Source organism: Paractinoplanes atraurantiacus (genome assembly GCF_900215205.1).
Classification (GTDB): Bacteria; Actinomycetota; Actinomycetes; order Mycobacteriales; family Micromonosporaceae; genus Actinoplanes; species Actinoplanes atraurantiacus.
In genome coordinates this window covers 112171-169161 of the sequence record NZ_OBDY01000019.1, presented here as the reverse complement: position 1 = coordinate 169161, position 56991 = coordinate 112171, and the positions used below count along the sequence as shown (strand labels likewise).

Sequence of the window (56991 nt, the reverse complement as noted above, 5' to 3'; positions counted from 1 at the left end):
ACCGGCGTCGTCGTACGTCTCGGGGCCCGCCTGCGCCAGCAGGTCGGCGAACCGCTCCTTGCCGTCGGCAGTGATCTTGTAAACAACGCGGCCCCGTTTGCTGGTCATCGGGGGGATCATCGACGGATCGGATGCCGATTCCGTGATGAAGCCGGCTGTTTTCAGGCGCTTGAGCGTCGGGTAGAGCGTGCCGTAGCTGATCGCGGCGCGGATCGTGCCCAGCTTGGTGGCGAGCTCCTTGCGGAGCTCGTATCCGTGCATCGGGGTCTCCTGGAGGAGGCCGAGAATCGCCAGTTCCAACATCGGCCGCCCCCTCCCTGTGCCTCGATGTATCGGCCCGATACATCGCTACCGTAGATCCGTCGGCAAAACTGTGCAAGCTGTTCACGAGTGAGCCACCGCCACGCCACGCTCCGTGATGGATATCGCCGCTTCCCCTCGGACCGCGTACTCTCTTCGCCATGCGCACGCAGCGGCAGGTGGTGGACTACTCGCTACAGAAGCGGGCAGTGCTGCGTGACGTGCACAACGGCAAGATCGGGACGCTCGAGGTCTGCGATGCCTCGCCGTACCTCAAAAGCGCTGCTCGATTCCATGGCGAGCCGACCGACGACCGCTGCCCGATCTGCCGCCGCGACAACCTGACACTCGTGCACTACATCTATGGCGATGAGCTCAAGCAGTCCGCCGGCCAGGCCCGAAAGCTCGCCGAGCTGCCGGTCCTGGCGATGACGCTGCGTGAGTTCCAGGTCTTCGTCGTAGAGGTGTGCCAGTCCTGCGCGTGGAACCACCTGACCCAGCAGTACCTCCTGGGCCGGGACGCGCTCACCGCCGACGAGCTCGATCAGGTCGAGGCCGTGGCCGCCTCGGCCGCCGCGGGCCGCCACCGTGATTCAGTGCCGTCGTTCCCCCGCTGGGACGGCCGATGATGATGTGGCTCGATCCGGCTACCGTGAGCACGACCCCGACCGAACCGCGCATCCAGCGCCATGTTCGGTCATTCACGACATCCGACAGGGCGGCTGCCGGTACGCAGCCCATATCGTCCGCTCGTGGCACAGACACAGGGGGCCCCTCCAGGGCTCCTTTTGTCTGCGCCTCCGCGACCGAGGTGTGACCGAATGAACTCGTACGGCGACCCGCAGTCTTCGCGTGCCCGGGCCCGAGTGCCCGGGTCCGCGAGCTCCACGCCTGACGACGACCAGTCCTCTTCGTACTCCGCCTCGGCCCGGCCGCCGGACGCCTACCGTCGCGGCGCCGGTGGGCGCGCCTCGGTCGGCGGCAGCGCCTCCGTGCCCGGCAGCGCCTCCGTCGGCTCGGCCTCCCCCGGCCGCGCCTCGGTGGCCGGCAGCGCCTCGGTCGGCTCGGCTTCGGCCGGCCGCGCGTCGGTCGGCAGCGCCTCTGTGGGCAGCGCCACTCCCGGCCGTGCTTCGGTCGGCAGCGCTTCCGTGGGCAGTGCTTCCGTGGGCAGCGCGTCGGTCGGCTCGGCTCGCGTCGGCGCGGCCGGCGCCTCGGCCCGTGCCGCGGTGCGCCCGGTCACCACCCCGCCCGGCGACGAGGGCGCCATCGGCGGTGGACGGTCCGGTCGCGGCAAGGACAAGTCGAAGGCGGCCAAGCGCCGCCGCCGCACCAACATCCTCACCGCCGCGGCCGCCGTCATGGTCATCCTGCTCGGCGCCGGCGTCGTGGGCGGCACGTACTTCTTCGACGACGTCGACCTGCCGCCGCCGGTGACCGAGGACCAGTCGAACGTCATCAAGTACTCGACCGGCCAGACGATCGCCAAGCTCGGCGAGCAGAACCGCACCGTCGTGCCCGAGGCGAAAATCAACAAGGTCGTCGAGCACGCGGTCGCCGCCGCCGAGGACAAGAACTTCTACAGCCACCACGGCATCGACATGAAGGGCATCGTCCGCGCCGCGTGGAACAACTTCACCGGCGGCGCGACGCAGGGCGCCTCGACGATCACCCAGCAGTATGCGAGGCATGCCGCCGACCTCAAGGCGATCAGCATCAACCGCAAGCTGCGCGAGGCCGTGATCGCCCGCAAGCTGGAGAGCCAGTACAACAAAGACCAGATCATGGGCATGTACCTGAACTACATCTACATGGGTGAGGGCAGGTACGGCATCGAGGCCGCCGCGGTGGGCTACTTCGGCAAGTCGGTGCAGACGCCGGCCGGCCAGAAGAACGCCATCACGGCGTCCGAGGCCGCAGTGCTCGCCTCGATCATCAAGCAGCCGGAGCCCGAGCCCGGCAACGGGCACAAGGGCTACGACCCGAACTACAACCTCGCCGCCGCCAAGGACCGGTGGGAGTACACGATGAAGAACATGCTTGAGATGAAATGGATCACTCAAGCGGAGTACGACGCCCGGAAGTACCCCAAGGTCAAGCCGATCGCCAAGACCAGCGGCAAGAACGCCACCAGTGGCCCGGTCGGTGTGGTCATGCGCCACGTCCGGGCCGAGCTGGCCGAGATGGGCATCAGCCAGCAGGAGTTCGACAAGGGCGGCCTGAGCGTCACCACGACGATCAACCCCGCGGTGCAGAAGGCGGCCGAGGAGGCCGGCTCGCGCAAGAGCGAGTCGTCGCCGATGAACGCGAAGCCCGCCACCTACCAGGCGTCGGTGATCGGCATCGACCCGAAGACGGGCGCCGTGCTCGGCTACTACGCCGGCGATGATCCCAACGGCCTCGACTACGGCGGCTACATGGACGGGCAGACCCTCAAGATCACGGGTGGCCAGTCGCCGGGCTCGACGTTCAAGCTCTACACCCTGGCCGCCGGCCTGAAGGAGGACATCTCCTTCAAGACGACGTGGGACGGCACGAAGCTGCGGCCGAACGGCAAGGAGATCAACAACGCCGGCGCCGACCCGGGCAAGGTCTGTGGCGGCAAGATCAAGTACTGCGATCTCGAGACCTCGACGATCAAGTCGTACAACTTCCCGTTCTACTGGATCGCCGAGGGCATCGGCCGCGAGAAGGTCATCCAGGCCGCCGTCGACGCCGGCGTGCAGCACATGTTCCCGGACAAGGGCGACGCCGTCGACCTCACCAAGACCAACGCGGCCACCTGGAAGAAGAACTTCGACAACGAGGTCGCCTTCGGCCAGTACCGTGTTCCGCCGCTCGAGCACGCCGAGGGTGTCGCCACGATCGTCAACGGCGGCGTCCGCAACGACACGCACTTCATCAAGGAAGTTCGGAAAGTCGACGCCGACACCGGCAAGGTGACGATCATCAAGGGCCAGAAGACCGCCGGCAAGCGGGTCTTCGACGAGGCGCAGATGTCGAACCTGCAGGCCGTGATGGCGAAGATCGTGGACGTCGACGAGCGCGACCTCAAGGGTGGCCGCGAGTCGATCGCCAAGAGTGGTACCTGGGAGTTCAACGGCGGCAGCGGTGACACCTGGTTCGTCGGTGGCATCCCGCAGTTGGCGGCGACCGTCTGGGTCGGCGGCAAGAACAACAAGGTCGAGCTCAAAGACGGCAAGAAAGACATGTTCGGCGCGGGCACGCCGTCGAAGATCTGGAAGAAGTTCCTCGACGCCTCGGCCGAGGCGATGAAATGGGAGAACGAGGACTTCCCGAAGAGGGTCGAGACCGGTAACCCGGACAGCCCGTTCGCCAACGGCCAGGAGCCCCCGCCGCCCCCGCCGGTCCAGCAGACCGACCCCAACCAGGGCTGCCCGCTCGGTGCCATCTTCGGCTGTGACAACAACCAGCAGCAGAACGGCGGCAACAACAACGGCGGCAACAACGGTGGAAACAACAACGGAGGCAACAACAACGGCGGTAACACCGGCCAGAACGGCGGTAATACGAACTTACCGACGACTCAGGGCCAGGATTAGCGTCCCAGTCCCGTAAAGCGCCCCAGCCGGCGCGTACCCGTCCAGGGTGCGCGCCGGCTTCGCGTTTCCCGGTTTCGGGCGATATTGCCAGTAGGTCGTGACCAAACCGCGCATCCGAGTACGGCATGATGCCATGACATGAGCACGCAACCGTCCGAAGACGTCGATCGCACCGACCAGCCGAGCGCGCAGGCGACATCGGACGGCTTCGTGCGCGGCCTCTCCCAGGCGATCGGTGGACCGCTCGGCTCGCACGCGGTGCGGCCCGGCAACCGGCCCGGGCGGTTCTGGACGGCGACCCGCATCATCCTCGCTCTGACCTGCCTGACCCTCGCCTTCTCCTGGGTGCAGAAATCGCCGTGCCAGAGCGGCGACTGGCAGCAGAACGTGCAGTACACGAGGTTCTGCTACACCGACGTGCTCGCCCTCTACTACGCCGAGGGCCTCAACGAGGGCAAGGTGCCGTACGTCGACCATCCGGTCGAATACCCGGTCGTCACCGGCTACTTCATGGGTGCGCTCGGGTTGCCCGTCCACGCGTTTGGCGAATCGCATCCCGAGATCAACCAGGGCACGTGGTTCTACAACGTGAACGCGTTCGTGCTCTCCGCCCTGGCCGTGGTGACCGCGGCGGTGATCCTCGCCCTGCGGCGCCGCCGGCCCTGGGACGCGGCGATCTTCGCGGTCTCGCCGATCATCTTCTTCACCGCGACGGTCAACTGGGACTTCCTCGCGATCGGCCTGGCCGCGGTCGGCCTCTACCTCTGGGCGAAGAAGCACCCGGCCTGGGCCGGTGTCTTCCTCGGCCTCGGTGCGGCGGCGAAATTGTGGCCGCTGTTCATCATCGGGCCGCTGTTCCTGCTGGCGTTGCGCTCCAAATCGCTGCGACCGTGGTTCTGGGCGGCGGCGACCACGGCGATCACCTGGGCCGCGGTGAACTTCCCGGTCTTCTGGTGGTACCACGAAAGCTGGCTGCGGTTCTTCCGGCTTAACGAGGAACGCCCGATCGACTGGGGCACCCTCTGGTACGTGGGCCGCTATCTGGACGGCAAGTGGTTCGCCGGCACCCCGGGCGATCAGGGCCCCTTCCAGTGGCTGAGCAACCACGTTCCGACCCTCAATTACTTGTCGTACGCGTTGTTCGCGCTCTGCTGCGCGGGCATCGCCGTCCTGGCGTGGCTCGCGCCGCGCCGCCCCCGGCTCGCCCAGCTGTCCTTCCTGGTCGTCGCCGCGTTCCTGCTCACCAGCAAGGTCTGGTCCCAGCAGTACGTTCTCTGGCTGCTCCCGCTGATCGTGCTGGCCCGGCCGAAATGGGGCGCGATCATCGCGTGGACGGTGGCCGAGTTCGCGTACTTCACCGCCTTCTACGCCGAGCTGCTCGGCGCCGGCAGCAAGCCGGTGATTCCCGAGGGCACGTTCGTCCTGGCCTCCAGCCTGCGGCTGATCACCGTGGCCGTCCTGTGTGGCCTGGTGGTGCGCGAGATCTGGAAGCCCGAGCTGGACGCGGTGCGCCTGAACTACTCCGACGACCCCGACGGCGGCCCGCTCAACGGCCCGGACGCGCCGTGGATCGCCACCCTGCGGCGAACCTTCCGGCTCGACCGCTCCCCCGCGCCCGCCGACCCGCCGCCCCTGGAACCGGCGAAGGTCTGACGACGCTCAGCTCTGCTGGTAGACGGCGGCCGAGAGGCCGCAGACCGGATCGTGGAAGAGGTAGAAGCAGCCCTCGCCGTAATCCGCCCAGAGGTCGCCGCCGTTGACCATGCCGACATAGGGCATCGTCCGCGCGCACCGGGGGCACGACGGAAACTCCGCGTCCTGAATCCAGTCGGGAGAGCCGCCGAGCGTGGACCCGCCGTCATGCCAGGCGTTGCCCGCCCACGGCGTCGGCCGGCTCTCCCCGACGGTCAGCGGCGCCCCGTCGGGCAGGTCCCAGCCGTCGGCGTCCCGCCCGAGAAACTCGGGCCGCTCGTTCTCGGAGGCGAACTCCCCCGCCTCGGTGAAGTAGGTCGTATAGGACCCACACCGAATGCAGGTGGCGACGAGGGGCCCAGCTCCGTCGAGCAGCCGCCAGAGCGCCATCCCGCACCACCCGCAGGCTCCCGCAAGCGCCCCACCGGAAACGGCGGGTTTGTGCCCATCGGGGACGAGAGCATTGGTGATTTCGCTGGTCAGGAGGCGGAGGTCGCCGGTCGCGGTGAGTTCCCAACCGCCCACGTGGCCGAGGTGTTCGAGCGGGCGGCCCAGGCCGGCGGTCCAGGCGGGCGGATCGGCGAACCAGCGGCGCACGGCTGACACGGCCGTCTCGGTGCGGCCGGCGGCGAGCACATGAGCCAGGGCGACGGCGTGCTCGTCGTCGCCGCCGTCGATGCGGCGGACCAGTTCGGCGGCGGTCTGCTCGGTCATGGCGCGGTAAAGGTCGGCGGCCCACCACACCTCGCCGTCGACGAGCTCCAGGTGGAACGGCGCGATCAGGTCGGGGCGAACCTTGGCCACCTCGGCCAGGCCGGTCGGATCGTCCTCAATGGCCTCATCGACCAGCGCCCGCAACTCATCCCCAGCGATCTCCACGGCCGGGACCCTATCGGCACCCTCCGACAGTCCGCTCCGACGAGCCCGCGATGCGCTCCCTCCGGGGGTCTTGGTTGGTCAGCCGGTCAGGGGTGTTGGGGAGGTCGCGGTGAGCGGGGTGGGTGGCTGCGACGGAAGGCCCGCGGGGGCGGACTGCTGCAGCGAGGGGGTGAGCGGGAACGAAGGCTGCAATGACGGGTTGGGCGGGGTGGTGGGCTGCTGTGCCGGGTTGGCGGGAGCTGCCGGGTCGGTCAAGTAGAAGATGACGGCGTCGTCGAGGTCTTCGCGGCGGATGCCCAGGGCGTCGACCGGGATGTCGCCGGCGCGTTCCCACGGGGTGCCGGCGGCCTGGGAGCGGAGCAGGAGGACCTTGTCGATGTTCAGGGACCGCAGGTATTGGATGGTCTCGGAGTCGGGGAAGGCTTCGACGTTGCGGCGCAGCACGGCCTGGCGGCCCGCGGCGAAGCCGCCGGCACCGTTGGCGATCGGCTGGAAGCGGCTCGTGGACCACAGCATGACCGTCTGGTCGGTGAGGGCGCTGGTGGGCAGGACCAGCATCGGGCCGGTGACCGTGCGCATCGCCAAGGGCTGAGTGGGCGCCACGGGGTGGGCGGTGGCGTTCCAGCCCTCGAGCAGCACCAGCGCCAACGGCAGCAGCGTGGCCAGGCGGAGCCACGGGCCGGGCCATGGCGGAATGCGCTGCTCGGCCACCTGCTCGGCGCGGCGGACGAACTCGGCCACAGCACCGGCGGCCAGGATCGCCAGCAACAGGGTCGCCCACAGCATGAGGCGGCCGGGAATGCGCAGGCCCAGCGAGGCCGGCAGATGGCCGAAGAGCGGAAGGTACGTCCAGCGGCCGTCGAAGAAGTTGGTGCCCAGGGTCAGGATGATCGTGACGACCAGGCCGGCCAGCAGGAGCAGGCGCTGGCGCAGCGTCCAGATGGAGAAGGCCAGGCCGGCCAGGGCCAGCGCGTACAGCACGAAGCCGGGCAGCAGGCCCATCTCGGCCGGCCAGCTCAGCGACGACCGGGGCACCTCGTGGGGCGCGCCCCAGATCCGGGACTCGGCCGGGCCGATCAGCAGGCTGCGCAGCGGCGGCGAGTAGAAGGCGATCTCGGTGCCGGCGGGGCCGCCGGCGGGCGCTTTGAAGTACGGGATGGCGATCAGCGCCGAGACGCCGACCAGGATGAGCGAGCCGAGCGTGTCGGTGAGCAGGAGACGCCAGCCGAGGACCGGCCGGTCGACCGGGCGGCGGAACCAGCGCAGCGGCACGGCGACGAGCAGTACGAGAAGGATCAGGCCGAGAACGTAGAGGAACGGCACACCGAGCGAGAAGCCGAGGCTGACCTGCCAGATCGCGACGAGCCAGCCGGCCGCGGCCCACCCGGCATGACGGCGGTGCGGGCGGAAACCCCGCCGCAGCGACCAGCCGTGGCCCCGGGCCAGCATGGCCAGGGCGAGCGGGATGGCGCCGGCCGAGACGATGTCGAGGTGGCCCTCCTGGGCGAGGCGCCAGGGCGCGTACGCGAAGGCGACCGCGGCGACGGCCGCGCCCGTGCGGCCCGCGCCGAGCTGACGGACCAGGGCGTAGCCGCCGATCGCCAGCAGAGCGTGGGCCAGGACGAAGAGGACGTTGTAGCGCAGGACGGCGGCGACGGGCCCTTCGCCGATCATGCCGAACGGCGCGTAGCCGAGCAGGCTGTCGCCGTAGGCGAAGCTGTTCGGCTCGGGATAGAAGGCATTGGCCTGCCAGAGGCGGGCCGGGTCGGTCAGCAGGATGTGGCCGCCCCAGGCGATCTGCCAGGCCTGCCGCGAGGGATCCCAGATGTCCTGCGGCAGGGTGTGCAGCGGATAGCGCAGCGTCGGCCAGGTCAGGGCCACGGCCAGGAGCAGGCCGCCGTAGATGACCAAGGCGTATTCGTGGATCAGCGAGCGCAGACCGGCCCGTGTGGTGCGCCGGAACCAGCCGGGCGGCCGCTCGGTCGCGGTGGCGAAGGCCGTCCACGGGTCGGGCGGAACGCCGGGCGGACGCTCGGTGGGAAGAGGTTCGCCCGGTTTGACGGTCTTCTGTGGATCTTTGACCGTGTCGGCAACCGAATCGTTAGCCGGCTTCCGATCCTTCTCGGACTCGGCCGTCTTCGTCGCCGCCGCGACAGAGCCCGCGGCCTTGCCCGCCCCCGACGCGGCCTCTGCTTTACCCGGGTCAGATGCGGCCTTTGCCGTCTTGGTCCCAGCCGATGTCGCCGCCGCCGGCGTGATCAAAGCAGACTCGCTGGAGGCCGGCTTGTGAGGCGCGGCCGCTTTATCGGACGTTGCGTCATCGGACATTGCCTTGTCCGCCGAGCCCTTGTCAGCTGCAGTCGTGCCCGCCGCAGTCGTGCCCGCCGCAACCTTGCCCGCCGCAGCCGTGCCCGCCGCAACCTTGCCCGCCGCAGTCGTGCCAGGCGCGGGCTTGTCGGTCGCAGTGTTGCCGGTCGCTGCCGTGTTGGGCGCGGGCTTGTCGGTCGCGAGATCGTCGACGGCAGCCTTGGCGGAGGCCGGTGTTTCAGTGGCGGGCTTACTGTGCCCTGGTCTGTCGGTCGCGGCCTTGTCGGTGGCGGACCCGCTGACCGCAGCCCCGCCCGGCGCGGAGTCGTCAGCAGCCGGTTTGTCGGGTCCCGCCTTGGAGGGCTCGGCCTTGGAGGGCTCGGCCTTGGAGGGCTCGGCCTTGTGGGACTCGGGCTCGGGAGGCTCGGCCTTGTGGGGCTCGGCCTTTCCGGGCGCCGACGAGGGTGCCGGCTGGGGCGGGGTGGGTGTGGCGGAGTCGGCGGGGCCGGGCTGTCTCGGGATGGCGGGCGTCGGCACCGCGGGCCGCAACGTCTCGGCCGGCGGTGAAGCGGACTGCCTCGGCTGCTCGCTGGTCATGACCCTCCCCGTGCTGCCGGCGCGTCAGCGACCCGTCCGCTCCCGCAGGAGAGCGATGTCGGCGGTCTGGCCCTCGGAGCCGCCCGGCGTCTCGACGACGGCGGGTGCCCCGGCGGCCCGGATCGCGGCCACGATGAGCTCGGGGTCGATCTTGCCATTGCCGAGGTTGTCGTGGCGGTCCTGGCCGGAGTCGAATCCGCCCTTGGAGTCGTTGGCGTGGATCAGGTCGATACGCCCCGTGATCGATTTGACCCGGTCGACGATGCCGACCAGATCTTCGCCGCCGGCGAATGCGTGGCACGTGTCCAGGCAGAACCCGGCGCCGAAGGAGCCGACCGCGTCCCACAGGCGGGCCAGGTCGTCGAAGCGGCGGGCGCACGCGTTGTCACCGCCGGCCGTGTTTTCGATCAGGATCGGCAGCGGCAGGCCACCGTCGGACTCCGCATATTCGAAAGCTTTGCGCCAATTGTCGAAACCCGCGGCCAGATCGGCGTCCTTGCCGACGTGACCGCCGTGCACGATCAAGCCCTTGGCGCCGAGCTCGGCCGCCGCCTTGGCGTGCGCCATCAGCAGCTTGCGGCTGGGGATGCGGATCCGGTTGTTCGGCGAGGCGACATTGACGATGTACGGCGCGTGGATGTAGATGTCCACCTCGGACTCCCGCAGCACCGCCGCGTCCTCCCGCGGTTTGGGCGTTTTGTAGCCCTGCGGGTCGGTGAGGAAGAACTGCACCGCCTCGGCGCCGCGTTCGCGTGCCGCCTCGAGGGGGTCGGTCGGATCGACGTGGGCTCCGATGCGCATGGAACGAGACTACGACGAGGGTCCGACACTCACGCCCCCTGGCGTCACCGGGCTCCCGCGGGGCTCGTTACCTCCATTGATCACGTTCACGGACCGGCACGGGCCGGTGACGAAACTGGGAGATGGTGCATGTCGCGGCAGTTCCGACAGCGGGTGACGGCGATCGCGCTGGGCGGCCTGATCTTCGGCGCTCCGATGCTGGTCAACGGCACCGCGAGCGCTGACCGGATCCCTGAGGGGGCCCGGCAGGTGACCTTCGCCGGTGGCAGCATGCTCGGCATCTCCTGCCAGTCGAAGCCCGACGTCGAGTCGATGACGGTTCCGGCCCAGAGCACGATCCGGGTGGTCAACCGCACCGGGTACGCGGCGAAGCTGCTGCTCGGCGGCGACACCAAGGGCACGCTTCCGGATGACTCGGCAACCGACGTGATCTTCCGGCGGGGCACCACGGCGGTGACCCTCAAGCCCAACTGCCCGCTCGGTGACGAGGCCGAGCCGATGATGGTGACGGCACAGCCCTCGGCGTCCGCGGCGCTGCCGGACCCGCAGCCGGCGCCGTCGACGGCCGACCCGGAGCCGGTCTCGCTGTCTCCGGCCGGCTCGGATGAGCCGTCCGCCTCGACGTTGTCCGGTTCCGCCACGCCCGGCGAGCGCCCCTCGCGGGTGAATTCCGCTGCTTCCGGTCCGGCCACGCGCCGTCCGGCGACGATGCGGAGCTCGGCAGTGGCTCAGGCCGCGACCGCTGCCGTTCAGGCGATGCCGCACGGCGGGGCTCCTACTAAAACGAAAATCAAAGGCAGGACCCCATTGAGTACGGCGGGGAGCGTCACGCCGGCATTCGCGGGCATGCCGCCTGGGGACGAAAGGGCTGTGCTCCCCGGCGTACCCCAAATCGCTCTTGATCCGATCGATGCCGCACCGGCGGCACCCGGAGTGACCCCGGCCGAGGCCGCCGCCGCGGAACCCGTGGCGGCGATGCGGCCGATGAGCGACGGGGGACCGATCGGCCTGCTCGCGCTCATCGCCGCGGTATGCGTGATGGGCGTCGGCGCCGCGACTATTCGGGCAATCGTGTCGCAACGTGCAAATCGGGCAATAACGGCGTAAGCTTTGGCCATAAGCTCCGCGGGGCGGCCGTGTCCAACCTCATCGGTGTGGTCGTTCCTCCCCAGGTCCCACCCAGCGAATGCGGATCGGGCGCCCCGCGGCTCCACCAGGAAGGACCCCGTCCACCGACGGGGTCCTTCTTTTTGGTAGAGCGCGCGAGGTAGGTATGCTTGCTCGGTTCGCAGGCGGCCGTGGGTCCACTCCCACGGCTTTACTGTGATCGACACAAGACCTCCTGCCACGGAGAGACCGTGGCCGCCAAGCCCACAGGAGGTGAGAACGTCTTGCGTCATTACGAACTCATGGTGATCCTCGACCCTTCGCTCGAGGAGCGCACCGTCGCACCGTCGCTCGATCAGTACCTGAACGTCATCAGGACCGCGGGTGGCTCGGTGGAGAAGCTCGACGTCTGGGGCCGTCGCCGGCTCTCGTTCGAGATCAACAAGAAGGCCGAGGGCATCTACGCCGTCGTCGACCTTCAGGCGACCCCTGAGGCCGTCGCCGAGCTGGACCGTCAGCTCCGGCTCAACGAGAACATCCTCCGTACCAAGGTCATCCGGCCCGAGACCCGCTGACTCGTTTTTGTCAGGGGGTTCTGAGAGCCTCCTACGAACGAGAACTGCGGCGAGGAGAAGATCATGGCAGGAGAAACCACCATCACGGTCGTCGGCAACCTGACCGACGACCCCGAGCTGCGCTTCACCCCGTCGGGTGCGGCGGTCGCCAAGTTCCGCATCGCGTCCACGCCGCGGACCTTGGACCGGCAGTCGGGCGAGTGGAAAGACGGCGAGCCACTGTTCCTCGCGTGCAACATCTGGCGTGACGCCGCCGAGCACGTCGCCGAGTCGCTGCAGCGTGGCGCTCGGGTGATCGTGCAGGGCCGGCTGCGCCAGCGGTCGTACGAGACCCGCGAGGGAGAGAAGCGCACCGTCTACGAGCTCGAGGTCGACGAGATCGGCCCGTCGCTGCGGTACGCCACGGCGAAGGTGCAGCGCATGAACCGCTCCGGCGGTGGCGGAGGCGGCGGGTTCGGCGCTTCCGGTGGTGGCGGCGGCGCTGGCGGTGGAAACCGTCAGCAGCAGTCCAGCGGTGGCGGCGGAGGCAACAACTTCGACGACCCGTGGGCGACAGCTGCTCCGGCCTCCGGCAACCGCTCCAGTGGGGGCGGCGGCGGCAACTCCTCGTTCGACGACGAGCCTCCCTTCTAGCCCTTCGTAGGGCTTACCGAGTTCAGGAGTAAGAGCAATGGCTAAGGCTGCGGCGCTTCGCAAGCCGAAGAAGAAGGTGAACCCGCTCGACAAGGACGGGATCACCTACATCGACTACAAGGACACCGCGCTTCTGCGCAAGTTCATCTCCGACCGGGGCAAGATCCGTGCCCGCCGGGTCACCGGGGTGACCTCGCAGCAGCAGCGGCAGATCGCCCGCGCGGTCAAGAACGCCCGTGAGATGGCGCTTCTGCCGTACACGGCGACGGCGCGCTGAGGAGGATCACCGATATGAAGATCATCCTCACCCAGGAAGTTTCGGGTCTCGGCACCCCCGGCGACATCGTCGAGGTCAAGAACGGCTACGGCCGTAACTACCTCCTGCCGCAGGGCTTCGCGATCCAGTGGACCAAGGGCGCCGAGAAGCAGGTCGTGGTCATCAAGCGGGCCCGCGAGGCCCGCGAGATCCGTGACCTCGGCCAGGCCAACGAGGTCAAGGCCCAGCTGGCCGGCCTCAAGGTCTCGCTGACCGCGCGCTCCGGCAACGGTGGCCGCCTGTTCGGCTCGATCACCCCGGCCGAGATCGTCGAGGCCGTCAAGGCCGCCGGCGGTCCGTCGCTCGACCGCCGTCGTCTCGAGCTCCCGAGTCACATCAAGACCACGGGCTCGTACAACGTGCAGGTCAAGCTTCACCCCGAGGTGACCGCGACGTTCCCGGTGAACGTGGTGGCCGCCAAGTAAGGCAGCTTTTCCGAACGGCGCGCTGGGATTCGTCCCGGCGCGCCGTTCTGTTCTCTCAACTCAGGCTGTTGCCGGTGATGGCTGAGGTCAGCACGGTGGCGAGGCCGCCGCCGACGACCGCGGCGGCGAGGCCCACGCTGATCGCCTTCCAGGAGTGGCTGATGAAGCGCAGGCCGACCGCCACGAGGACGCTCAGGACCAGCGAGATGCCGAACTGCGGCGCCGCCTTGGAGAGCGTGTCCAGCGCGTGGGTCTGCGAGCCGGCGCCGAAGACGACCATGTAGACGACGAAGAGCACGACGGGCACGCCGTACCAGACGAGGGTGTAGCCGACGGCGGCGAGCGGGCCGCCCGACTCCTCGGACTCCTCCTCGTCGTCCGGGTCGAGCAGGTCGTTCTTGCGGATCGTCGGATAGCCGCCGGTGACCGGGCGCCGCTCGTACGAGCCGCTGAGACCCTGGAATCCGCCGGCCTCGCGCTGCTCCCGCGGCACAGGCGAGATCAGCGACGTGGACGTCATGGATAAGTTCGATGTTCCCTCGACGGCGGCTGAGCCGCTCGACCGAAAGGGCACGTAATCCGAGGTGCCGTACCGCCGGGACTCCCCCTCGGCGAGATCACTCTGTTCGGCGAGGTCTCGCCGCCAGTCGTTACCGCCGCCCTCGCGGTAGGACGCGCTGCCCTTTGCCCGCTCCTCGCGCTCGGCGATGTGCCAAGCGCCGGGCTCGGGGCGCTGCCTGATTTCGGTGGTGCCGCCGGGAGACCAGGGCGCGTCCGGTGAGGAGTCGCGGCGCCAGGCCTCGGGAGTCAGCGGTTCCTGGGCGTACGCCGTGGGGTCGAGCAAGCCACGGCGCGTAGGTGGTTCCTGGTCGTCGGCGCGGCGCCGGCCGGCGCCGTACTGCGGGGCTCCAGCGCCGTACTGCGGAGATCCGGCGTCGGCGGGGAGGCCGCTGGCCGGGGCGGCGCTGGAGTAGCGCGGGGCGATGGCCGGGAGGCCGCTGGACGGGGCCGAGGCGGAGTAACGCGGAGGGTCGGCCGGGTAGCGAACGGTCTGGCCGCCGAGGTCGTCGACGCGCGAGGTGTCCGCGGGGAGACCGCTGGCCGGGGCCGACGGGGAGTAACGGGGCCGATCCCCGGAGAGGCCGGCGCCGGAAGCGGGGGTGGAGTAGCGCGGTGTGCCGCCGTCCGGGTACCGAGGCGAATCGGCGGTCAGGCCGCCGTCCGGGTAGCGCGGTGAATCGGTGCCGAGGCCGCTGTCGGGGTAGCGCGGCGAATCGGTGCCGAGGCCGCTGTCGTAGCGCGGTGGGGCCGGCGGGAGGCTGCGCTGCGAACTCGCGGGGAGGCCGCTGGCGGGGGCTGACGCGGAGTAGCGCGGGGTGCCGCTGGCCGGGTTGGCGCTCGAGTAACGCTCGGGGTAGCCGCCTGCGGGGGCCGCGCCGTAGCTGGGAGCGCTGCGTGGTGCGCTGCTGGGCGGGGCGCTGCGGGAGGCCGCGCTGCCGCTTCCGTATTGGCCGCCGCCGTAGGGGGTGGCGCTACGTGGCGCGGAAGCCGGACCGTCGGGGTAGCCGCCGCGGTCGGAGGTGCCGCTGCGTGGCGCGGAGGCAGGGCCGTCGGGGTAGCCGCCGCGGTCGAAGGGACCGCCGTAGGGCGTGCTGCTGCGTGGCGCGGAGGCGGGACCGTCGGGGTAGCCGCCGCGGTCGGAGGGACCGCCGTAGGGGGTGCTGCTGCGTGGCGCGGAGGAAGGGTCGCCGTAGGGGCGACGGCCGTTGGGCGCGGGGTCTTCCGGGTACGCGGCGCGGCCGTCGGGTGTGGGTTCCTCCGGGTAGCTGCTGCGGCCGCCGAGGGCGGGTTGGCCCTGGTAGCCGGCACGGCCGTTGCGGGCAGGCTCATCGAGGTAGGCCGGGCGGCCGGTAGCCGCCGGATCGTCGTAGCCGGCGCGGCCTCTTGGTGTGGGCTCGTCCGGGTAGGCGGCGCGACCGGTGGGTGCGGGACCGTCCGGGTAGCCGGTGGAGGGCGCGCTGCCGTAGGGCATGGCGCTGCGGGGTGCGGGAGGCGGGTCGTCGTAGGGGCGACGGGGCTCCTCCGGGTAGCCGCCGCGGCCGGGAACGGCGCTGGTGGGGGATGCCGCGCCGTAGCCGTACGGCGTGCCGCTTCGGGGGGCCGGTGCGGGCGGAAGGGCCGGGGGCGTACGCCGGGAGCGCGGCTCCGGGGCCGGGGGTTGCTCGGAAACGTCCTCGGCGGGGCCGGCGGTGATCGCGCGCGGGCCCTCGCCCATGGCCTCGCGGCGGGCGGCCTCGCGGCGCCACGCCAGGATGCGGGGGTCGTCCTCGGAGCGGCTCCACTGGCCCGTGTCGGGGTCGCGGGTCCAGCTGCTGGTGTCGGGCTCGGCCTCCCACGAGGCGGTCTGCTCACGCCAGTCGGCGGAGCCCGGGTTGTAGCGGGCCCTGGCCTTGGAGGAGGGCGGCCTCGGCTCGCCCCGGCGCGGGTCGTCCTGAGGAGGCAGGCCGGGTGTCGGCATGCCGCCCTGGGGTGCTGCGCCGGCCGCCTGGTCCGGGTACGCCATGGGGGCCGCGCCGAACGTGGACGTCTCGTCGCGATCGCGGTCGATCGGCTGGGCGGCTCGGGCGCGACGGGCGGCCCGGGTCTCCTGCGGCGGCCAGGGATCCTGCGGGGCCCGGGTCTCCTGGGGATAGCTCGTGGCCCCGCCGACCAGGCCCGAGGTGGGCGCGGCGCCGAGGCCGGGCGTGTCCTCGTCGGCGTATCGCGGGCCTCGCTCGCGGCGGCTGCGCGGAGCGGGGGTCTCCTGCGCGTATCCACGAGGCTCGTCGTCGTACCGCGAAGGGCGCGACGACTCGTACGGCGTCGCCGGTGGAATGCGGTATCCGGGCTCACTCCCGGCCGGCTCCTCGGTTCGCCACGATGAGGTCGTGGACGTGCCGGGGTCGCCGTACAGCTGAATGTTGCCGGTGTCGGTGTGCCCGGCCCAATTGTCGGTGTCCCAGGAGTCGCCCTCGGAGCGGCCCGTCGACCAGCCCGAACCGCCGGAAGGCCCCGGCTCGGGCGCGCGACGGCGGCCGACCGGTCCCGGAGTCTGCTGAGCGCCACGCCGCCAGGCCGCCCGATCGTCCTCGCGGACCAGGTGGCGGCCGTCGTCGCCGGAGCGCAGCCAGGTCGCGTCGGTGCTGGTCCCCGTGTCGTTCCACGTGCCCTCGATGGCGTCGCGCTGCCAGGAGGGCCGCGACGGCTGGGCTGGATCGACCAGCTGCTGCCAGGACGAAGAGCTTTCCGCGGGTGTACGGGGTGAGGGCTGCTGCCACGTGCTCGAATCGCGCCAGCTCGGCGGTTCCTGCCGCTCGGGCTCGGTGAACTGCTGCCAGGCGGGCCGGGCGCCGGCGTCCGCGCTCTGGTCGTCGGAGCCGCTCGACCAGGCCGTGCTGGAGATGGCCGGCTGGGAGGTCGGAGTCTCGGCGGCGGCCGGGTAGTCGCTGCGGCCGCCGGTCTGCCAGGCCTCGGTCGTGGACCGCCAGCCGTGCGAGCCGGTGGTGGACCGCCACTCGGTGGTCTGCTTCCAGCGGGCGCCGGTCGCGCGCCACTCGGCGGTCTCGGTGCGCCAGCCCACGCCGTCGGCCGGGAACGTGGTGCGGCCGGTGGAGGCGACATCGGACCAGCGGTTGGCCGGCTCGACGGACTGGCTGTCGTCGGACTCGGCCTGCTGCGCCCACGCGTCGGCACGGCGCTGCCAGTCGAGGGCCTCGGCGCTGGGCTGCATGCTGCCGGTGTCGGTGAGCGACGACCATTTCGCCTCAGGCTCGGCGAAATCCGGAGAATCCGGACTACGAGTGGCCCACGAGTCCGCACCGCGCCGATCGCGCGACATGCGGGCGCCGTAGTCCCACTCCCGTTGGTCCACCCGAAAAGCGTGCCGTGCCAACGGGCGAACCGCAACGCCTCCGGGCGACGGCTTGCTCACGCGAGGCATCTTTTCGCAGCTGTGCAGGTGTTTTTCTGCTCTCCACAGTTGGGGACGGCGTAATGCCTGCTCGACAAGGCAGGTTCGGCGCGGCGACGGAGAGTTGTCCACAGCTGTCCACAGGGATATCCACAGGCGCAGGCGAGATGTCCACAGGTTGTCCCGAGACTCGTCCACCGATGCAGTTGGGCAGGTGGCGGCCAGGTTCGTACAGTGGTCCAGCCGCTCACGCGGGCTTGATCGAGAAGTTGTTCCTGATCAAGGTGGGGAGTTCAGCCGAAAGTGTCATACCCCGGCGGTTTGATCAGGGTGTGTTCACGAGCGGCCAGCGGAGGAGGTCCGGGTGTCGATCACCGACGACGCGCGACCGGAGGCACGTCCTCCAGGCCCGAAATCCGGATCAGGGCCGTCCGGCCCCGGGGGTCCGCCGAGCAATGGCCCCTCCGGCGGGCTCGACAAGGCGCCACCGCAGGACGTGGCCGCAGAGCAGGGCGTCCTGGGCGGCATGCTGCTGTCCAAGGACGCGATCGCCGACGTGGTCGAGATCCTCAAGACCGGCGACTTCTACCGCCCGGTGCACAGCACGATCTTCGACGTCATTCTCGATCTGTACGGTCGTGGCGAGCCGGCCGACGCGCTGACCGTGGCCGCCGCGCTCGCCGACTCGGGTGACCTGCAGCGGATCGGTGGCGTGCCCTATCTCCACACCCTGATCGAGAGCGTGCCCACCGCGGCCAACGCTTCGTACTACGCCCGCATCGTCGGCGAGCGCGCGATCCTGCGCCGCCTGGTGAACGCCGGCACCAAGATCGTCCAGCTCGGCTACGGCGCGAACGGCAACGGCGGCCGCGACGTCGACGACATCGTCGACCTCGCGCAGCAGGCGATCTACGACGTCACCGAGAAACGCGTCAGCGAGGACTTCGCGTCCATCGGCGACATGCTGCAGCCCACGGTCGACGAGATCGAGGCGATCGGCGCGGCCGGCGGCGGCATGGCCGGCATCCCGACCGGCTTCTCCGATCTCGACCGGCTGCTCAACGGTCTGCACCCGGGCCAGCTGATCATCGTGGCCGGGCGACCCGGTCTCGGTAAGTCGACGGCCAGCATGGACTTCGCCCGTAATGCCGCTATTCGCAGCAACTGCGCAAGCGCGATCTTCTCCCTCGAAATGAGCAAGATCGAGATGGTGATGCGGCTCTTGTCGGCCGAGGCGCGGGTGCCGCTCCACGTGTTGCGCTCCGGCCAGCTCACCGACGACGACTGGGCCAAGCTCGCCCGGCGCATGGGCGAGATCAGCGAGGCGCCCATCTTCGTCGACGACACCCCCAACATGAACCTCATGGAGATCCGGGCCAAGGCGCGCCGCCTCAAACAGCGCCACGACCTCAAGCTCCTGGTGATCGACTACCTCCAGCTGATGAGCTCGCCGAAAAAGACCGAGAGCCGTCAGCAGGAGGTCTCCGAGCTGTCCCGTGGCCTCAAGCTCCTGGCCAAGGAGATCGAGTGCCCGGTGATCGGCGTGTCCCAGCTGAACCGTGGCCCCGAGCAGCGCACCGACAAGCGCCCCCAGCTGTCCGACCTGCGCGAGTCCGGCTCCATCGAGCAGGACGCTGACGTCGTGATCCTGCTCCACCGCGACGACTACTACGACAAGGAGTCCCCCCGAGCAGGCGAGGCCGACTTCATCGTCGCCAAACACCGAAACGGCCCCACCGACACGATCACAGTGGCCGCCCAGCTCCACTTGTCCCGCTTCGTCGACATGGCAATCGTCTAGCCCTTCATGATCGAGGGGGGCCGTATCGCCAGCCCATACGTTCCCCCTCGTCCGCCAAGGCATTGAGGTCGGCCTCAGACGGCAACTCCACATGCAGAGAGTCGCGGGCGAGTCGTTCCGCAACGGATCGATCTACGTCGCGGAGCCGATCGAAGTTTTGATCGTCGTACAACAGGCTGGCAGCTATCGCAGGAGCCGACACCCATCCTCCGTGCCGCACACTCCACAAGACGGCTCGAAGCGGTTCCCCAGGCGTCAGTTGGTAGGCGACGATGCTGGTCGTCCTTCCTGACATATCCGACTTGAGAACTTCCGTGTAATGAAACGGGAGGTCCGTCATGAGTAACCCGTCCCTGCCTCATCAGGTGACATCATCACGTCGCTGTACTGAAGATTGTGTCGGGCCAGTACTTGACCAAACGACTCGCCACTGGACTCCAGGCTCCTTAGGTAGGCGAGCCATGTTCTCCGGTTCGACCGTATCCAACTGGCCAGGCCGGTGTCCTTGTTGACTACGGGCGATAACGCGTTGAGCGTGTCAAGGTCAGACGGCTGGTTCTCTACCAAGCCGCGTTGGTGATTGACGGAGAAGATCTCCAGCAGTGCTTCGACACGTTCCTCGGCACTGAATCGATCATTGCGTACCCGGCTGTAGAGCGCGTGCGTGTCCTTTCCGACTGCCCGTGACAGAGCCGTAGGGAACTGGACCTCGAGCAGGTGGCCGTTCGGGTCGGTCAGCGAGACGTTGAGGCCGTTGTGTCGTCCCAAGCGATCTGCCCAGAAACTCAGGATCTTGGTCACCGTGTAACCAGCCGATCTCATACCTTCCAGGATTTGCGCGACGGATTGGCCATAGCCGGCAAGCGGAATCTCGACGGAGAACCGCACCAAGTCTTTCTGCGCGGCGACGAACCTATCCAACGTGGTCCCGTCGAAGGTGTCGAGCTGAAGAAAAGCCCTGGCCAGAGAGGTTGCCGTCTTGGCGCGATGTTGCGTATCGACCACTCGAGGCTTTGCGGCCTCACCAGATGGTGGTATCGCCTCAACGATGCTCTGAATGTCCTGCAGCGCCCGGTCCGCGATCTCGAGGGATCGCGCGCGAGTTTCGTTCAGCAAATTCTGTTCGGCCGAGGACAGTGATTGGAACGCCAAAGTTTCCGCCGTCGCCTCCGGCGACATATCAGGCAGCGTGTTATCGGTGCCGGTCGGAGTGGTGGACCACTGGCCGGGGCCGTGGTGTGGGAGGGGGGATGGGGTGCCTGTGGCGGTTACCACCAAGGCGTCCATTGAGGTGATGTTGGTGGGGGCGGGGGTACCGCTGTGGTGGTAGAAGGGACGGGTTTCGGAGAGCTTTCCTATCTGGGGGTCCAGGAACAGGACCGTGCCGTTGTGGTTTACGGCTGACCACGAGTGGCAGCCTCCTGCTTCCAGGTCGGTGATGATGAAGGCGAAACTGCCGTGCCCCGTGTTGAGAAGGTGGTTGCTCAAGTTGGTGAAGGCCAGGTTCATGGCCTTCTGGGCCTCCAGGGCCGGAACTCCGCCCAGGTGGGGGCACAAAGACTGGAAGTCGCCGCCGGTCGCCTGGCGGATGCGGTCCACGCCGGCCAGTTCGCCGCCCAAGGGGCGAGTCGGGTCGCCGTGGGCGTACGTGTCGAAGGTTCTCGGGGCGGCTACCCGAGGGCGGCCGTGGATGTAGGTGTCGAACAGGGAAAGGACGCCGTCTACGCAGTTGAGGCCTCGAGTGGGGTCGGCCGTGGGTCCGCCGTCGTTGGCCAGGCGGAACCAGGTGCCTTCGCGGGGGTCGGGTAGGCGGGTGGGGCGGCCGGTGAGGTCGCGGGGGACGGCATTCTCGAGGTCCACCTGGTGGATGGCCAGCGGTGGGCGGAGGCCGCCCACCGAGTTGTAGTGGCGGGTGGCGTCGATGGGGGACGGGCCGGCGGTGCCGGTCAAGGCGGAGCGGTCGTCGGTGCTGACGCCGCCGGGGGCCAGGTCGCCGACGTCGCGGTTGATGCGGGACCAGGCCGGAGGGTCCACCTCCACGGTGTCGGGGGCCACGGTGCCGGTGCGGATCTGTTCGACCTGGGTCTCGATCTCGGTGACCACCTCGCTCAGCTCGGAAGCCTGGTGGCGGTAGTCGCGGGCCCGAAGGGTGTAGCCGACGCGGTCGGCCTCGCCGGCCAGGCGGCCCAAGTCGAGGATCTTGGCGCGGTTGTCGTCGGCGATCTGGGTCAGGTAGCTGGCGTACTCCTCGCGCCGATTCAGCTCGTGGGTGCGGCGGGCATGATCGGCGTACCCGAAGTAGGCAGCCTCGGCGCGGGCCAGGTCCGGCGGTGGAAGCGGCTTGCGCGGGGCGTTGGTCAAATTCTTCGGCAGCGGTGCGGCGATGACGGGGGCCGGGCGGCGGGGCGAGGGGATTCGATTGATGTACGGGCGCGCGTCCACCGGCGCGTTGGCGTGCGGACGGCTACGGGGGCGATCGGACAACGGCGACGGCGGGGCCAGCGCCTGGTCGAGGAGAGAAGCCTCTGAGCTGCTCAGATGCTTGTGGGTGGTCGGTGTCCGGTCCAGGGGCAGGGGTGGGCGCCGGCGCGACGACGCGGTGCGGGGCCCCAAGGCGTCGGCGATCCGGTCCAGATCGGACATCGGCGCTCGCCTGGTCGTGCCGGGAGGCAGCCGGTTGGGCACGTCGGCGGTGCCGGTGGCGGAGGGGCCGAAGCGGCGGGGCACGCTCGGAATCCACGGCGTCATGCCCGCGGTGGCGGCAGGGGTGGAAGAGCTTGTCGAGAGGACGGCCGCCTCGGCAGTGGAAGCAGCGACGGCATTAAAACCGGATTGCGTCTGTACGGCGGGTGCCGGCTGCGCTGCGAGATCGGCGGTCGAGGACAGAGCGGGCGTGGAGGAAGCAGGCGCGGCCGTCGAGGGGGAACCCGGATCGGCCGAGGAGCCGAAGCCCGAGGCCGAGAAGTCGAAGCCCGCGGCCGAGGAGGTCGAAGGGCCGGCGGTGGACGATCCAAGATCAGGCGTCGACGTAGGCGTGAGATCGGCAGCCGTCGAAGAGGAGGTGAGTGCCTGACCATCGGCCGGGTTCGGAGTGGACGCCGGGACCGGATCGGAGGGAGCCGCGGGCGCCGCGACGGAATCCGTGAGGCTCGGGGACGTCGAGACCGAATCGGCGGGATTCGCGAATGGCGAAACCAACTCGGCCGGCGAGGGCGAAGCTGGCAAGGGAGAAGCCAGCGTGGGAGAAGCCGGCGAGGGAGAAGCCAGCGTGGGAGAAGCCGTCGAGGGAGAAGCCAGCGTGGGAGAAGCCGGCGAGGGAGAAGCCGGTATGGCTGATTCCGGCGTGGAAGAAGGCAGCAAAGCAGCAGGCGGCGGGGAAGAGGCCAGCGACACGGAAGCCGGCGAGGAAAAAGAGAACGCCGCGTCAACCGGGCCCGCGAGGTGGGGTGAGATGCCGGTTGCGGGGGCGCTCAAGGGCGTACCCCCAAATAGAGACGGCAGTGAGTGGACCGCAGAGCCCGCTCCGCCCGAAGTCGCTGATTTTGCGAGATCGCCCGCATCGGGCAGATCGCCGAAGGCCGCCGCGGCGCCGAACTCGGCCAGGACCTCGCCGCCGGCGCCTCGAGCCACGCCGCCGTGACCGTGTGAGCCGACGCCGGCGCCGCTCGACGCCGCCCCGCCCGCGAAACCGGCCACGGCCGAGGTGCGCAGGTCGTTCAGGTCGAAGCCGTCGGACCGGCCCGTCGACTGCTGATAGGCCTGGATGCCGCCGTTGGTCGCCAGCTCCTCGCGCGCCTCGTCGAAACCCTCGTCGAGCGCCTCATGACCGAGTTTTCGCAGGCCTTCCTTCGTGCCCAGCTGCTTGATCGCGTGGGTCGCCGTGCGCTTCAGCGCCTTCGCGCCGAGCTGTTCGACGAGCTTGCGGAAGATCTGCTGGATCGCCAGGCGGGTCGCCATGATCAGGCCGCCGGCGGCCGGCGACGCCGCGCCCAGCGTGAGGATCACCGTGATGCCCATGCCGATGAGCTCGGTCAGGAAGATGCCGATCTCGATCCAGGCCTCGAGCTTCGCCCCCTCGATGTCCCGGCCGGCGCCCTCGACCAGGCCGCCGAGCTGATCCGACGCCTGGAGCAGCGCGTTCAGCGGCGCGCTCTCGTCGCCCGCCAACCGCCGCCAGGCCTCTTCGAAGCCGTCGGCGGCGGAGCCCTCGTAGCCGGACAGGATCCGCGAGACCGCGCCGAACGCGGCGTCGTTCGGCTCGACCAGCGCCGTGGCCAGGGCATACCAGCGGTCGGCGACGTCCCACGTGGCGACCTCGTTGCCGTCCGGCCAGTCGAAGCCGACCACCCACTCCAGCGCCGTGTAGGCCCAGCCGGGCACGTCGAACGGGCTGAACTCCAGCGGGTGCGGCACAGGGCTGGGAAGCACGCTCATGATCGGCTCCGGTGGAGGCGGAGTCGCCCAGCGTTGTCGGCGTCGGTGGCGAGGTTGTCGTGGACGGACTGGGCGACCGCCTCGCCGAGATCGGTCACATGGGCCGCGATCAGCCGCCAGGCGTCGAGGACCTGCTGCTCGACGGGGTGGTACTGGCGCTCGAAGGATCGCCCGTACTCGTCGCGGCCCCACGGCGAGGCCGCCGTCGCGGCGGCGATCTCGGCGCCGGCGTGGTTGCGGCGGGCGGTGAGATCCTCGCCGGCCGCCGTCAGCGATCGCGAGCCTTCGAGGGTGTCATCGGGGTCGAGTCGAAGTCGCTGGTCATTCATGGCGACCGGCCACGTCCTGGACGATCTCGTCGGAGCGGCCGAGCAGCGAGCCGAGATCGTTGTCGTCCAGATATCGCAGTGATCCCGAATCGGCCGGCAGGTAGTCGGCCATCAGGCTCTTCACCTGGTGCCGGGCCTTCTCGGCCGCACTGTGGACGGTTGCCACGATCGTCCGGGACACGTATTCGTTGTCCATGTTCCGGGTGGCCCGCCGGGTCAGGCGGAGATCGATCAGCTCGCCCCGGGGTCCGACCGTCACGCGGACGAGGCCGTCGGGCGAGGCGGCGGTGACCCGCAGCGATGCGAGCCGATGTTGCAGGGCGTCCAGATCGGAGCGCAGCCGCGCGTACCGTCCATGGATCTCGTCGAGCCGGTTGCGCAGATCCCGGTTCGCGTCGCGGTTCGCGGTCGTCGCCATCGTCGCCACCCTTCGAACACTTTGCGTGGTCGGTTAGCTTCAATCTGCGAACGTCGCCACGAACCAGAGGGTTCAAGAGGGGGCAAAAATGGCGATCACACGAGCCGAAGCGGAAGAGATCGCCGCACGCTGGGCGCGGGGCCAGGACGGCGAGCCGGAGATCGCGGAGTTCGATCTGGGGTACGTGGTCTGGACGCGGCAGCCGTCGACCGTGCTGCCCACGCCGGGCGACGGCTCGCGCACGGTGATCGACCGCGAGACCGGGGTGCTCTCGACCTGGCCGAGCGTGCCGACCGAGGAGATCGCGGCGATCTACCGCGAGCGCCGGCCCCTGCCGCCGGGCACCGTCGACCCCGCCGTCTCGCTGCTGCGCCTGACCCGCCGCTCGCCCGCGCCGACCACGGTGGCGCATCTGACCGCCGGCGATCGGCTCTTCCGCGCGCAGGGCGTCAAGGGCGACCAGGAGATCAACCACCATCCGCTGGTGCGGCGGCGCCTGGACGAGGCCGATCCGGCGGCACTGGTGCGTGGCGCCGAACGGCACGCGGAGCTGGTCGCGCTCTCCGACGCGCTGCACTCCCGCGGTCCGGAGATCACTCTCGACGAGGCTCGGGCCTGGCTGCTTCACTCGCGCTTTCAAGCTTTTCTCGTACGGGACCAGGGCGATCCTCTCGGCGGTGCGGAGTGCCGCCCGTGCGAGACGTGCATCGCGGTACTGGTCGACTTCGCCGTACTGCCCTGGTCGGACCTGGCTTTCACCACCGAGTGGCGGCACGGGTCGGAGCGGGTGCCGGAGCCGGGCCGCTTCCCGCACGACGTGGCGCGGACGCTGGCCGGCGGCGGCTGGGTCGGCCCGGTGGACCAGTCGGCGCTGGTGACGCGGGCCGTGGAGATCAGCGGCGACCGGTTGCGGCCGTTCGAGGCGGCGCAGCGGGCGATAGCGGAGTTCGCCGGCGTGCGATGCGGCCGTCGAGGGCCGGGCACGCGGCGGGCGGTTCGGCTGCTGCGCTTGGATCCGGTGCCGGGCGCGTACGCGGCGGGAGCGCTGGCCGAGCTCGGCGAACTGATCGGCGAGGAACTCTTCCCCATCGGAGTCGAAGGCGACGACGCCGTGGTGGCGATCGACACGCGGGGACGCGTCTTCGTACTCGATCAGGGCGGCGAGTGGATGGTGGGCGCCACTGTGGACGAGGCCCTGGTCAGCCTGCTGACAGGCGACGGCCCCGACCGCCGCGTGCACGACGACGGCAGCTGGTAGACGAAGCTGGGCCGGCGGTCGGCAAGTGCACGTGAACGGCGGCTGCGAAGCGGCGCGGACTGGCAGCCGTTAGGCGGCATGCGAACGGTGGCGGCGAGCGGCGCGGGCCCGGTCGGCAAACGGCATGCGAACGCCGCAGGCAGCGGCTGTCAGGTGGCGTGCTGATGGCGGCGGCGGCGGCGAGCGGCGCGGGCGCGGGCGCGGTCGGCAAGTGGGATGCGAACGGCGGCGAGCGGCGCGGGCGCGGCCGGCAAGTGGGATGCGAACGACGGCGAAGCGGCGCGGACTGGCGGCCGTCAGGTGGCATGCCAACGGCGGCGGCGAACGGCGCGGCGCCAACAAGCAGCATGCGAACGGCGCGGGCAGCGGCTGTCAGGTGGCGTGCTGATGGCGGCGGCGAACCGCGGCCGGCGTGCGAGCGGCACGAGCGGTGGCCGGTGGGTGGCGTGCGAGCGGCACGAGCGGTGGCCGGTGGGTGGCGTGCGAGCGGCTCGTCGATGGGAATTGGCTGGTTGGAGGGCAGCGCGGCTCACCGCTGGGCCGGTGAAGGCCGGCGGTGAGCCGCGGCCGGACGTCAGTCGAACAGGTCGTGCAGGAAGCCCTTGCGCTTGCGGTAGTGGCCGTGGTGGCCGCGCCGGTAATGGCCGTGGTGGCCGTAGGCCGGGGCGGGCGCGTAGCCGGGCACCGGGGCCGGGTAGCCCGGGGTGGGCTGGCCGTAGCCGGGAGGCGGCGGCGGAGGCGCGTAGCCGCCGGGCTGCGGCGCGTGGGGCGCGGGCGGCGGCGGAGCGGCCGCGGGACGGGGGGCCTGGCGAGTGTTGTAGGACGACTCGGCGTCGAAGAGTTTCTCGAGCTCACCGCGGTCGAGGAAGATTCCGCGGCACTCGGTGCACTGGTCGATCGTGACGCCGCTGCGCTCGTACACCCGCATCTCGCCGTGACACTTCGGACAGGTCATCTGCATCTCACAGACGGTACAAGGCTGTGTCATCCGCCGGGGCACTAAAACCTGTGGGATTGCTGTGTGCGGGGCGCAGCGCGAGGCCCCAGACCAGGAACGCCACCGGATACAGAAGGTAACCGAACCGGGTCGTCGGCATCAGTAGGATCGCCGCCAGCAGGCCCCATCCGCAGATCATCGCCGCGGCCGCCGCCGTGCGTGGGGGGCGCAGGAAAATGCGTACGGTAATGGCGATCGCAACCGCGACCAGTAGTCCCAGCGCGACCAGGCGCCCGGCCGGCAGATGTTCCGCGATCAGATAGCCGGGGAACGGCGACTGGGCCGGGCTCTTGACCAGACCGTGCCCGAGCGGGAAGCGGATCACATTTTCCAGGAACGCGTCCCGGTTGACCAGGAACGGCGGGATGAGCACGAGTACCGGCAGGGCGATCGCGCCCGGAGCCAGGCGGCCGGCGCGCTGGGTGACGATGGCCAGCACGATCAGGACGGCCACCACGGGTAGGGCGAAGAGTTTGCACGCGGCGGCGGCGCCGACCGCCAGACCGGCCCATCCATAACGGTCCGTAGCGGCGCAGGCGAGCGCGAGAAGGCAGAGAGCCAGCACCGGGATGTCGTCGCCACCGGTGGCCAGGGTGAGCGCGCAGATCGGCAGAACGGTGACTGCCTGTAGCGCTCGTACGGACCACGGTGACTCGCGCAGCATCCGTACGGCCATGATCAGGGCGGCCGCGGTGACGACCGCGAACCACACGCGCGCGTCGGTCCACCAGAAGTCCCCGAAGATCGCGCGCGGCAGGCCGAAGACCGCCATTCCGGGCTGGTAGGGGCTGTAGCCCATCAACCGCTCGTCAAGCGGCAGGGCGGCGATCGCGTCGCGGCTCAGATAGGGCGTGCCGTCGTGCAGGAGGCGCTCGCCCATCCGCTCGACGACCAGCACCTCCTCCTGCGCGCGATCGACACGCCCGCCGGCCCGCTGCACGGCCTGGACGACGAGCGGCACCACGGCCGCGGCCACCCAGGTGATCCAGGTGAGTGCGATTCTTCCGCTTTTCAAGCGATTTCGGTGGTACGCGATCAGCTGCGCGACGACCGCGAGGGACGCGCCGGCGTACGCCCAGACCGCGATCGCACCCCAGGCGCGATGCGGCAGCAGTGTCGAGGACGTCGCGGTGAACAGCGCGAACCCGGCGGAGAGCGCATACAGCGCGAGATCGACCGCGTACTCCCGGACGCCACGGTCCTCAGCTGCTGTTTCGCCACTCACGCGGGCAAGTGTGGCAGAGAAGATCTCCCGGTTGAGCCGGGCCGCCGCCGCGACATGCGGACCACCGCGCCGCCGTCGTGCAACGAGGCCGCCAGCGCGCCGGTGCGCCCGCCGGTGCCCCGCTGCATGGTCGCGAGCAGGCGGTCGGCCGACATCGAGCGGGCGAACAGGTGACCCTGACCGGCGACGCAGCCCAGCTCCCACAGCGAGAGCCGCTGCGGCTCGCTCTCCACGCCCTCGGCGATCACCGTGAGGTGCAGGCTGCGGGCGAGGTCGACGGTGGAGCGGATGACCGCGACCGCCTCGGACGAGGTCTGCACGGTGCTGACGAACTCCCGGTCGATCTTCAACTGGCTGACGGGGATGTGTGACAGGACCGAGAGCGGCGACACCCCCGTACCGAAATCGTCCAAGGCCAGGCGTACGCCGGCCTCGCTGAGATGGTTGAGCGCCTTGCGCACCACCTCGAGCTGGGTCAGCGTCAGCGTCTCGGCCAGCTCGAAGACCAGCATCTCGGCCGAGACCTTGTGGCGGCCGAGGCGGGACAGCACCATCTCGGGGAAGCTCGGGTCGAGCAGGCTGCGCGGCGACACGTTGACCGCGACCGGCATGTCGAACCCGGCCTCGCGCCACTGGTTGGACGCGTCGAGGGCCTGCTCGAGGACGGCGTCGGCGAAGGCGGGCAGTTGACCGGAGCGTTCCACCGTCTCGAGGAACTGCATCGGCGTCAGGAAGCCGTGCTCGGGGTGCTGCCAGCGGGCCAGGGCCTCGGCCCACAGCACCTCGCCGCTGCCGAGGTCGACGATCGGCTGGAACTCGACCACGAACTCGCGCTCGGCGATGGCCCGCTGGAGCTCGCTGCCGAGCACCAGACGTTCGACGTCGGCGGTGTCGCTCGCGTGCGCGTACGTGGCGGTCTGCTGGCCGGCCTTCTTCGCCTGGTACATGGCGATGTCGGCGCGGCGCATGAGCTCGTTGACGCCGCCGCTGCCGGGGGCGAGCGCGATGCCGGCGGCCGCGGAGACCGAGAGCTGCATGCCCTCGACCTCGATGGCGTCGTCGAGCGAGGCGAGAACGGTCTCGGCCCGGTGACCGGCCATGGCCGGGGTCGGCAGGTTGGTCAGCAGCATCGCGAACTCGTCGCCGCCGAGCCGGGCGACCAGGTCGCCGGGGGCCGCGGCCGTGCTCAGCCGGCGGGCCACCTTGCGCAGCACGGCGTCGCCGGCGGCGTGGCCCAGCGTGTCGTTCACCTCTTTGAAGTGGTTGAGGTCGATGAGCAGCAGGGCGACCACGCCGTCGTCGCTGTCGCCGGAGAAGTGGCGGGCGGCCCGGTCGTAGAGCTGGCGGCGGTTGGCCAGGCCGGTGAGGGCGTCGTGCGCGGCGTCGTGCGCGTTCTGGGCGCTGATCCGGGCGAGTTCGGCGTACGCCGAGGCGTTGCGGATGGCCGTGCAGAGCGCGGAGGCGAAGGTCTTGAGCTTGTACTGCTCGAACTCGGTGAGCTTGACCGCGCCGCCGAAGCGCAGCCGCAGCACGCCGACGCGCAGCGTGCCGTCGTGCGCGATCAGGTCGGTGGTGACCTCGCCGCGATGCTTGTTCTTGGCCGTGCCGGGCGACCCGTCGTGCCGGATGCCGCCGGCCGAGCCGATCACGACCCGGTCGTCGGTGCCGGCCACGGCGAGGTCGATCTCGGCTTCGCTGGCCGAGAAGATGACGGCGGCCCGGGAGACGGCTGAGTGCAGCACCTGGGTGAGGTCGACCGCGTTGAGGGCGTCGGTGGCCTCGGCGAGGCGCTGCCAGGAGTCGCGTTCCTCGCGGGTGCGCACGCGACCGGACTGCCACAGCTGGAGGCACGCGACGATCAGCGGCAGCAGAAGCAGCAGCAGCGGGTCACCGTTGTAGGCGAGGAGCGCCAGCGTCACGAGGGTGGCGACGAGCCGTACGACATAACCGACGATCTTGACGTCAAGATTGCGCGTGGCGACATCGCGCAGCCGAGAATGCGATGAAATCGCCATAATAGGAATGAACGCCACTTGGTCGATCACGGCCATCGCGCACAGCGCCGCCACCACGGCCCCGGCCGCGAACGGCGGATCGCTCGTGCTCGGCATGACGCCGAAGGCGAGCAGGACCCCGGCGGCGGCCGAGGTCGAGAGGCTGTCCTTGGCCACCTGCCACGTAATCTTGAGGGGTGGCCTTCGCCGCGCGACGCGCAGAACGGTGACGGCGCACGCGGTCGACAGGATCACCCACGGCCCCGGAACCAGGACAAGTCCGATAAGGATGGGCACTTCGACCCACGTGGTGACGTCCTGACTGGACTGAACCCGGAACCGCACGCGCAGCCAGCTGGCCAGGATGATCGCGGCGAAGATCAGGCCGACCACGGCGAAGTTGGTCGGCGCGGCCGGCCGAGCCATGGTGAAGGCGACCACCAGGCCGGCCCCGCACAGCGACACAACGACGACGAGACCGACGAACAGCCGGAGCTGTCGATCGGTCGCGTCGTCGTTGGAACTAGTGGGGGGCATCCCGGGTCCTGTCACTGAGCGCATCGAAGCCGTCGCTTCGGGCTCAAGCGTATGCACCCGGCGCCCGTTCGCGCACCTATGGATTAGTCCCATTCCTGGTTGCTGCGCATGGCCCTCTCCCTGCTGATCTCGGCGGCGGAAGTTCATCAGTGCGTCGCGACGACCAGAAACATATTGGGCTTTCAACCAGGTTCATAGTGTTTTGTGTGAGTATGAGCAGAAAGTGATAACAGCTCGTTGGCTCGTTACTCACTGCTTAGGAATGGAAACTCAGAGCGATCTGGAATACCGTTATGGCCGCAGTGTCCAAATCGCACTCTGTGCTTTTGTTCTCACCCTCCGAGTGTCCATTTCCTAAGTGATCCACACCCCGTCTGACCAGCACATAGACGGCCGGCATTTACATTCCGATTTAAATTGTGCAGGGCTCATCACGGCCGTGCGAACTCACGGCCGTATGAACTTTCTATAAGCTCCTGGTATGCCCGACGAATCCCAGCTCACTCACGTCGACGAGGCCGGCGCCGCCCGTATGGTCGACGTCTCCGCCAAGGAGATCAGCGCACGCCGTGCGATTGCCGCCGGTCGTGTCGTGACCACCCCGGAGGTGATCGCCCTGTTGCAGAGCGATGGCCTTCCGAAGGGCGACGCGCTCGCCGTCGCCCGTCTCGCCGGGATCATGGGGGCGAAACGGACACCCGATCTCGTGCCGCTCTGCCACCCCATCGGGCTGCACGGCGTCAAGGTCGACCTGACCCTGACCGACACCTCGATCGAGATCACCGCGACCACCAAGACCGCCGATCGCACCGGGGTCGAGATGGAGGCGCTCACCTCGGTCGCCGTCGCCGGCCTCACCATGATCGACATGATCAAGGCGGTGGATCCGGCGGCGAGCATCGAAGCCGTCCGCGTCCTGCGCAAAGAAGGCGGCAAGACCGGCGATTGGGTACGTCCGGAGGACCGGCCGTGAGCGACATCACCGCCCGCGTGATCGTGGCGAGCAATCGTGCCGCTGCGGGGATCTACGAGGACACCAGTGGGCCGCGGCTCGTCGCGGGTCTGCGCGAGCTCGGCTGCACGGTGACCGGAGACCCGGTGGTCGTTCCGGATGGTGAACCCGTCGCCGAGGCATTGCGCCAGGCGGTTGCCGACGGGATTGACGTCGTGCTGACCAGCGGCGGAACCGGTGTCACCCCGACCGATCGCACCCCCGAGGCGACTCGTGGTGTGCTCGATTTCGAGGTCCCCGGCATCGCCGAGGCCATCCGCGCGCACAGTCGCGACAAGGTGCCGGCCGCGGCTCTTTCCCGCGGTCTGGCCGGTGTCGCCAGCCACACGCTGATCGTCAATCTGCCGGGATCAACCGGCGGGGCGAAGGACGGACTCGCCGTGCTGGGCCCCCTGCTCCGGCACACGGTAGACCAGATCCGTGGCGGCGACCACCCCCAAAGCAGTGGGGCTGGATAGGCTCGACCGGTGAGCGCTGACGACACGACTCCGGTCGACTGGGAGCAGGCCCGGGCCCTGGCCTACGCGGCCGGCCGCTCGGCGGCGGCGGCGGCCGAGCCGGTCTCGCTGCCCGAGGCCGACGGGCGCACGCTCGCCGAGCCGCTGCGGGCCCTGACCGACCTGCCGGCCTTCCCCACCTCGAGCATCGACGGCTGGGCCGTGCGCGGCCCGCAGCCGTGGCGCCCGGTCGGCCGCGTGCTGGCCGGCGGGGTCGCCGACCCGCTGACCGAGGACGGCACGTGCGTCGAGATCGCCACCGGCGCGATGGTGCCGTCCGGTGCCGCGGCCCTGGTGCGGATCGAAGACTCCACACGCGACGGTGCGGGCCGGGTCAGCGGCGAGCCGCGCCGGCACGCGGTGCCCGACTGGCGCATGCCGGGCGAGGAGGCGGCGAAAGGTGAGGTGCTGCTGCCGCCCGGCACGGCCATCGACCCGGCCGTGATCGGTGTGGCCGCCACCTGCGGATACGAGTCGCTCAGCGTCTATCCACGACCCCGCGCCGCCCTGCTGGTCTTCGGCGACGAGTTGCTGACCGCGGGCACGCCGGGCGCCGGCCGGGTGCGTGACTCACTCGGCCCGCAGGTCCCCGGCTGGCTGCGGCGCTACGGGGCGATCATCGACCCGTCCGCGATCGCCGGCCCGGTACAGGACACTTTGGAGGCTCACCTGGCCGCCGTCCGCGGCGCCCTGCGCACGGCCGACCTGGTCTGCACCACCGGCGGCACCATGCACGGCCCGGTCGACCACCTTCATCCGGCGCTGGCCGAGCTGGGCGCCGAATACGTGGTCAACACCGTCGGTGTCCGCCCCGGTTTCCCGATGCTGCTGGCCCGGGTCCCCGGCGAGGACGGTCGCTCCCGCTTCCTGGCCGGCCTGCCCGGCAACCCGCAGTCGGCCGTGATCGCGCTGATCACCCTGGTCGCCCCGTTGCTGGCGGGCTTGCAGGGCCGCCCGGCCCCGGCCCTGCCCACGGTCGAGGCGGCCTCGGTGGTCCGCGGCCGGGGCAACGACACCCACCTCGCCCTGGCCCGCCTCGACCCGTCGGGCCGCGTGGCCACTCCCGTCGGCCACGTCGGCTCGGCCATGCTGCGAGGCCTCTCCAACGCCCACGGCTTCGTCGTGGTTCGCCCGGGCACCGAGGTGGCCGCCGGCGACCTCGTCCCGTTCCTCCCCCTTCCACTGGTCACCGGAGAGCGCCCATGACTGGGATCATCGCCGTCAGCGAGGTGCTGGACGCACCGCTCGATCTGGCCGCGCACGAGAAGGCGGTCACCGACGTGCGCGCCGGCGCCGTGGTGTCGTTCCAGGGCGTGGTCCGCGACCATGACCACGGCCGCGGTGTGACGCTGCTGGAATACGAGGGTCACCCGAGTGCCGCCGCGGTCCTGCGTGAGGTCGCCGAGGAGATCGCCGCCGACCCGGACGTCTACGCGGTCGCCGTGTCGCACCGCGTGGGCACGCTGGCCATCGGCGACGTCGCTCTGGTCGCCTCGGTCAGCACGGCGCACCGGGCCGCCGCGTTCGCGGCCTGCGCCCGGCTGGTCGACGAGGCCAAGGCCCGGCTGCCGATCTGGAAGCGCCAGGTCTTCACCGACGGCTCCGACGAGTGGGTCAACTGCCCGTAAGCCGGCGCCGGCCTCCGGCGACGGCTCGGGAGGCGACGGCCGCTTTGAGCGGTCAACTGGCCCGGGGGCCGGGGATGGCCGGCACGCGCGGTGATAGGGCCGCTGGACGGCGGCGGGCCGGGGCGGCGGGGCGCCAGGGCAGGGCGTTGAGCAGCAGGATCGCCGTGATCGCGGGGATGTTGCCGATGGGCGGCACAGCGAAGACGACGGTTACCGCGGCGGCGGCCGAGAGCGGGCCCAGGCCCGTGAGGCGGCGTACGGCCGGGCGCCTCGGGTTGGTTCGGCGGCGTACTGCCGCGTCGATGAGGATCAGGATGGCCGGCAGGATCCAGAGCAGCTCGTTCGCCGTGCTGACCGGGGCCACCGCCGCACCCGCCAGGCCGACCAGCGTGAACGCCGCTATCTCGTCGCCCTCGGTGTGCGCCGCTCGGGCACGGATCAGGCCGACCGCGAGCAGCAGCACGGCGAACGACAACCAGACCATCACGGGAGTGCTGGCCGAGTCGTAGAGGCGGGCCAGCACGCCGGCCAGTGACTGGTTGGTCGGCGAGTCGAACGGCCCGTCGCGGTCGATGCCGGGCAGCACGGTGCCGAACCAGGCCGCGCTCGCACCGGGCGCGACCACGAACGCCCCGGCGACCAGGGCCGCTGTGGTGCCGAGCGCGGTCAGCGCCGCCCGCCACTGCCGGGTCAGCGCCAGATAGGCGATGAACAGCAGCGTGCCCGGAGCCATGGCCGAGGCGATGCCGATGCCGGCGCCGGCCCACGAGCCGGTCCGCCAGAGGTGACGGAGCCGCCCGTCCCGCGGCGTCGACGGCCACCAGGTGGCGCGGGTGCGGGCCCAGGCCGAGCGGCGCAGAGCCACCAGATCGGCCACCACCAGGCCGAACAGGATCAGATCGAGATGGCCGAGCCCGAGCGTTGCCCGCACCGGCTCCAGCAGCAGGGCGAGGGCCCCGGTGGCGAGCACGACCGGGCGGCGGGCCCGGCCGTAGCGGCGGGCCACCGGGCCGGCCAGGGCGGTCAGGGCCAGGAAGAGCGCGGCCATCCCGGCCAGGGCGAGCATGCCGCCGGCCACCGCGAGTGGCATCGCGGCCGCCGGGAGGAGCAGGATCGCCGCGGCCGGGGGCAGGCTCATCCCGTACGCGTAAAGCTCGTCGCCCGAAAGCCACGCGATGAGTGCCTGGCGATCGGCGGCGAGCGTGCTCACCCCGTACATCTCAAGAATGACCGCCGACATGGCGCGACCCCCGTCGCTCTCGAGTCCAGGCAGGCGGAAGCGCGCCCCTCGTGGGCTTTAACGCAAAGATCGCAAGGAGGTTGTTAGCCGGGCATTTTGCGTGCCGCCGCCGCGCTCATCGCGGCGATCTTGGCTTCGCGCTTGGCCGTACGGACGGCGCGCTTGACCTTGCGCTGCGACCGGTCGACCGCGTGCGAGGTGCGGTAACGCAGACCCGGCTGGCCCTGCGTGTCGGCCGCGGCGAGCAGCAGACCACCGAGCAGGCCCAGGTTTTTGAGGAACTGGGTCTCCTGCTGGGCGCGGTCCGGCCGCGACCGGTCCCAGAACGGATGGCCGGCGACGGTCGTCGGCAGCAGGCCCGCGGCCAGCACCGCCGCCGCCGGGCGGGTGAAGTGGCCGGTGGCCAGGGCCAGACCGGCGACCACGTCGCTCGCCGCCTTCGCCTGCACGAGCGTCCGGGCGTCGGAGGGCAGGCGCGGATCGGTCTTCTCCAGCCACGGACCGACCTTGTCGGTGACCCGCTGGGCGGTCTCGAGCTTGGCATCGGGGTTGAGCAGGACGCGGACGCCGCTGACCACGAAGATCGAGGCCAGCATCGCGCGGGCGACGGTGCGTACAGGCTTCATGAACCTGGTTATACCCGTCCGGCGCGGATCACACCGGCTGCGTGCGCAGGTAGCGGCCGAAATGCGGCACCGTGAAGGCGACCGTGCCGCGCTCGCCGGAGTAGATCAGGCCTTTCTTGATCAAGGCGTCGCGGGCCGGGGAGAGGCTGGCCGGCTTGCGGCCCAGGGCCGTCGCGATCTCCGCGGTGGGCACGGCCGCGTCCATGTCGTTGTCCGGCTCGCCGGAGAGCGCCGCCATGGCCCGCATGTATTCGCGCTCGGCCGGGGTGGCCCGCTCGAACCGCGACCCGAAGAAGCCCACCGCCAGCTCGGCCTCGGCCTCGGGTGCGGCGACCCGCACGTCGGCGTCGGTCACCGGCGACTGCGGCGCGTGGTCCCAGGTCGCCTTGCCGTACGCCTGCACGAAGTAGGGGTAGCCGCCCGACTTCTCGTAGAGCAGGTCGAGAGCCTTGGCCTCGTATTCGACCTCCTCGCGGGCGGCCGGCGCGCAGAGCGCCAGGTCGGCCGCGACCCGGTCGAGCCGGTCGATGCGCTGGTAGCGGAAGAGCCGCTCGGAGTAGGACTTCGCCGCCGACAGCACGGCCGGCAGGTGGGGCAGGCCGGCCCCGACCACGATCAGCGGGGCGCCGAGCTGGGACAACTCGTGGCAGGCGGCGCACAGCGCCGAGACGTCGGCCGGGCCGAGGTCCTGCATCTCGTCGATGAACAGGGCGATGCCGGTGCCGACGTCGGTGGCGAGCGAGGCGGCGTCGGTGAAGAGCTCGACCAGGTCGATCTCGATGTCGCCGGAGTCGGCCCGGCCCCGCGCCGGCGGCACGTCGATGCCGGGCGCCCAGCGGTCGCGCAGTTTGGCGTTGCTGTCGTTGGCCCGCAGCGCGAACGCCTTGAGCACGCCGAGCACCTCGTCGACCCGGTCGGGGTCGCGATGGTGGGGCGCGAGCTCGCGGATCGCCATGTGCAGCGCGGCCGAGACCGGCCGGCGCAGCGACTGGTCGGGGCGCGCTTCGATCTTGCCGGTGCCCCAGAGGCGGCCGATCGCGGCCGAGCGCAGCGTGTTGAGCAGGACGGTCTTGCCGACGCCGCGCAGGCCGGTCAGCACGAGGCTGCGCTCGGGGCGGCCGCGGGCCACCCGCTCGAGCACCACGTCGAAGGCGTCCAGCTCACGGTCGCGCCCGGCCAGCTCGGGTGGGCGCTGGCCGGCGCCGGGGGCGTACGGGTTCCTCACCGGATCCACGGATTGCACAGTATCGGGCCGTCTAGCTTCAACGCTAGAGATGGCTAGTTTTACCTTGTTTCACTCTCGACCCAGGTCTACCCGTATCTAGCGATTTTTCTAGACAGTGCTAGATCGACTTAGGAGTTCTTGTGCTCCTTGAGGCACAGCACGAAGTCGAGGTCGTCGAAGGCGCTGTCGTAGAAGTACCACTTGGTATAGCCGGACACCGAGGAGCACTTCTTCTCGGCGTCCTTCTCCCCCGAGGTCTTGCCCTTGACCTGCTTGAGCACCTCGTACGTGCCCGAGGTGCAGGCCGACGTGCGCATGTCGGGCACCGCGTCGGAGCCCTCGTTGACCACGCAGTCGCCCTCTTTGACGTAGAACCGGGCGTCCTCGCTGCCGCGCGGCGCCGGCCCACCGGGCTGGGTGGCCGAGACCGACGGGTTGGGCGAGGCCTGGTTCTGCTGGTTGTCGTTGCGCTCTTTCAGCAGCCACGCCGTCGCGCCCAGCCCGATGCAGATCAGCACGCCGAGCGTCACGACGAGCGCGATGATCGGGGTGTTGCGTTTCGGTGGCGACGGCGGGGGAGTGCGCATCCAGTCGCCGTCGGGGCTCACCGGCGCGTTCAACGACGCCGAGTTGTAGGCCACCGGCTGCTGCGGGATCGACGGCGGATGGGCGCCCCACGCCGGCTCCTGCACCGGGGCTCCATGGTCACCCCAGGGGTCGGCGGGCTCCGCATACGGCTCGTCGGAGCTCCCGCTCGACCACGGCGGACCGGAGTACGGGCCGTTCTGCGACATCAGGGATCCTCCGAAGGCGGGTTATGCGCTCTCACCGTAGCGTGCGGGCACGACGCAAACCCGCACGGAATCGCCGCCTCTGTCGGCAACACGACGTCCGTGGCGCAATCGATACCGCTACGGTGCACATCCGTGCCGATACTCCTCGTGATCTTGGCCGCGACGTTCGGCGCCGCGACCGCCTTCTTCCTCCCCCGCATCGCCTATCGGCTTGCGGTCCCCGGTGGGTCACCGCTTTCTTTGCGGGGGTACGTCGTCACGACCGCCACAGGCGCCGCGATCGCCGCGACTCTGGCCGTCGCGATAGGAGAGTCGCCCCTGTTGCCGGTGTATCTGCTGGCCGCGGTGCCGGGACTGTTGCTCGCGATGATCGACCTGCGTTGTCTGCGGCTGCCCGACCGGATCGTCGGGCTGCTCGCGCTGGTGGCCGGGGTGCCGCTCGCGGTGATGCTGCCGTCGCGGATCGGGCCGGCGTTGCTGGCCGGGGTGCTCGTGTCCGGGGCCTACCTGCTGGTGCCCGGCTTCGGGCTGGGCGACGTGAAGCTCGCCGGCGTGCTGGCGTTCATCCTCGGCTTCGCCGGATGGCCGGCGGTGGCCGTCGGCGTGATCGTGCCGCACTTGATCGGCGGGCCGATCGCCGTCTTCCTGCTGGTGACCGGCCGAAGCCGGATCTTCCCCTTCGGACCGGCGCTCCTGGCCGGAGCCCTGGCGGCCGTCTCCCTTACAGCAGCCTGAGCTGGCGGTCCTTCGGACGGGACGGGACCGTGTCGCCCAGCCGTTCGAACAGACCGGAATCGATCACGTCGAGGAACGGGCTCGGCGTCTGCTCGCGCTCGCTGCCGTGCCGGAACCGGCGCGCCGCGTGACTGACATAGAGCCGGTCCTGGGCCCGGGTCAGGCCGACGAAGAAGAGCCGGCGCTCCTCGGCGATCTCGTCCTCGCTCGGCGTGCTGCCCGGCCAGCGCAGCGGCAGCAGGCCGTCCTCGCAGCCGACCAGGAAGACCACCGGGAACTCGAGGCCCTTGGCCGCGTGCAGGGTGAGCAGGTTGACCGCCTCGGCCCGCGGATCCAGCGCGTCCACCTCGGCCCCGGTCGCGATCTCCTGGAGGAAGCGCGGCAGGTCGTCGCCGATCCGGTGCGCCAGCGGCAGCAGCAGCTCGGCGGCGGTCCAGATGTCCTCGGGCGCGACCTGCGCGCCGTCCAGCGTGGGCGCGGCAAAGCGCTGCGCCAGCACCTGCGCGGTCAGCTTGACCCGGGCCGCCAGGGAACCGCCCAGGCCGTCCTCGTGCCGCAGCTCGCGGGCGATCTCCTGGACGCCGGCCCGGTCGCGCAGCCGGTTGTGCGAGCGCTTCTGCACCGGGACGCCGGCCCGGGAGAGCGCCTCGACGATCGCGGCCGACTGCGAGTCGGTGCGGTAGAGCACGGCGATGTCCGAGAACGACAGGTTGCCGGCGACGCCGGCCCGCGAGTCGACACGGCCCGAGTCGAGCGAGCGGTGGGACAGTCCGCCGACCAGCTCGTCGATCGTGCGGACCACGAAGTCGGCCTCGTCGGCCACGCTCGCCGCCGGGTAGCGGCCGACCAGCGGCGCCTCCGGGTCGAGCCGGGCCGGGTCGAGCCGACGGCCGTTGACCAGAGTCGACGGCGCGATGGCCTGCACGGCGGCGGCCAGGATCGGCGCCGACGAGCGGTAGTTGCGGGTCAGGCGCACCAGCCGGGCGTCGACGAAGTCCTCGTTGAAGCGCAGGAAGTACTTCACGTCGGCGCCGCGGAACGAGTAGATCGCCTGGTCGGGGTCGCCGATCGCGCACAGGTTGCCGTTCGCGGGGCTGAGCAGGCGCAGCAGCTCGTACTGGGTGTCGTCGACGTCCTGGTACTCGTCCACGAAGATCCACTGCCACTGACGCCGGTATCGCTCCACCAGCGCCGGGTCGTCGCGCAGCAACGCGACCGGCAGGCTGATCAGCTCGTCGAGGTCGACCAGGTCCTGCTGGCGCATCAGCTTCGCGTAGGCCAGGTCGTCGTCGCCGGCCTGCTCGCGGGCCTCGGCCCGCTCACCCTCGTCGGCGATGCGCCAGCTCGCGCCGAGCCCGGCCGCCTTGGCGTTGTCACGCAGGATCGACAGGCCGACCGAGTGGAACGTGCCGACGGTGATGTCCTCACCCATGTCGCCGAGGAGCGCGTCGAGGCGCTCCCGCAGCTCGCCGGCGGCGCGGCGGGTAAAGGTGATGGCCAGGCAACGCTCGGGGAAGACGCCCAGCTCGGCGCAGAGATAGGCGATGCGGTGGGTGAGCGTACGGGTCTTGCCGGTGCCCGGGCCGGCGACGATCAGCAGCGGACCGCCCGGCGCCGACGCGGCCACCCGCTGCATCGCGTCGAGCCGGTCGAGCAGGCCGGTGCCGACCTCCTCCATGCCGGAGAGCATCGGCTCGAACGGCTCGTGCGGGCTCGGCGGCGAGGCCAGCGGCGGCACGACGGCCTTCTTGGGCTCCTTGACCGGCTTGACCGGCTTGGGCTTGGGCGCCGGGGCGCGGCCGATGGCCGGCTCCGGCTTGCGCTGCTGAGGCAGGTCGAACAGCGTCTCCACCTGCGGGGCGCTGGCGCGGTTGCGCAGCTCGCCCTGGTCGAAGAGCGTGATCACGCCGTACTCGCCGTCGTAGCCCGGCACCCGGCGCACGTCACCCGCCCGCAACCGGGTGATCGCCTCGCGCAGGTCGTCGCCGCCGGCCTTGCCGATCTCGTCGAGCGGCACCCTGCGCAGGATGTCGAGCTCGGCCCCGAGCGTGGCCACCAGGTGGTTGAGCTGCGACTCGACGGTCTTCGACTTGGGGCCGACGCCGTTGATCTCGCCGAGGATCTCGTGGATCTGGATGAGGTGCTCGACGTGGGTGTCCTTGTGGAAGCCCAGCGGCCGGTCGGCGAGGTCCTCGACCCGGCTGAGCACGCCGACGGTGAGCGGCTTGCCGCACTCGGGGCAACGGCCGGCGTTCTCCCGGGTGCGCTCGGGCTCCCAGTTCACGCCGCAGGCCCGGTGGCCGTCGGCGTGATACTTGCCCTCCTCGGGGAAGAACTCGAGCGTGCCGGCCAGGCCGGCGCCGGTGCGCACGGCCTCGTAGTTGGGCACGCCGGTGAAGAGGGTCGCCTCACGGGCCAGCGCGGCCGGCGAGTGGGCGTCGGAGTTGGAGACCAGCCGGTAGCGGTCGAGGCTGGAGACGCGCCAGTTCATCTCCGGGTCGGAGGACAGCCCGGTCTCGACGGCGGTGACGTGATCGGCCAGGTCGGCGTAGCAGTCGGCGATCGCGTCGAAGCCCGACTTGGAGCCGAGGGCGGAGAACCACGGCGTCCAGATGTGGGCCGGGATCAGGTAGCCGCCCGCCTCGAGGGTGATCTCGAGCAGGTCGCGTGAGTCGAGGCCGAGGATCGGGCGCCCGTCGGCGGTGAGGTTGCCGATCCGGCCCAGGGCAGTGTTGAACCGGGCGGCCGCCGCCAGATCGGGCATGTAGATCAGGTGGTGCACCTTGCGCGTACGGTCATCACGCTTGTAGATCGTCGAAATCTCGACGCTGAGCATGAACCGTGCGGGGGTGCTCGCCTGCAGCGAACCGGGCAGCCGCTTGGTGACCTCGGCCTCGGCCTCGCCGGCCAGGCGGTAGAGGCCGGCGCCCGACTCGACCAGGCTCTCCTTGAGGTGGTCGAACCAAGCCGGGTGGGTGAAGTCGCCGGTGCCCAGCAGGGCGATGCCTTTGCGCCGAGCCCACCAGGCCAGATTGGGCAGCGTCAGGTCGCGGCTGCAGGCGCGCGAGTAGCGCGAGTGGATGTGGAGATCCGCGACATAGGTGTCCGCGGCGACCGGGGACCCTGCGTTCTCCGAGGGCACGCGCTGCATCCTGTCACGCCCTCCATCGCTCGCACGAATCGCCACGCCTCACAAACTTACGGATCTTGATGCCCCGGCACCGCATCAGGTCGGTCACATCGAGCGCAACTCGATGACGCTGACCTGAGGTGGCGCACCGACCCGCACGGGCGGACCCCAGAAGCCGGCACCGTTGGTCACGTAGACCGGCACCCCGTCCACCCGGCCGAGCCCGGACACGACCGGCTGCTGCAGCCGCACCAGCAGGTTGAAGGGTGCCATCTGGCCGCCGTGCGTGTGCCCGGAAACCTGGAGATCGACCCCGAACGGGGCGGCGTCGTGCACCGCCACCGGCTGGTGGGCCATCAGGACGACCGGTTTCGCGGCGTCACGATCACCCAGCGCGCGGGCGAAATCGGGCGCGTCACCGTGCTCGGCGCCACCGAGATCGTTCACACCGGCCAGGTCGAGCCCGTTGATCTCGACCCGCTCGTTGCGCAGCGGCCGCATGCCGAGCCGTGCCACCTCCTCGACCCACTCCTGATAGCCGGAGTAGTACTCATGATTACCGGTCACGAAGAACGCCCCATGCCGCGACTCGATCTCGGCCAGCGGCGCCGCGAACCGCCCCAGTTCCGCCACGCTGCCGTCCACAAGGTCACCGACGACGCACACGATGTCCGCCTGCACCGAATTGATCTGGTCGACGATCCGCCGCGCATGATTGACGCCGGTCAGCGGCCCGAGATGAATGTCGGACACGACAGCCATCCGGAAGCCGTCCATGGAACGGGGCAGCTTCGCGAGCGGCATCTGAAGGCGGTCGATCCGTGGCCCGCCGAGCGCGGTCTTGACCCCGTACCCGGTCACCGACGCCGCCGTGAGCCCCGCGAAGATCGCCACCCCGCGCGCCAGAAGCAGCCGCCGGTCAATGCCGTCTCCGGACGTTCCGCTCCCGCCGGACTGCCCCTCGGCAGCCCCGGCCTCGTCGGCCCCTTCGTTCCTGGCCGGCGCCTTGGGCCGTTGGTTTCTGGCCGGCGCCCCGGACCCTTCACTTCTGGCCGGCGCCCCGGACCCTTCACTTCTGGCCGGCGCCCCGGACCCTTCACTTCTGGCCGGCGCCTCGGATCCTTCGTTTCTGGCCGGCGCTTCGCGGCTCACGGTGAGCGCGTTCTCTTCGGCGCCGGCGGTCTCCGCGCCGATCTTGATCGGTTCGGCGCGGAACGGGTCGGCGGCGGCCACGGCCGGCGTTCCGGCGCCGGCGGCCGACGTCCCACGCCGGCGGAAGCGCCACACCAGCAGCACCACGAGCCGGGGGATCTCGAGCACGGCCAGCGTCACGAGCAGGTAGAACATCAGCGCGATCCACAGGTAGCCGGGCCAGGCCAGCCACTGCACCGCCCCCGACCGGACCCCGATCAGCGTCGCCGGCACAAGAACCGCCAGCAGAACGGCGATCACCGCACCCACCCGCCGCGCCACGCGCGACCGCAACGGATCTTTGACCAGCCGCTTCCACAAATAGAAGTGGACCAGGCCGATGACCACGAAGATCAGCCCGACGAACGCTGCCAATGTCCCTCCCCAACCGCGCGTGAATCCCAGCAAGTCTCCCGATTGCCGCTGAGAGTCTCCTGCCAGGTGCACACGGGGGCACCGGCGAGCTCGAAGGGCACGCTACAGGGACCCTCCGACACTTTCCCGCTCGTCGCTCACAGCACGTCGCTCACAGCACGTCGCTCACAGCACGTCGCTCACAGCATGGAACCGAATAGCCTCACTCGCTCGACGAAGCCCGGCATGTCGGCTATCTGCTCGGCGGCTCGAGCCTCAACCCCGGCCAGATCGTGCGGCCCGAGCGACTGAAGGCCCAGAGACATGCGGAGCCGCTCGGCCAGACGCCCGAGCCGCAGCCCCACCCGCCGAACCATCACATCGGCTCCAGAGAAAGGCACACCACCGCCGTCGACGTAGGCCCCGATCGTCCGCCGCACCACACCCGGATCCGGCATCCCGTCCCGCGCGGAGAAGCTCAGCGTTGCCTGCGCCGCCTCCAGCCGAGCACTGTCCGGCCCGGCCACATCCCAGTCGATCAGCACCGGCCCGGTGGCCGTCACGAGCACATTCCACGGCTCGACGTCCCGATGCGTCACCACGTAGTCGCCGGCCTCCAGAAAAGCCCGCGACACCCACGCCGCCGCGCCGAGGATGCCGGTCAGCCCCTCCCGAAGGCTCGGCGCCCACGGTTTCCGGAGCCGCTCGCCTTCCTGCAACCACCCGTCCCAGAGCGCCCGGTCATCCAGCCGGTACCACTCCGGCGCCGCTTCCGGGCGCCCGTCCGGCTCGATCCGGTGCAGCCGGGCCAGAGTCGATCCCAGCCACGTGCTCACATCGTCGCTGGCCTCGAGCGGCCGCCCGTCGATCCACTCGTAGACCCGAACCAGCCCGATCCCGTCGACCTCCGCCGCGTACCCCAGCGCCGGCACCTCGGGCGACACCGGCCGGCCCATCGCGATCCCGGCGGCAAGAGCCTTGTCCTCGAACCGCATCGCCCGCGCGAAGTCGTCGCGCCACTCCTCAGCCGCCACATGCTTGACCAGAAAGCGCCCCGCACGCGCCGCCAACGTCCAGGTCGGCGAGCTCCGATAGCTCAGCGCCGCAAGCGGCCCCACGGCCCGCCCCAGCCCGAACGCCGCCGCCACCGCCTCAGCCGCTTCCCGCGCATCAGCTGCTTCCCGCGCATCAGCTGCTTCCCGCGCATCAGCTGCTTCCCGCGCATCAGCTGCTTCCCGCGCATCGGCCGCTTCCCCTGAGTCAGCCGCTTCTCCCGCATCGAGCACGCGAGCAGCGTAGCTATCTCGGCGCCGCGCGCCCGCCCTGTCGAACGGTCCTTCGCCGGCTAAGCGTTCTTGCAATCCGGGCTAAAGCCAGCTCATGACGTGTGCTTCGCCGGCTAAGCATCGCGCCGCCAGCGCCACGGCGTTTTCCACAAGCCGCGCTTTGTCCACAGGGGCCGACACGATCTTGGGCGGTTCCGCGACAATGGCATCGGGCGGCTCCCCCTTGGGAGGGCGGGCTATCGGTGGGTGCCGGTTGGGCAGTTCGAGCGTTGGTTCAGGGCGCGGGACCACCGGATCGGCCGGACCGTCGACGCGGATGCGGGCGCGTGCGGGACTGGGCATTTGCGGGACTGGGCACTTACCGGACTGGGCGCGTGCAAGCCGGGTGCGTCCAGCGCCGGGCCGTGCAGGACAGGGCGCGTGCAGGACAGGGCGCGTGCAGGACAGGGCGCGTGCAGGACAGGGCGCGTGCAGGACAGGGCGCGTGCAGGACAGGGCGCGTGCTGGACGGGCGCCTGCCGGACGAGGGAGTGCAGGCCGCGTTCGTGCGGACGGGCCCGAGTCAGGCGGTCAGCCGCCGGCGAAGGGTGGGAGCACGTCGACGGTGGCGTTTGCCGGGAGTGGGGCCTGAGCGTCGTGGCAGGCCAGGCCGTCGACCAGGAAGCTGGCGGCCTTGAGGACCACGCCGAGGCGCTCGCCGTGGCGGTCGGTCAGGGCCTGCTTGAGGGCTTCCAGAGAGCCCGCCTCGATCGGCTCGGTGGAGAGGCCGGCGGCGGCGCGGGCGCCGGCGAAGTAGCGGACGGTCAGGGTGGTGGCCACTCATCCTCCGATCGCGGACATGGGGCGAGACGGCTGGAGGAAGCTGGGGTCGTCGATGCCGTGGCCGGCCCGCTTGCCGCGCATGGCGACCTGCCAGGCCGCGGCCAACTCGTCGTCGGTGGCGCCGCCGCGCATGAGGTTGCGCAGGTCGCTCTCCTTGGTGGCGAACAGGCAGTCGCGCACCTGGCCGTCGGCGGTCAGCCTCGTACGGTCGCAGTCGCCGCAGAAAGGCCTGGTCACTGACCCGATGACACCGACACGGGCGGGCTCACCGGCGGCGTCGACATGACCGGGGACGAGCCAGGTCTCGGCCGGCGCTGTTCCACGTGAAACCGAATCGGGCCGCAGGCCGAACGGCTCGAGGTCGGCCAGGATCTGGTCGGCCGTGACCATCTTGTGCCGGTCCCACTGATGTTGGGCGTCGAGCGGCATCTGCTCGATGAAGCGCAGCTGGTAGCCGTGATCGAGAGCGAAGCGCAGCAGAGCCGGGGCCTCGTCGTCGTTGATGCCCCGCATGAGTACGGTATTGATCTTTACCGGCGTGAGCCCGGCCGCGGCGGCCGCCTTGAGGCCCCGGAGGACGTCGGCGTGGCGGTCGCGGCGGGTCAGCGCTGTGAAGCGGTCCGGGTCGAGGGTGTCGAGCGAGACGTTCACGCGGTCGAGGCCGGCGTCGCGCAGCGGCTCGGCCAGACGCTCGAGCCCGATGCCGTTCGTGGTCAGCATGAGCCGTGGCCGGGGCGCGAGCCGGGCCGACGCCTCGATGATGCCCACCAGCCCGCGGCGCAGCAGCGGCTCGCCGCCGGTGAACCGCACGTCGAGGATGCCCAGCCGCTCCACGCCGATCCGGATCAGCCGGACGACCTCGTCGTCGGTGAGCTGGTCTTGCTTGGGGAGCCAGGCCAGGCCCTCCTCCGGCATGCAATAGGTGCAGCGGAGGTTGCAGCGGTCGGTGAGCGAGACGCGCAGATCGGTCGCCACCCGCCCGAACCGGTCGGCGAGCACATTCACCAGGACCTCCACCGCTTGCTCACAGAACGAATCTATCCGCTCGCGGGGCCGATCGCCGCTGCTGATTTCGGCCTGTGGACAACCGAGATCGATCACACAGCTCTCAGGGCGGCCTCGGCCGTGATGCGTACGGCGTCTCGATAGGTCCCGCCGAAGGCGGCGGTGTGCACCAGCATCAGGTGCATCTGATGCAGGGGCACACGTGTCCGCCAGCCGTCGGCCAGCGGATATGCCTCTTGATAGGCGGCGATCACGGTCTCCAGGTGGGCGATGCCGCCGAAGAGCGCCAGCTCGGCCAGGTCGGTCTCGCGGTGACCGCCCTGCGCGGCCGGATCGATGAGCCAGGCCTGGCCGTCCGAGTCCCACAGCACATTCCCCGGCCAGAGATCGCCGTGCGTGCGGCTGGGTGCCTCGCTGTCCCCGTACACCTCAAGCCTCTTGAGAATTGTCTCGACCAGAGCGACTTCGGTCGCGGAGAGTGCGCCGCGATCGACCGAGATTTGGAGGTACGGAAGGAGGCGGCGCTCGCCGAACCATGGGCCCCACCCGCCGAGCGAGAGCGTGTTGTCCAGCGGAAGCGGGCCGATGAAACCGGGCCACGCGGCGCCGAAGGCGTCGGCTCCCGAGCGATGCAGCGCGGCGAGATCACGGCCCAGTCGCTCGGCCCCGGACCGGCTCGGCTCACCCGGCTCGATCCACTCCAAAGCGATGATCTCGGGAAGAGCCACGATCGTTTCCGGTACGGGGGCGCCGGCCTCCCGAAGCCAGGCGAGACCGGCCGCCTCGGCGGTGAAAAAACCCTCCGGCGCCGGGCCCGACCGCCACGTCTTGGCGAACACCGAGGTGCCGTCGTCCAAGGTCAGCCGGTTCGCGGCCGACACGCTGCCGCCGCCCACCGGCGTCTCCCGGATGCGCTGGTGGGTGAGAAATGTCGGTAGATGCTCGGGGTGCGCGCGCAAGTACGCCTGGTCCACCGCCTTATCTTCCGCTTCGGCTTACGGCTGCCCGAAATCGGAGTCAAAATGTCGGCATGAGCCCTGTCACAGTGCGTTCGTACCGTCCGAGTGACCACTCCGCGGGCCGTCGCCTGTGGGCCGAGCTGACCAACCAGCACAACCAGATGTACGGCGAGCCCGATCAGGACGGCGGCGAGGGCTTCGAGGAATATCTGACCCGGCTCGACCTGGGCGGGCTGTGGGTCGCCGACCATCCCGACGACGGGGTGATCGGCCTGGTCGGGCTCGTGCTGCGGGGCCGTGCCGGCGAGGTCGAGCCGGTCGTCGTCACCATCTCGCATCGGCACAAGGGCGTGGGCCGCAAGCTGCTGCGCCACGTCGCGAACGAGGCCCGGCGGCGGAACATGACCCAGCTGACCATTTCGCCCGAGTCCCGCAACGTCGACGCGATCCGCAGCCTGCACGCGGCGGGCTACGACGTGGTGTCGTCGATCGAGTTGACCCTGGATCTCGACCGCGCGCCACACGCGCGCCAGGAGGAAGGGCTCGAGCTGCACGACATGCAGTTCCGTTCTTAGTGACAAGGCCGCCTGTGGATAACGGCGGCCGTCCACAGATCGACGATTCGGCACGCCTCGGCCCAGCCGATCGCGGCAAAGTGCCGGCATGACGCCCGAATGCTCGATCACCGTTCGCACCGCCGCCGAGCTGATCACCGCCACGCCGTACCTGATCGGATTCCATCCCACCAACAGCGTCGTCGTCCTCGGCGTGCTCGACGGTGTGGTCGCGTTCGCGGCCCGGCACGACCTGCCGCCGCCGGGTGTGAGCGTCGATTGCGTGTCGCTGGCCGCCTGCGTGGCCGACCAGCGGGTCCGCCTCTTCGCGGTGATCGGGTACGGCTCTGAGGAGCGGGTCACCAGGGCAATTCAGCAGACGAGGGTCGTGCTCGAGCGCGCCGGCGGGTCGGTGTTCGAGGCGCTGAGGGTGACCGAGGGGCGCTGGTGGTCCTATTCCTGTCCCGAGTCATGCGACGGCCAGGTCGACGGCCATCCCTGCCTTCCGCCGCACCATCCGCTCGCCGCCGCCGCCGTCTTCAACGGCATGGTGGCGCTACCCGACCGCAAGGCCCTCGTGGCCTCCGTGGCCCCGGTCGGCGGCGAGGCCCGCGCGGCCATGGTGGTGGCGACCGCGAGGGCACTTGTCCGGGCGGTCGAGCTCAGAGCCGCGGAGCAGCACGACGGGCTTGTCGAGGGGCGTGGTGGGCGTTCGGGGAAGCGGGGCGGGCGTTTGGTGCGGCGGGTGGGGAGGGCGGCGGTCCGCGAGGCCGAGGCCCGGCATCGGTCAGGGGGTGAGCTCACCGACGACGAGGCGGCCTGGCTCGGTGTGGTGCTGATTGATGCGGCGGTGTTGGGCTACGCGCTCGACCGGTTCGGCCCGGAGCCCTGGCGGCTCGAGCTGTGGAACGGCCTGCTGCGGCGGGTGGAGCCGGCGTTCGTGGCGGGCCCGGCGGCGCTGCTGGCCTATGTCGCCTGGCGTGCGGGCAACGGGCCGCTGGCTCGGGTCGCTCTCGACCGTGGCCTGCGCGAGGATCCCGGCCATCGGCTGCTCGGCGTGCTCGACGGTCTCCTGTCGGCGAGCATCGGGCCGCACGCGGTCGAGGATCTGGCGCCGCCCTCCCGTCTGGTCCCACCGGGATTGCTGTTGACGGCCGATCCACGGGCGGCTACCCGGGCCACCAAGCGGCTGAAGACCGGTGGCCGGAGCCGGCAGGGGGCTGCAAGCCGGGACAAGCAGGGGGTTGACGGCTGGAAGAGGCAAGGGCTCGGCGGTCGACAGTGGCAGGGAGCCGCCGGTCCGCGGCGTGGCAATGAGCGGCGCCGGCAATGAGCGGTGCCGTCAATGGGCGGTGCCGGCAATGAGCGGTGAGCGGCGATGAAGGTTGGGGCCTGAGGAGTGATCAGACGGTTACTCGCTGGGGGGACGTGTAGACGTTCATGCTCTGGCCGCGGAGGAAGCCGACGAGGGTCATGCCGGCCTCGTCGGCCAGTTCGGCGGCCAGGGTGCTTGGGGCGGAGACGGCCGCGAGCATCGGCAGGCCGGCCATCCAGGCCTTCTGGGTGAGCTCGAAGCTTGCCCGGCCCGAGACCAGCAAGAGGTGGCCTTTCAGTGGCAGGCGGCCCTCGCGCAGCGCCCAGCCGATCACCTTGTCGACCGCGTTGTGCCGGCCCACGTCCTCGCGGAGCACGACCAGCTCGCCGTCGGCGGTGAACAGGCCGGCCGCGTGCAGGCCGCCGGTGCGGTCGAAGGTGCGCTGGGCGGCGCGCAGCCGGTCGGGCAGGGCGGCGAGGGTGGCGGCGGGGACGGTCAGCGGGTCGGCGGACACATCGAAGGGGGACTTCGTGCGGACGGCGTCGATGCTCGCCTTGCCGCAGACGCCGCACGAGCTGGTGGTGTAGAAGTTCCGGCTCGGGTCGGTGACCGGCGGGGGCACGTCGGCGCCGAGCACGATGTCGACCACGTTGTAGGTGTTCGGGGTGTCGGTGCCGGCACAAAGCTGGGCGGTGACCACATCCGCGGCCGAGCGGATGACGCCCTCGGAGAGGAGGAAGCCCATGGCCAGATCGATGTCCTGACCGGGGGTGCGCATGGTGACAGCCAGCGGTTCCTTGCGGACGCGGATCTCCAGCGGCTCCTCGGCGGCGAGATCGTCCGGGCGGCGGCGCGGTTCCCCGGTCGCGTCCAGGTTGATCTTCACGACCGGCCGCCGGGTCATCGTCCTCGCCATGCGTCGAGCGTAGGCCGGTCCGCGGCCGGCGTCGCGGCCAGCCGAGGGCGGCCGACGAGTGTTCCGCCACAGGGGAGCGGTGGGTGATCTGTGGTTCGTCGGGGGTGAGAGGGCTGCGACCAGGTAGAGGGGAGATCCACTCGACAGGGGAGCGGGAGTGATCCGCCACAGGTAACTGAGCGCGCGGTCACGCTCGACACGCGGTCGGGATACGGTACGTACGTGGGGGGATTTGCTGCGGTGGTGCTGGCCGGTGGTGCGGCGCGGCGGATGGGTGGCGCGGACAAGCCGACCCTGCCCGTGGCCGGTCAATCCATGCTGACCAGAGTGCTGGCCGCTGTGCACGATGCCGACCCCCGCGTCGTCGTCGGGCCGGTGCCGCCCGACCTGCCCGTGCCGGTGCATTCGACACGTGAGGACCCGCCCGGTGGTGGGCCCGTCGCGGCTACGGCGGCGGGGCTCGCGCTGGTGCCCGAGGATGTCACCTTCACCGCGCTGCTCGCGGCCGACCTGCCGTTCCTCACCGGTGAGGCGATCGACGTGCTGCGGCTGACCGCGGAGTCGGCGCCCATGCAGGGTGCGGTCTACCGCGACGCCGAAGGGCGGCGGCAGATGCTCTGCGGAGTGTGGCGTACGGCGCGGCTGCGCGAGGCGATCGACAAGCTGGCCCAGGAGCGCGGCGGACTGGACGGCGCCTCGGTGCGCGAACTCATGGAGCATCTGCGGGTGGCCGAGGTGTCGTGGCGCCGTCCGGGCCCGCCGCCCTGGTTCGACTGCGACACCGACGACGACCTGCGCACCGCCGAGGAGTGGGCTCGATGAGTGATCTCGACGCTTGGATCAAGGTGGTCGGGGCCGAGCTGGGAATCGATCCGGCTGAGGTGCCCACCGGGGCTGTGCTGGGGCTGGCCAAAGATGTGGCCCACAACGTGGTGCGGCCTGGGGCGCCCGTGTCGGCGTACCTCATCGGGCTTGCCGTTGGTCGTGGCGCCGATCCGGCGGAGGCGGTTGAGAAAGTTCGCGCGCTCGCCCTGGGCTGGAGCGGCGAGCAGGTCGAGACGGCTTGAGCGGCGCGGGGCGCGACTACCTGCGCGGGGAGCAGGGCGAGGCGGCCTGAGCGTTCCAACCTCCGATACGGGCGCGTGCGGGCGGACGGCGCTCGATAGGGTGGCGGGAACGGAGGTGACGATCATGACGGCAGAGAGCGCCGAGGGCGCGTCCACCGAGGCTGTTTTCCTGGACGAGCCGACCACGGCCGACCTGCGGGCCAAGGTCGTCGACGCGTGGCGTGAGTTCGGTACGGCGCTGGCCGGCCTCCTTCCCACCCTGCAGGAGGGTGGGCACGTCGATCTGACGCTCGACCCGACCGCCTCGGGCACCGGCATGGCCGTCTACTCGGTCAGCATCCGGGTGCGCGAGGGTGGCGTCGTCGAGGCGCTGGCCACCGGCAACGCGGGGCTGCCCGAGGGCTACCGGATGGACCGCTCGTCGATCGGCGAGCTGGTCGCGCTCGGCTGGTCGCCGCCGGGAGTGCTGCCCGGGTCCGGCGACTCGTTCGGCCTCAGCTCCACCCAGGACAAGTCCGGCTCGTTCGCCACCGTCATCGCGCGCACCCTGCGGGACGTCTACGGGGCGCCGCACCCGGCCTTCCTCGTCTACCTGGTGCACGACGAGAACGACGAGCCGATCGACTCCGCGCCGCTGGGGACCGCCCGGCACGAGCCCAGCATCGACGCCGAGCTGAGCCTCGACGACCTCGACGAGGACGGCACGCTGGCCGCGGCCCTGGCCGACGCCGCCGACGAGGTCGTGCCGCTCGACGAGCGGGTCCGCACGGTCGTGGCCACCATGTCGAAGACCACCGTCGACCAGTTGCAGTTCGACGCCGACGGCGACATCAGCATCCGGGCCGGTTCGGCCATGGTCTTCGTGCGGGTGCGCGACAACCCGCCGCTCGTCGACGTCTTCTCGCCGATCCTCACCGAGGTCGAGCCGACCGAGCTGCTCTACGTGAAGCTCTCCGAGCTGACCAACCGCATGCCGATCGGCCGCCTCTACTGCGCGCAGGACACGGTGTGGGCGTCCATCCCGGTCTTCGGGCGCAACTTCCAGGCCACCCACCTCATGCTGGCCGTGCAGGTCATGACCGGCCTGGCCGACGAGCTGGACGACCGGCTGCACGGCGAGTTCGGCGGCAAGCGCTTCTTCGGCGAGGGCGACAAGCCCGCCGTGCCGCCGAAAGAGCCGGCCACCGACGACCACCGCCCGGGAATGTACCTGTAGCCAGAGGGGTGAGCCGCCCGCCGGCCGACTTCTTGAGCGAGAGGGTGGGTCCCGCCCCGCCGGCCACGCGGGGCTGAAACCGCGACCGGTCGGGGCGGGCCCCGGCTCATGGCCGGGTCACTTCAGGGCGACCCAGGTGATCTTGTCCAAGGTGGACGCGTTCGAGGCGAGTAGGCCGGAGTCGGCCACCGACCAGAGCACGTCGCCGATGACCAGCGACCGGCGCACCGGGCCGTTCATGGTCAGCCGGTCCGCGGGCTTCAGCTGATCGCCGGTGACGTGCAGGGCCAGCGGCCCGTCGGATCGGGCGTCGCTGAGCGGGACGACCAGCAGCGACGTCGCCTCCCACCACAGCACCGCGTGCGGGTCGATCTCGGCCTCCGACATCGAACCGGGAACGACGTGCTGGTCGAGGCGGCGCGGTGCGGCCGGATCGCTCACGTCGAACAGCGAGATCTGGGTGCCGAGCGGCCGGCCCTCGGAGGTCGCCTCCTGGCCGATGCCGATCAGCCTGTTCTCGCCGGCCGGCTGAAGGTGCGCCGAATAGCCGTTGATCTTCAGTTCGCCGGTGAACCGGGGGTGGGCCGGGTCGGCCAGGTCGAGGCTGTAGAGCGGGTCGGTCTGGCGGAACGTGACCACATAGCCGCGAGCGCCGAGGAAGCGTACGGAATAAATCTGTTCGCCCTTGCCCAGACCGTCCACCGAGCCGACCTCGGCGAGTTTTCCGTTGCTCTCCTTCAGCACCCGCACCGCCGAGCTCTCGCTCGCCGGGTTGGTCGTAGCCACCCGCAGATGACCGTCCCATTCGGACATCGAGTACTGGTTGAGCAGCGTGCCGGGCACCTTTCCGGCCGCGACGTAAACGGGCTTGCCGGCCGGCGGCAGGGTGAAGCGGTAGATCTCGGTGTCGCGTTTCGGAACGGCGTCGGGAGCGACGTCGCCCGCGGAGGAGACCCTGCGCCGGAACGCCGGGCTCTCGTTGTTGGCGATGTAGAGGCTGCTCTCGGTGGCGTAAACGGCGTCACCGTCGGCGACGAGCGCAACCGGCGAGCCGTCACTGAGCGCGGTCGCGGCCAGGTCGAAGGTCAGCACCCGCAGCATCGAGGCGCCGGTGAACGTCTCGGGCTTGCTGACCTGCGAGCAGTCGAGCTTCCCGGTGGTGCGGGCCGAACCGGTCGTGATTTCCCAGGCCGGCACCCACGAGTCGATCTGCGGCCGGCTGCTCAGCACGACCCGGGCCACACTGCCGGTCTGCCGGGCGTCGACCAGCGAGCCGTCCCCGCGGTAGCGGCTGAGCAGCCGCGGCGTGCCGGTCAGATCGATCAGCAGCACCTCGGACCGGCCGCCGTCCGGCCTGGAGAAACGGGCCGAGTCCTTGAGGTACGAGGGTCCGCCGTCCGCGAGCACCAGCGCGTGATCACCGGAGAGCAGCAGCTTCGGCTCGCCGAACGACTCGATGCCGAGATCGAGGCGTCCGGTCTGCGTGCGGGTGGCGGGGTCGACGACCTTGAGGACACCGCCGGTGACGGTGACGATCCGCCGGCCGTCGGTCTTGACGATGTCGGGCTCGTCGGCGCCGGCCTCGTGCACGTTGGTGCCGGAGTAGGACTTCGCGGCCGGGACGCCGCCCCGCGCCTGTTCGGGCATCGCCCGCATGTCGTCGATGGCCACCGGCTCCCGGCCGTATTTCTTGGCCGCGGCCCGCAGCTCCTTCTCGAGCTGGGCGCAGGAGTCGAAAGCCACCAACGTCAAGGCAGGCCGGGCGGTGGAGGTGGAGGTGGAGGAGGGGGCCGGCGAGCCGGTGCACCCGGCCAGCGGGAGGACGGCCAGTGCGGCGAAGAGCCAGGATCGACGCGACATGTCCGATTGGACGCCGCCACCTACAGGACGGTTCCCAACGAGGCGGGAACCGGCGTCGGCGTCTCCACCAAGCGGGACAGCACGATCATGCTGCGGGTCGAGGTCACGAAGGGCTCCGCCCGCAGCTTCTCCAGCGCCTGCTCGAGGTGGCCGATGTCGGCCGCCCGCAGGTGCACCAGAGCGTCCGCCTCCCCCGAGACCGTGTAGGCCCCCACCACCTCGGGATGGCGCCGGGTGGCCACCGTGATCTGGGCCGGTGTGGTCCGCCCGGTGCAGAAAAGCTCGACGAACGCCTCGGTCGTCCACCCCACCGCCGACGGCTCGATCACCGTGGTGAATCCCTTGATCACCCCACTGGATCGAAGCCGGTCGACCCGTCGTTTCACCGCCGGGGCCGACAGTGAGACCTTGGCGCCGATCTCGGCGTACGACGATCGTGCGTCAGCCACCAGCAACGCAACGATTCGCTGGTCTACCGCGTCCATCTGCAACGATTCGCCTCCGATGAGCAAGATTTCACGCTGTTTCGTGCGCCTGAGCCTACCTACGCTCTAGGTCATGAACCACAGCGAGCGCCAGCCGCGGAATCGGACATATCTCATGTGTCCCCCGGAGCATTTCACGGTCGAGTACGCGATCAACCCCTGGATGGACACGACCGTCCCGGTCGACGCGGCGCTCGCGGTCAAACAGTGGTCGGTCCTGCGCGACACGCTCGGCGACCTCGGCCACACGGTGCACGTGCTCGACGCCGTGCCCGGCCTGCCCGACATGGTCTACGCGGCCAACGGCGCCTTCTCCGTCGACGGCGCCGTCTACGGCGCCCGCTTCCGCTTCCCGGAGCGCGCGGCCGAGGCGGACGCGCACGCCGCCTTCTACGGCGCCGGCGGCTGGCGTTTCGCCGGGCCGGCGCACATCAACGAGGGCGAGGGCGACTTCGCCTATCTGCCCGCCGCCTACGGCGGCCTGGTCCTGGCCGGCTACGGCTTCCGGACCGACCCCAGCGCGCACGCCGAGGCGCAGGAGGTGCTGGGCCGCCCGGTGCTCTCCCTGCGGCTGGTCGACCCGGCCTTCTACCACCTCGACACGGCGCTGGCCGCGCTTGACGACCGCACCATCGCGTACTACCCCGGCGCCTTCTCCGAGGGCTCGCAGCGCGTGCTGGCCCAGCTCTTCCCGGACGCGGTGATCGCCGACCGGGAGGACGCCGAGGCGTTCGGGCTGAACCTGGTCAGCGACGGCCGGCACGTGATCCTCAACACCGAGGCCATCGCGATGGGTGACCGGGTGCGTGCGGCCGGCTACCACCCCGTGCACGTCGACCTCTCCGAGCTCAAGCGTGGCGGCGGCAGTGTCAAATGTGCCGTGGCCGAGCTGAGGCCGTAGCGGTTGTTCGGAGCGGGTGCGGGAAGATGGACGGCATGACCGACGAGAACCGCACCATGGAGAAGCAGGAAGACGGCTCCGTGATCGTGGTCGGCCCCGACGGGCGCCCGCTGGGCACCATGGACGCCGACGGCAAGCTCGATCCCGAAGCGCCGGGCAACCTGATCGAGCAGCCCGCCAAGGTCATGCGGATCGGCAGCATGATCAAGCAGCTGCTCGAGGAGGTCCGGGCGGCGCCTCTCGACGAGGCGAGCCGGGGCCGGCTCCGTGAGATCCACCAGCGGTCGATCACCGAGCTCGAGGACGGCCTCGCGCCCGAGCTGCGCGAGGAGCTCGAGCGCCTCTCGCTGCCGTTCGAGGGCGACACCCCGCCCAGCGAGGCCGAGCTGCGCATCGCCCAGGCCCAGCTGGTCGGCTGGCTCGAGGGTCTCTTCCACGGCATCCAGGCCGCCCTGGTCGCCCAGCAGATGGCGGCCCGGCTCCAGCTCGAGCAGATGCGCGGCGGTGGCGGCGGCCGGCCGGCGCTGCCCATGGGCGCGCTGCCCGGCATGCCCACCCAGCAGGGCGAGGGCGGCCGAACGGGTCAGTACCTCTAGGAGCGATCAGAGGTCGTAAAGGTCGCGCAGATATTGCGCGACCCCGTCCTCGTCGTTGGTCAGGCCGACCTCGTCGGCCACCTCTTTCACCGCGGGGTGCGCGTTGCCCATCGCCACCCCGCGACCGGCCCAGGCCAGCAGCGGGATGTCGTTGGGCATGTCGCCGAACGCGACGACCTCCTCGGCCTTGATGCCCTCGTTCTCGCAGAGCCAGGCCAGGCCGGCGGCCTTGGTGACACCGGCCGCGGAGATCTCCACCAGCGCCGTCGACGACGAGTGGGTGGTCTCGGCGACGCCGCCCAGCGTGCGGCTGACCAGCTCGAGGAACTCGTCCGGCTGGTGCGCGGCCGAGCGGGCCAGCAGCTTCACGGCGGGCGCCGACGTAAGCTCCTCGGGGGTCGACAGCACCCGTACATGCGGATGGTTGTCGTTCTCCCAGCGCACCGGCCACGCCTCCTCGTACCAGAAGGCGCGGCCGTCCTCGACCTCGACCGCGAGCGCCACGTCGGGCACGGCCTCGCGCAGCTTGGCGCTGACGTCGAGCAGCAGGTCGACCGAGAGCGGGTCGGCCCGCAGGATCTCGTCGGTGTCGGCGTCGTAGACCACCGCGCCGTTGGCACAGACCGCCGGGACCGGCGCCTTCATCTGGTCGAAGAGCTGCCGCAGCCAGCGGACCGGCCGGCCGGTCACCACGACGAACGGCACGGGGAGGGCGTCGAGCACCTCGATGGTCCGCTTGCTCAGCGTTCCGTCGGTGCGGATGAGGGTTCCGTCGATATCCGAGGCGACCAGCTTGAAAGGCGACATCACCTCGACAGTAGCCGGTCGAGGTACGCCGCCACGCCGTCCTGATCATTGGTGAGAGTCACGTCATCGGCGACCGCGAGCAGCTCGGGGTGCGCGTTGCCGACCGCCACCCGGCCCCACCCGGCCCAGGCGAACATCGGCAGGTCGTTGGGCATGTCACCGAAGACCAGCACGTCGGCCGGATCGACACCGACGGCCTCGGCCACCACCGCGAGACCGGTGCCCTTGTCGACGTTCGCCGGGCAGATCTCCACGTAGTCGAGGCCGGCCTGGGTGACCGAAGCCACGTCGGCCGGAACGAGGCGGCGCGCCACCGCGAGGAGTTCGTCGACGTCGTACGCGAAAGAACGGGCGAAGGCTTTGATGACCTCGCCCGTGCAGCACTCGGCGCGGGTGCGCGGCTCGACGACGACGGGGTAGCGCCAGGTCGGGTCGTAGTCGCCCCACAGCGGCGAGTCGTCGTGCTCCAGCGCCTCCACCATGACCGACAGCGGACCGGTCTCGGCCTCGATGGCGGCCAGCACCTGGCCCAGCACCTCGCCGCGGAGCCGGGAGCGGAGCAGGTAGCTGGACTCGGCCTGGTCGAGGACCCAGCCGCCCTGCGCCATCACGAGGAAGTCGGCGTCGCGGATGTCG

49 protein-coding genes (2 of these 49 cut by a window edge) are annotated in these 56991 nt (G+C 70.5%); 22 read left to right on the top strand and 27 right to left on the bottom strand.

Translation table 11 applies throughout. The features are described 5' to 3' along the window. On the bottom strand, positions 1-303 hold the beginning of the coding sequence (locus CRP55_RS33495) for a PadR family transcriptional regulator (protein WP_097325457.1). 348 nt of this gene lie to the left of the window's left edge; 303 of the gene's 651 nt are visible here — the first part of the coding sequence; the start codon lies at positions 301-303; the stop codon falls past the left edge of the window. Positions 304-461: 158 nt separating this feature from the next. On the opposite strand from CRP55_RS33495, the gene CRP55_RS33490 reads away from it, so the two are divergent. The 3 genes from CRP55_RS33490 (at position 462) to CRP55_RS33480 (ending at position 5513) form a co-directional block, all read left to right on the top strand. Next, complete coding sequence (locus tag CRP55_RS33490; protein ID WP_097325455.1) at positions 462-929, top strand: DUF5318 domain-containing protein; 468 nt, start codon at positions 462-464, stop codon at positions 927-929. Between the two features lie 192 nt (positions 930-1121). Beyond that, positions 1122-3860 carry a transglycosylase domain-containing protein gene (locus CRP55_RS33485; protein ID WP_097325454.1) on the top strand — a complete coding sequence of 913 codons (2739 nt, stop codon included), beginning with the start codon at positions 1122-1124 and terminating at the stop codon, positions 3858-3860. Between the two features lie 138 nt (positions 3861-3998). After that, positions 3999-5513: a glycosyltransferase family 87 protein gene (locus tag CRP55_RS33480; protein WP_097325452.1), complete on the top strand. Its 1515-nt coding sequence runs from the start codon at positions 3999-4001 to the stop codon at positions 5511-5513. 6 nt (positions 5514-5519) lie between these two features. Here the strand turns inward: CRP55_RS33480 and CRP55_RS33475 are convergent, their stop codons facing one another. From CRP55_RS33475 to CRP55_RS33460, 4 genes are all read right to left on the bottom strand, one after another. Further along, entirely contained in the window at positions 5520-6431 is a 912-nt protein-coding gene (locus CRP55_RS33475; RefSeq protein WP_143235080.1) for a hypothetical protein, read from the bottom strand. 78 nt (positions 6432-6509) lie between these two features. After that, on the bottom strand, positions 6510-8759 hold the full coding sequence (locus tag CRP55_RS33470) for a hypothetical protein (protein WP_245923547.1): 2250 nt from the start codon (positions 8757-8759) through the stop codon (positions 6510-6512). Further along, the gene (locus CRP55_RS56310; protein WP_179855438.1) at positions 8690-8851 is read right to left on the bottom strand and encodes a pentapeptide repeat-containing protein; all 162 of its coding nucleotides are present in this window, start codon (positions 8849-8851) and stop codon (positions 8690-8692) included. The genes CRP55_RS33470 and CRP55_RS56310 overlap by 70 nt, the downstream gene beginning before the upstream one ends. Before the next feature lie 508 nt (positions 8852-9359). Continuing rightward, positions 9360-10136 (bottom strand): deoxyribonuclease IV, encoded by a 777-nt coding sequence (locus CRP55_RS33460; RefSeq protein WP_097325447.1) that lies wholly within the window; start codon positions 10134-10136, stop codon positions 9360-9362. A gap of 129 nt (positions 10137-10265) precedes the next feature. Here CRP55_RS33460 and CRP55_RS33455 point away from each other — a divergent pair, with 129 nt between their 5' ends. The 5 genes from CRP55_RS33455 (at position 10266) to rplI (ending at position 13192) form a co-directional block, all read left to right on the top strand. Then, positions 10266-11243, top strand: coding sequence for a hypothetical protein (locus tag CRP55_RS33455; RefSeq protein WP_097325445.1), 978 nt, complete (start codon positions 10266-10268; stop codon positions 11241-11243). Between the two features lie 284 nt (positions 11244-11527). Further along, complete coding sequence (gene rpsF / locus CRP55_RS33450) at positions 11528-11818, top strand: 30S ribosomal protein S6 (RefSeq protein ID WP_097325510.1); 291 nt, start codon at positions 11528-11530, stop codon at positions 11816-11818. A 63-nt stretch (positions 11819-11881) separates the two neighbouring features. After that, positions 11882-12451, top strand: coding sequence for a single-stranded DNA-binding protein (locus tag CRP55_RS33445; RefSeq protein ID WP_097325443.1), 570 nt, complete (start codon positions 11882-11884; stop codon positions 12449-12451). 37 nt (positions 12452-12488) lie between these two features. Then, positions 12489-12728, top strand: a complete 240-nt coding sequence (gene rpsR / locus CRP55_RS33440) for a 30S ribosomal protein S18 (protein ID WP_007073789.1) — start codon at positions 12489-12491, stop codon at positions 12726-12728. Between the two features lie 14 nt (positions 12729-12742). Continuing rightward, complete coding sequence (gene rplI / locus CRP55_RS33435) at positions 12743-13192, top strand: 50S ribosomal protein L9 (RefSeq protein WP_097325442.1); 450 nt, start codon at positions 12743-12745, stop codon at positions 13190-13192. Between the two features lie 55 nt (positions 13193-13247). On the opposite strand, the gene CRP55_RS33430 is transcribed toward rplI, so the two are convergent. Next, positions 13248-17102: a hypothetical protein gene (locus CRP55_RS33430; RefSeq protein ID WP_143235079.1), complete on the bottom strand. Its 3855-nt coding sequence runs from the start codon at positions 17100-17102 to the stop codon at positions 13248-13250. A 403-nt stretch (positions 17103-17505) separates the two neighbouring features. Here CRP55_RS33430 and dnaB point away from each other — a divergent pair, with 403 nt between their 5' ends. Further along, complete coding sequence (dnaB, locus tag CRP55_RS33425; protein ID WP_097325439.1) at positions 17506-18942, top strand: replicative DNA helicase; 1437 nt, start codon at positions 17506-17508, stop codon at positions 18940-18942. 336 nt (positions 18943-19278) lie between these two features. On the opposite strand, the gene CRP55_RS33420 is transcribed toward dnaB, so the two are convergent. From CRP55_RS33420 to CRP55_RS33410, 3 genes are read right to left on the bottom strand one after another with little or no spacing between them, the layout of a single operon-like run. After that, complete coding sequence (locus CRP55_RS33420) at positions 19279-23376, bottom strand: toxin glutamine deamidase domain-containing protein (RefSeq protein ID WP_143235077.1); 4098 nt, start codon at positions 23374-23376, stop codon at positions 19279-19281. After that, positions 23373-23705: a hypothetical protein gene (locus tag CRP55_RS33415; protein WP_097325435.1), complete on the bottom strand. Its 333-nt coding sequence runs from the start codon at positions 23703-23705 to the stop codon at positions 23373-23375. Before CRP55_RS33415 ends, CRP55_RS33420 begins: the two co-directional genes overlap by 4 nt. Further along, positions 23698-24123 carry a YbaB/EbfC family nucleoid-associated protein gene (locus tag CRP55_RS33410; RefSeq protein ID WP_245923540.1) on the bottom strand — a complete coding sequence of 142 codons (426 nt, stop codon included), beginning with the start codon at positions 24121-24123 and terminating at the stop codon, positions 23698-23700. The genes CRP55_RS33415 and CRP55_RS33410 overlap by 8 nt, the downstream gene beginning before the upstream one ends. Before the next feature lie 88 nt (positions 24124-24211). Here CRP55_RS33410 and CRP55_RS33405 point away from each other — a divergent pair, with 88 nt between their 5' ends. Further along, positions 24212-25381, top strand: a complete 1170-nt coding sequence (locus CRP55_RS33405) for an SUKH-3 domain-containing protein (RefSeq protein WP_097325432.1) — start codon at positions 24212-24214, stop codon at positions 25379-25381. A 574-nt stretch (positions 25382-25955) separates the two neighbouring features. Here CRP55_RS33405 and CRP55_RS33400 read toward each other — a convergent pair. From CRP55_RS33400 to CRP55_RS33390, 3 genes are read right to left on the bottom strand one after another with little or no spacing between them, the layout of a single operon-like run. Beyond that, positions 25956-26342, bottom strand: coding sequence for a TFIIB-type zinc ribbon-containing protein (locus tag CRP55_RS33400; RefSeq protein WP_438865834.1), 387 nt, complete (start codon positions 26340-26342; stop codon positions 25956-25958). Position 26343: 1 nt separating this feature from the next. Next, positions 26344-27603 carry a glycosyltransferase 87 family protein gene (locus CRP55_RS33395; protein WP_179855437.1) on the bottom strand — a complete coding sequence of 420 codons (1260 nt, stop codon included), beginning with the start codon at positions 27601-27603 and terminating at the stop codon, positions 26344-26346. After that, positions 27600-30134: a putative bifunctional diguanylate cyclase/phosphodiesterase gene (locus tag CRP55_RS33390; protein ID WP_097325430.1), complete on the bottom strand. Its 2535-nt coding sequence runs from the start codon at positions 30132-30134 to the stop codon at positions 27600-27602. Before CRP55_RS33390 ends, CRP55_RS33395 begins: the two co-directional genes overlap by 4 nt. Positions 30135-30615: 481 nt before the next feature. Between CRP55_RS33390 and moaC the strand changes: the two genes are divergently transcribed. The 4 genes from moaC to CRP55_RS33370 are packed head-to-tail and all read left to right on the top strand — an operon-like array spanning position 30616 to position 33271. Further along, positions 30616-31107, top strand: coding sequence for a cyclic pyranopterin monophosphate synthase MoaC (moaC, locus tag CRP55_RS33385; RefSeq protein WP_097325428.1), 492 nt, complete (start codon positions 30616-30618; stop codon positions 31105-31107). Continuing rightward, positions 31080-31604: a MogA/MoaB family molybdenum cofactor biosynthesis protein gene (locus CRP55_RS33380; protein ID WP_097325426.1), complete on the top strand. Its 525-nt coding sequence runs from the start codon at positions 31080-31082 to the stop codon at positions 31602-31604. Before moaC ends, CRP55_RS33380 begins: the two co-directional genes overlap by 28 nt. A 9-nt stretch (positions 31605-31613) precedes the next feature. Beyond that, positions 31614-32849, top strand: coding sequence for a molybdopterin molybdotransferase MoeA (locus tag CRP55_RS33375; protein WP_097325424.1), 1236 nt, complete (start codon positions 31614-31616; stop codon positions 32847-32849). Next, positions 32846-33271: a molybdenum cofactor biosynthesis protein MoaE gene (locus tag CRP55_RS33370; protein WP_097325422.1), complete on the top strand. Its 426-nt coding sequence runs from the start codon at positions 32846-32848 to the stop codon at positions 33269-33271. Before CRP55_RS33375 ends, CRP55_RS33370 begins: the two co-directional genes overlap by 4 nt. A 52-nt stretch (positions 33272-33323) precedes the next feature. On the opposite strand, the gene CRP55_RS33365 is transcribed toward CRP55_RS33370, so the two are convergent. The 4 genes from CRP55_RS33365 to CRP55_RS33350 all read right to left on the bottom strand — a co-directional run bounded on the left by CRP55_RS33365 (position 33324) and on the right by CRP55_RS33350 (position 37156). After that, on the bottom strand, positions 33324-34490 hold the full coding sequence (locus CRP55_RS33365) for a glycosyltransferase 87 family protein (protein ID WP_438865835.1): 1167 nt from the start codon (positions 34488-34490) through the stop codon (positions 33324-33326). Between the two features lie 104 nt (positions 34491-34594). Next, positions 34595-35137 (bottom strand): DoxX family membrane protein, encoded by a 543-nt coding sequence (locus CRP55_RS33360; protein WP_097325418.1) that lies wholly within the window; start codon positions 35135-35137, stop codon positions 34595-34597. A gap of 28 nt (positions 35138-35165) precedes the next feature. After that, positions 35166-36371: an ATP-binding protein gene (locus CRP55_RS33355; RefSeq protein ID WP_097325416.1), complete on the bottom strand. Its 1206-nt coding sequence runs from the start codon at positions 36369-36371 to the stop codon at positions 35166-35168. A 119-nt stretch (positions 36372-36490) separates the two neighbouring features. Further along, a complete protein-coding gene (locus CRP55_RS33350; RefSeq protein ID WP_097325414.1) occupies positions 36491-37156 on the bottom strand; it encodes an LppU/SCO3897 family protein in 666 nt (221 codons plus the stop codon). Positions 37157-37288: 132 nt separating this feature from the next. Here CRP55_RS33350 and CRP55_RS55090 point away from each other — a divergent pair, with 132 nt between their 5' ends. Beyond that, positions 37289-37891 (top strand): prepilin peptidase, encoded by a 603-nt coding sequence (locus CRP55_RS55090; RefSeq protein WP_245923539.1) that lies wholly within the window; start codon positions 37289-37291, stop codon positions 37889-37891. Here CRP55_RS55090 and CRP55_RS33340 read toward each other — a convergent pair. The 6 genes from CRP55_RS33340 to CRP55_RS33315 all read right to left on the bottom strand — a co-directional run bounded on the left by CRP55_RS33340 (position 37878) and on the right by CRP55_RS33315 (position 46653). Next, on the bottom strand, positions 37878-41042 hold the full coding sequence (locus CRP55_RS33340) for a UvrD-helicase domain-containing protein (protein ID WP_097325413.1): 3165 nt from the start codon (positions 41040-41042) through the stop codon (positions 37878-37880). The two genes, CRP55_RS55090 and CRP55_RS33340, sit on opposite strands and share 14 nt — an antisense overlap. Positions 41043-41126: 84 nt before the next feature. Continuing rightward, entirely contained in the window at positions 41127-42587 is a 1461-nt protein-coding gene (locus CRP55_RS33335) for a metallophosphoesterase (protein ID WP_097325411.1), read from the bottom strand. A 179-nt stretch (positions 42588-42766) separates the two neighbouring features. Further along, positions 42767-43852 carry an aminoglycoside phosphotransferase family protein gene (locus tag CRP55_RS53390; RefSeq protein WP_179855435.1) on the bottom strand — a complete coding sequence of 362 codons (1086 nt, stop codon included), beginning with the start codon at positions 43850-43852 and terminating at the stop codon, positions 42767-42769. A 570-nt stretch (positions 43853-44422) separates the two neighbouring features. After that, a complete protein-coding gene (locus CRP55_RS33325) occupies positions 44423-44671 on the bottom strand; it encodes a MoaD/ThiS family protein (RefSeq protein ID WP_097325409.1) in 249 nt (82 codons plus the stop codon). Beyond that, positions 44672-45679 carry a GTP 3',8-cyclase MoaA gene (gene moaA, locus CRP55_RS33320; RefSeq protein WP_097325502.1) on the bottom strand — a complete coding sequence of 336 codons (1008 nt, stop codon included), beginning with the start codon at positions 45677-45679 and terminating at the stop codon, positions 44672-44674. 92 nt (positions 45680-45771) lie between these two features. Next, on the bottom strand, positions 45772-46653 hold the full coding sequence (locus CRP55_RS33315) for a fructosamine kinase family protein (protein WP_097325408.1): 882 nt from the start codon (positions 46651-46653) through the stop codon (positions 45772-45774). A gap of 56 nt (positions 46654-46709) precedes the next feature. Here CRP55_RS33315 and CRP55_RS33310 point away from each other — a divergent pair, with 56 nt between their 5' ends. Both CRP55_RS33310 and CRP55_RS33305 read left to right on the top strand, forming a co-directional pair. After that, positions 46710-47213 (top strand): GNAT family N-acetyltransferase, encoded by a 504-nt coding sequence (locus tag CRP55_RS33310; protein ID WP_097325406.1) that lies wholly within the window; start codon positions 46710-46712, stop codon positions 47211-47213. Positions 47214-47301: 88 nt separating this feature from the next. Continuing rightward, positions 47302-48525, top strand: a complete 1224-nt coding sequence (locus tag CRP55_RS33305; RefSeq protein ID WP_097325404.1) for a DUF4192 domain-containing protein — start codon at positions 47302-47304, stop codon at positions 48523-48525. A 70-nt stretch (positions 48526-48595) separates the two neighbouring features. Here the strand turns inward: CRP55_RS33305 and fdhD are convergent, their stop codons facing one another. Further along, entirely contained in the window at positions 48596-49423 is an 828-nt protein-coding gene (gene fdhD / locus CRP55_RS33300) for a formate dehydrogenase accessory sulfurtransferase FdhD (RefSeq protein WP_097325402.1), read from the bottom strand. A gap of 222 nt (positions 49424-49645) precedes the next feature. Here fdhD and mobA point away from each other — a divergent pair, with 222 nt between their 5' ends. The 3 genes from mobA (at position 49646) to CRP55_RS33285 (ending at position 51706) form a co-directional block, all read left to right on the top strand. Next, the gene (gene mobA / locus CRP55_RS33295; protein ID WP_245923538.1) at positions 49646-50245 is read left to right on the top strand and encodes a molybdenum cofactor guanylyltransferase; all 600 of its coding nucleotides are present in this window, start codon (positions 49646-49648) and stop codon (positions 50243-50245) included. Then, the gene (locus CRP55_RS33290) at positions 50242-50490 is read left to right on the top strand and encodes a DUF6457 domain-containing protein (RefSeq protein WP_097325400.1); all 249 of its coding nucleotides are present in this window, start codon (positions 50242-50244) and stop codon (positions 50488-50490) included. Before mobA ends, CRP55_RS33290 begins: the two co-directional genes overlap by 4 nt. 124 nt (positions 50491-50614) lie before the next feature. Beyond that, positions 50615-51706, top strand: a complete 1092-nt coding sequence (locus CRP55_RS33285) for a T3SS (YopN, CesT) and YbjN peptide-binding chaperone 1 (protein ID WP_097325500.1) — start codon at positions 50615-50617, stop codon at positions 51704-51706. Between the two features lie 117 nt (positions 51707-51823). Here the strand turns inward: CRP55_RS33285 and CRP55_RS33280 are convergent, their stop codons facing one another. Then, complete coding sequence (locus tag CRP55_RS33280; protein WP_097325398.1) at positions 51824-53566, bottom strand: beta-propeller domain-containing protein; 1743 nt, start codon at positions 53564-53566, stop codon at positions 51824-51826. 20 nt (positions 53567-53586) lie between these two features. Next, positions 53587-54057, bottom strand: a complete 471-nt coding sequence (locus CRP55_RS33275) for an Lrp/AsnC family transcriptional regulator (protein WP_097325498.1) — start codon at positions 54055-54057, stop codon at positions 53587-53589. A gap of 67 nt (positions 54058-54124) precedes the next feature. Here CRP55_RS33275 and ddaH point away from each other — a divergent pair, with 67 nt between their 5' ends. Both ddaH and CRP55_RS33265 read left to right on the top strand, forming a co-directional pair. After that, complete coding sequence (gene ddaH, locus CRP55_RS33270) at positions 54125-54952, top strand: dimethylargininase (protein ID WP_097325396.1); 828 nt, start codon at positions 54125-54127, stop codon at positions 54950-54952. A 35-nt stretch (positions 54953-54987) separates the two neighbouring features. After that, on the top strand, positions 54988-55548 hold the full coding sequence (locus CRP55_RS33265; RefSeq protein WP_097325497.1) for a bacterial proteasome activator family protein: 561 nt from the start codon (positions 54988-54990) through the stop codon (positions 55546-55548). Positions 55549-55554: 6 nt separating this feature from the next. Here CRP55_RS33265 and CRP55_RS33260 read toward each other — a convergent pair whose 3' ends face one another. Together CRP55_RS33260 and CRP55_RS33255 are read right to left on the bottom strand one after the other, a co-directional pair. Then, positions 55555-56355, bottom strand: a complete 801-nt coding sequence (locus tag CRP55_RS33260) for an HAD family hydrolase (RefSeq protein ID WP_179855434.1) — start codon at positions 56353-56355, stop codon at positions 55555-55557. Beyond that, a protein-coding gene (locus CRP55_RS33255) for an HAD family hydrolase (RefSeq protein ID WP_097325393.1) crosses the window boundary here: on the bottom strand, positions 56355-56991 show its 3' portion. Its footprint extends 176 nt past the window's final position; 637 of the gene's 813 nt are visible here — the last part of the coding sequence; its start codon lies off the right edge, out of view; its stop codon occupies positions 56355-56357. The genes CRP55_RS33260 and CRP55_RS33255 overlap by 1 nt, the downstream gene beginning before the upstream one ends.

Bases quoted from the DNA above. Each gene is read 5' to 3' on its own strand.
- CRP55_RS33490 (WP_097325455.1), top strand. From the start codon at position 462: ATGCGCACGCAGCGGCAGGTGGTGGACTACTCGCTACAGAAGCGGGCA.
- CRP55_RS33485 (WP_097325454.1), top strand. From the start codon at position 1,122: ATGAACTCGTACGGCGACCCGCAGTCTTCGCGTGCCCGGGCCCGAGTG.
- CRP55_RS33480 (WP_097325452.1), top strand. From the start codon at position 3,999: ATGAGCACGCAACCGTCCGAAGACGTCGATCGCACCGACCAGCCGAGC.
- CRP55_RS33470 (WP_245923547.1), bottom strand. From the start codon at position 8,759: ATGTCCGATGACGCAACGTCCGATAAAGCGGCCGCGCCTCACAAGCCG.
- CRP55_RS33460 (WP_097325447.1), bottom strand. From the start codon at position 10,136: ATGCGCATCGGAGCCCACGTCGATCCGACCGACCCCCTCGAGGCGGCA.
- CRP55_RS33455 (WP_097325445.1), top strand. From the start codon at position 10,266: ATGTCGCGGCAGTTCCGACAGCGGGTGACGGCGATCGCGCTGGGCGGC.
- CRP55_RS33445 (WP_097325443.1), top strand. From the start codon at position 11,882: ATGGCAGGAGAAACCACCATCACGGTCGTCGGCAACCTGACCGACGAC.
- rpsR (WP_007073789.1), top strand. From the start codon at position 12,489: ATGGCTAAGGCTGCGGCGCTTCGCAAGCCGAAGAAGAAGGTGAACCCG.
- rplI (WP_097325442.1), top strand. From the start codon at position 12,743: ATGAAGATCATCCTCACCCAGGAAGTTTCGGGTCTCGGCACCCCCGGC.
- CRP55_RS33420 (WP_143235077.1), bottom strand. From the start codon at position 23,376: ATGAGCGTGCTTCCCAGCCCTGTGCCGCACCCGCTGGAGTTCAGCCCG.
- CRP55_RS33415 (WP_097325435.1), bottom strand. From the start codon at position 23,705: ATGAATGACCAGCGACTTCGACTCGACCCCGATGACACCCTCGAAGGC.
- CRP55_RS33410 (WP_245923540.1), bottom strand. From the start codon at position 24,123: ATGGCGACGACCGCGAACCGCGACGCGAACCGGGATCTGCGCAACCGG.
- CRP55_RS33405 (WP_097325432.1), top strand. From the start codon at position 24,212: ATGGCGATCACACGAGCCGAAGCGGAAGAGATCGCCGCACGCTGGGCG.
- CRP55_RS33400 (WP_438865834.1), bottom strand. From the start codon at position 26,342: ATGCAGATGACCTGTCCGAAGTGTCACGGCGAGATGCGGGTGTACGAG.
- CRP55_RS33390 (WP_097325430.1), bottom strand. From the start codon at position 30,134: ATGCCCCCCACTAGTTCCAACGACGACGCGACCGATCGACAGCTCCGG.
- moaC (WP_097325428.1), top strand. From the start codon at position 30,616: ATGCCCGACGAATCCCAGCTCACTCACGTCGACGAGGCCGGCGCCGCC.
- CRP55_RS33370 (WP_097325422.1), top strand. From the start codon at position 32,846: ATGACTGGGATCATCGCCGTCAGCGAGGTGCTGGACGCACCGCTCGAT.
- CRP55_RS33365 (WP_438865835.1), bottom strand. From the start codon at position 34,490: ATGTACGGGGTGAGCACGCTCGCCGCCGATCGCCAGGCACTCATCGCG.
- CRP55_RS33360 (WP_097325418.1), bottom strand. From the start codon at position 35,137: ATGAAGCCTGTACGCACCGTCGCCCGCGCGATGCTGGCCTCGATCTTC.
- CRP55_RS33350 (WP_097325414.1), bottom strand. From the start codon at position 37,156: ATGTCGCAGAACGGCCCGTACTCCGGTCCGCCGTGGTCGAGCGGGAGC.
- CRP55_RS33340 (WP_097325413.1), bottom strand. From the start codon at position 41,042: ATGCAGCGCGTGCCCTCGGAGAACGCAGGGTCCCCGGTCGCCGCGGAC.
- CRP55_RS33310 (WP_097325406.1), top strand. From the start codon at position 46,710: ATGAGCCCTGTCACAGTGCGTTCGTACCGTCCGAGTGACCACTCCGCG.
- CRP55_RS33305 (WP_097325404.1), top strand. From the start codon at position 47,302: ATGACGCCCGAATGCTCGATCACCGTTCGCACCGCCGCCGAGCTGATC.
- fdhD (WP_097325402.1), bottom strand. From the start codon at position 49,423: ATGGCGAGGACGATGACCCGGCGGCCGGTCGTGAAGATCAACCTGGAC.
- CRP55_RS33290 (WP_097325400.1), top strand. From the start codon at position 50,242: ATGAGTGATCTCGACGCTTGGATCAAGGTGGTCGGGGCCGAGCTGGGA.
- CRP55_RS33285 (WP_097325500.1), top strand. From the start codon at position 50,615: ATGACGGCAGAGAGCGCCGAGGGCGCGTCCACCGAGGCTGTTTTCCTG.
- CRP55_RS33280 (WP_097325398.1), bottom strand. From the start codon at position 53,566: ATGTCGCGTCGATCCTGGCTCTTCGCCGCACTGGCCGTCCTCCCGCTG.
- ddaH (WP_097325396.1), top strand. From the start codon at position 54,125: ATGAACCACAGCGAGCGCCAGCCGCGGAATCGGACATATCTCATGTGT.
- CRP55_RS33265 (WP_097325497.1), top strand. From the start codon at position 54,988: ATGACCGACGAGAACCGCACCATGGAGAAGCAGGAAGACGGCTCCGTG.
- CRP55_RS33260 (WP_179855434.1), bottom strand. From the start codon at position 56,355: ATGTCGCCTTTCAAGCTGGTCGCCTCGGATATCGACGGAACCCTCATC.